This is a genomic window from Streptococcus infantis, from assembly GCF_047465525.1.
GTDB lineage: Bacteria > Bacillota > Bacilli > Lactobacillales > Streptococcaceae > Streptococcus > Streptococcus infantis_R.
Genome location: NZ_JASGZS010000002.1, coordinates 1 through 57,671 on the forward strand (window position 1 = coordinate 1; position 57,671 = coordinate 57,671).

42 protein-coding genes and 2 pseudogenes (1 of these 44 running past the window's edge) are annotated in these 57,671 nt (G+C 38.7%); 39 read left to right on the plus strand and 5 right to left on the minus strand.

The features are described from left to right. The first annotated feature begins 193 nt into the window (after nucleotides 1–193). From murD to pyrE, 30 genes are all read left to right on the plus strand, one after another. Nucleotides 194–1,546 (plus strand): UDP-N-acetylmuramoyl-L-alanine--D-glutamate ligase, encoded by a 1,353-nt coding sequence (gene murD, locus QM374_RS00810; protein ID WP_414310608.1) that lies wholly within the window; start codon nucleotides 194–196, stop codon nucleotides 1,544–1,546. 1 nt (nucleotide 1,547) lies between these two features. After that, nucleotides 1,548–2,606: a UDP-N-acetylglucosamine--N-acetylmuramyl-(pentapeptide) pyrophosphoryl-undecaprenol N-acetylglucosamine transferase gene (locus QM374_RS00815; protein WP_414310609.1), complete on the plus strand. Its 1,059-nt coding sequence runs from the start codon at nucleotides 1,548–1,550 to the stop codon at nucleotides 2,604–2,606. A 9-nt stretch (nucleotides 2,607–2,615) separates the two neighbouring features. Then, entirely contained in the window at nucleotides 2,616–3,890 is a 1,275-nt protein-coding gene (locus tag QM374_RS00820) for an FtsQ-type POTRA domain-containing protein (protein WP_414310610.1), read from the plus strand. Nucleotides 3,891–4,299: 409 nt separating this feature from the next. Then, nucleotides 4,300–4,422, plus strand: coding sequence for a hypothetical protein (locus tag QM374_RS00825; protein ID WP_414310611.1), 123 nt, complete (start codon nucleotides 4,300–4,302; stop codon nucleotides 4,420–4,422). Next, nucleotides 4,422–5,546 (plus strand): replication initiator protein A, encoded by a 1,125-nt coding sequence (locus QM374_RS00830; protein WP_371559545.1) that lies wholly within the window; start codon nucleotides 4,422–4,424, stop codon nucleotides 5,544–5,546. The genes QM374_RS00825 and QM374_RS00830 overlap by 1 nt, the downstream gene beginning before the upstream one ends. A gap of 338 nt (nucleotides 5,547–5,884) precedes the next feature. Continuing rightward, nucleotides 5,885–6,202, plus strand: coding sequence for a hypothetical protein (locus tag QM374_RS00835; protein WP_049509453.1), 318 nt, complete (start codon nucleotides 5,885–5,887; stop codon nucleotides 6,200–6,202). A 253-nt stretch (nucleotides 6,203–6,455) separates the two neighbouring features. Further along, nucleotides 6,456–9,041: an SEC10/PgrA surface exclusion domain-containing protein gene (locus QM374_RS00840; RefSeq protein WP_414310612.1), complete on the plus strand. Its 2,586-nt coding sequence runs from the start codon at nucleotides 6,456–6,458 to the stop codon at nucleotides 9,039–9,041. 135 nt (nucleotides 9,042–9,176) lie between these two features. Beyond that, nucleotides 9,177–11,372 carry a MucBP domain-containing protein gene (locus QM374_RS00845; RefSeq protein ID WP_414310613.1) on the plus strand — a complete coding sequence of 732 codons (2,196 nt, stop codon included), beginning with the start codon at nucleotides 9,177–9,179 and terminating at the stop codon, nucleotides 11,370–11,372. Nucleotides 11,373–11,388: 16 nt separating this feature from the next. Then, nucleotides 11,389–16,473 (plus strand): SspB-related isopeptide-forming adhesin, encoded by a 5,085-nt coding sequence (locus QM374_RS00850; RefSeq protein ID WP_414310614.1) that lies wholly within the window; start codon nucleotides 11,389–11,391, stop codon nucleotides 16,471–16,473. A gap of 71 nt (nucleotides 16,474–16,544) precedes the next feature. Next, on the plus strand, nucleotides 16,545–16,964 hold the full coding sequence (locus tag QM374_RS00855; RefSeq protein WP_049503650.1) for a hypothetical protein: 420 nt from the start codon (nucleotides 16,545–16,547) through the stop codon (nucleotides 16,962–16,964). An 80-nt stretch (nucleotides 16,965–17,044) separates the two neighbouring features. Next, entirely contained in the window at nucleotides 17,045–17,272 is a 228-nt protein-coding gene (locus QM374_RS00860) for a hypothetical protein (RefSeq protein ID WP_371560894.1), read from the plus strand. Between the two features lie 9 nt (nucleotides 17,273–17,281). Further along, a complete protein-coding gene (locus QM374_RS00865) occupies nucleotides 17,282–18,031 on the plus strand; it encodes a conjugal transfer protein TrbL (RefSeq protein ID WP_371560896.1) in 750 nt (249 codons plus the stop codon). Nucleotides 18,032–18,087: 56 nt separating this feature from the next. Beyond that, nucleotides 18,088–18,462, plus strand: a complete 375-nt coding sequence (locus QM374_RS00870) for a hypothetical protein (RefSeq protein WP_371560898.1) — start codon at nucleotides 18,088–18,090, stop codon at nucleotides 18,460–18,462. After that, nucleotides 18,404–20,767: a VirB4-like conjugal transfer ATPase, CD1110 family gene (locus QM374_RS00875; protein ID WP_371560900.1), complete on the plus strand. Its 2,364-nt coding sequence runs from the start codon at nucleotides 18,404–18,406 to the stop codon at nucleotides 20,765–20,767. Before QM374_RS00870 ends, QM374_RS00875 begins: the two co-directional genes overlap by 59 nt. Before the next feature lie 10 nt (nucleotides 20,768–20,777). After that, nucleotides 20,778–23,504: a phage tail tip lysozyme gene (locus QM374_RS00880; RefSeq protein WP_371560902.1), complete on the plus strand. Its 2,727-nt coding sequence runs from the start codon at nucleotides 20,778–20,780 to the stop codon at nucleotides 23,502–23,504. A 36-nt stretch (nucleotides 23,505–23,540) separates the two neighbouring features. Continuing rightward, entirely contained in the window at nucleotides 23,541–24,197 is a 657-nt protein-coding gene (locus tag QM374_RS00885; protein WP_371560904.1) for a hypothetical protein, read from the plus strand. A gap of 10 nt (nucleotides 24,198–24,207) precedes the next feature. Next, nucleotides 24,208–24,447 (plus strand): hypothetical protein, encoded by a 240-nt coding sequence (locus tag QM374_RS00890; protein ID WP_371560906.1) that lies wholly within the window; start codon nucleotides 24,208–24,210, stop codon nucleotides 24,445–24,447. Further along, the gene (locus QM374_RS00895; protein WP_371560908.1) at nucleotides 24,440–25,342 is read left to right on the plus strand and encodes a hypothetical protein; all 903 of its coding nucleotides are present in this window, start codon (nucleotides 24,440–24,442) and stop codon (nucleotides 25,340–25,342) included. Before QM374_RS00890 ends, QM374_RS00895 begins: the two co-directional genes overlap by 8 nt. A 1-nt stretch (nucleotide 25,343) precedes the next feature. Beyond that, nucleotides 25,344–25,892 carry a DUF3801 domain-containing protein gene (locus tag QM374_RS00900; protein ID WP_371560910.1) on the plus strand — a complete coding sequence of 183 codons (549 nt, stop codon included), beginning with the start codon at nucleotides 25,344–25,346 and terminating at the stop codon, nucleotides 25,890–25,892. Beyond that, complete coding sequence (locus tag QM374_RS00905) at nucleotides 25,889–27,724, plus strand: VirD4-like conjugal transfer protein, CD1115 family (RefSeq protein WP_371560912.1); 1,836 nt, start codon at nucleotides 25,889–25,891, stop codon at nucleotides 27,722–27,724. The genes QM374_RS00900 and QM374_RS00905 overlap by 4 nt, the downstream gene beginning before the upstream one ends. Before the next feature lie 12 nt (nucleotides 27,725–27,736). After that, a complete protein-coding gene (locus tag QM374_RS00910) occupies nucleotides 27,737–29,086 on the plus strand; it encodes a hypothetical protein (protein ID WP_414310615.1) in 1,350 nt (449 codons plus the stop codon). Nucleotides 29,087–29,097: 11 nt separating this feature from the next. Beyond that, nucleotides 29,098–33,891: a PBECR4 domain-containing protein gene (locus QM374_RS00915; RefSeq protein ID WP_371560916.1), complete on the plus strand. Its 4,794-nt coding sequence runs from the start codon at nucleotides 29,098–29,100 to the stop codon at nucleotides 33,889–33,891. A 48-nt stretch (nucleotides 33,892–33,939) separates the two neighbouring features. Further along, nucleotides 33,940–34,248, plus strand: a complete 309-nt coding sequence (locus QM374_RS00920; protein ID WP_000569541.1) for a hypothetical protein — start codon at nucleotides 33,940–33,942, stop codon at nucleotides 34,246–34,248. 248 nt (nucleotides 34,249–34,496) lie between these two features. Continuing rightward, nucleotides 34,497–34,838 (plus strand): plasmid mobilization protein, encoded by a 342-nt coding sequence (locus tag QM374_RS00925; protein WP_226968357.1) that lies wholly within the window; start codon nucleotides 34,497–34,499, stop codon nucleotides 34,836–34,838. Then, nucleotides 34,829–36,505 carry a helical hairpin domain-containing protein gene (locus QM374_RS00930; RefSeq protein WP_414310616.1) on the plus strand — a complete coding sequence of 559 codons (1,677 nt, stop codon included), beginning with the start codon at nucleotides 34,829–34,831 and terminating at the stop codon, nucleotides 36,503–36,505. The genes QM374_RS00925 and QM374_RS00930 overlap by 10 nt, the downstream gene beginning before the upstream one ends. Nucleotides 36,506–36,595: 90 nt before the next feature. Beyond that, complete coding sequence (locus QM374_RS00935) at nucleotides 36,596–37,402, plus strand: ParA family protein (RefSeq protein WP_371560921.1); 807 nt, start codon at nucleotides 36,596–36,598, stop codon at nucleotides 37,400–37,402. Between the two features lie 52 nt (nucleotides 37,403–37,454). Then, on the plus strand, nucleotides 37,455–37,679 hold the full coding sequence (locus QM374_RS00940; protein WP_049504152.1) for a hypothetical protein: 225 nt from the start codon (nucleotides 37,455–37,457) through the stop codon (nucleotides 37,677–37,679). Between the two features lie 345 nt (nucleotides 37,680–38,024). After that, a complete protein-coding gene (locus QM374_RS00945; protein ID WP_371560923.1) occupies nucleotides 38,025–39,347 on the plus strand; it encodes an ISLre2 family transposase in 1,323 nt (440 codons plus the stop codon). Nucleotides 39,348–39,863: 516 nt separating this feature from the next. After that, nucleotides 39,864–40,565, plus strand: coding sequence for an orotidine-5'-phosphate decarboxylase (gene pyrF / locus QM374_RS00950; protein WP_315639691.1), 702 nt, complete (start codon nucleotides 39,864–39,866; stop codon nucleotides 40,563–40,565). Nucleotides 40,566–40,603: 38 nt separating this feature from the next. Beyond that, nucleotides 40,604–41,236, plus strand: a complete 633-nt coding sequence (gene pyrE, locus QM374_RS00955; RefSeq protein WP_414310617.1) for an orotate phosphoribosyltransferase — start codon at nucleotides 40,604–40,606, stop codon at nucleotides 41,234–41,236. A 66-nt stretch (nucleotides 41,237–41,302) separates the two neighbouring features. Here pyrE and QM374_RS00960 read toward each other — a convergent pair. Continuing rightward, nucleotides 41,303–41,518 (minus strand): annotated as a pseudogene (locus tag QM374_RS00960) (IS3 family transposase); the annotation flags it as partial. Nucleotides 41,519–42,142: 624 nt separating this feature from the next. Here QM374_RS00960 and QM374_RS00965 point away from each other — a divergent pair. The 6 genes and pseudogenes from QM374_RS00965 to QM374_RS00990 all read left to right on the plus strand — a co-directional run bounded on the left by QM374_RS00965 (nucleotide 42,143) and on the right by QM374_RS00990 (nucleotide 52,144). Beyond that, on the plus strand, nucleotides 42,143–42,949 hold the full coding sequence (locus QM374_RS00965; protein ID WP_414310618.1) for a hypothetical protein: 807 nt from the start codon (nucleotides 42,143–42,145) through the stop codon (nucleotides 42,947–42,949). A 21-nt stretch (nucleotides 42,950–42,970) separates the two neighbouring features. After that, nucleotides 42,971–44,218: a toxic anion resistance protein gene (locus tag QM374_RS00970; protein WP_414310619.1), complete on the plus strand. Its 1,248-nt coding sequence runs from the start codon at nucleotides 42,971–42,973 to the stop codon at nucleotides 44,216–44,218. Between the two features lie 324 nt (nucleotides 44,219–44,542). Next, nucleotides 44,543–47,911, plus strand: a pseudogene (locus QM374_RS00975) (type I restriction endonuclease subunit R). Between the two features lie 264 nt (nucleotides 47,912–48,175). Beyond that, on the plus strand, nucleotides 48,176–49,234 hold the full coding sequence (locus QM374_RS00980; RefSeq protein WP_414310620.1) for an AbiH family protein: 1,059 nt from the start codon (nucleotides 48,176–48,178) through the stop codon (nucleotides 49,232–49,234). Then, entirely contained in the window at nucleotides 49,231–50,481 is a 1,251-nt protein-coding gene (locus QM374_RS00985) for a restriction endonuclease subunit S (protein WP_414310621.1), read from the plus strand. The genes QM374_RS00980 and QM374_RS00985 overlap by 4 nt, the downstream gene beginning before the upstream one ends. A 61-nt stretch (nucleotides 50,482–50,542) precedes the next feature. Beyond that, on the plus strand, nucleotides 50,543–52,144 hold the full coding sequence (locus tag QM374_RS00990) for a type I restriction-modification system subunit M (RefSeq protein ID WP_414310622.1): 1,602 nt from the start codon (nucleotides 50,543–50,545) through the stop codon (nucleotides 52,142–52,144). A gap of 347 nt (nucleotides 52,145–52,491) precedes the next feature. Here QM374_RS00990 and QM374_RS00995 read toward each other — a convergent pair whose 3' ends face one another. From QM374_RS00995 to QM374_RS01010, 4 genes are read right to left on the minus strand one after another with little or no spacing between them, the layout of a single operon-like run. After that, nucleotides 52,492–53,358 (minus strand): cysteine ABC transporter substrate-binding protein, encoded by an 867-nt coding sequence (locus tag QM374_RS00995; protein ID WP_074324648.1) that lies wholly within the window; start codon nucleotides 53,356–53,358, stop codon nucleotides 52,492–52,494. 18 nt (nucleotides 53,359–53,376) lie between these two features. Continuing rightward, nucleotides 53,377–54,135, minus strand: a complete 759-nt coding sequence (locus QM374_RS01000) for an amino acid ABC transporter ATP-binding protein (RefSeq protein ID WP_004252334.1) — start codon at nucleotides 54,133–54,135, stop codon at nucleotides 53,377–53,379. Next, nucleotides 54,136–54,813 carry an amino acid ABC transporter permease gene (locus QM374_RS01005; protein ID WP_414310623.1) on the minus strand — a complete coding sequence of 226 codons (678 nt, stop codon included), beginning with the start codon at nucleotides 54,811–54,813 and terminating at the stop codon, nucleotides 54,136–54,138. Continuing rightward, nucleotides 54,773–55,453 (minus strand): amino acid ABC transporter permease, encoded by a 681-nt coding sequence (locus QM374_RS01010; protein WP_414310624.1) that lies wholly within the window; start codon nucleotides 55,451–55,453, stop codon nucleotides 54,773–54,775. Before QM374_RS01010 ends, QM374_RS01005 begins: the two co-directional genes overlap by 41 nt. Before the next feature lie 204 nt (nucleotides 55,454–55,657). On the opposite strand from QM374_RS01010, the gene QM374_RS01015 reads away from it, so the two are divergent. The 3 genes in view from QM374_RS01015 to QM374_RS01025 are tightly spaced (at most 10 nt apart) and all read left to right on the plus strand, a layout consistent with a single transcriptional unit that may run on beyond the window. Beyond that, nucleotides 55,658–56,053 carry a CopY/TcrY family copper transport repressor gene (locus tag QM374_RS01015; protein WP_414310625.1) on the plus strand — a complete coding sequence of 132 codons (396 nt, stop codon included), beginning with the start codon at nucleotides 55,658–55,660 and terminating at the stop codon, nucleotides 56,051–56,053. A gap of 10 nt (nucleotides 56,054–56,063) precedes the next feature. Then, nucleotides 56,064–56,435 (plus strand): cupredoxin domain-containing protein, encoded by a 372-nt coding sequence (locus tag QM374_RS01020; RefSeq protein WP_414310626.1) that lies wholly within the window; start codon nucleotides 56,064–56,066, stop codon nucleotides 56,433–56,435. 9 nt (nucleotides 56,436–56,444) lie between these two features. Further along, nucleotides 56,445–57,671: the 5' portion of a heavy metal translocating P-type ATPase gene (locus QM374_RS01025; RefSeq protein WP_414310627.1), read on the plus strand. The gene runs 996 nt beyond the window's last position; 1,227 of the gene's 2,223 nt are visible here — the first part of the coding sequence; its start codon is at nucleotides 56,445–56,447; the stop codon falls past the right edge of the window.

The window sequence follows — 57,671 nt, forward strand, 5'->3', positions numbered from 1 at the left end:
AACCACGATATTATACAAACTAGAATAAGGACTGACATCCATAGTTAACTGATTATCAAGCATCATTTCACCTCATCTCTAGTATAACAAAAAAGCCATCTATTGGATGACTTTTTCAGTGGGCTCGCCCTTTGTGGCTTTTTTATTTTCATAAAAATGGTAAAATAGTAAGAGTAGAAATGGAGTTCTAGATATGAAACGAATTGATCAATTTGAAAATAAGAAAGTATTAGTCCTAGGTTTGGCTAAATCAGGTGAGTCAGCAGCTCGTCTCTTGGACAAGTTGGGTGCCATTGTAACGGTGAATGATGGCAAGCCTTTTGAGGAAAATCCAGCTGCGCAAAGTCTCTTGGAAGAGGGCATCAAGGTTGTAACTGGTGGCCATCCTTTGGAATTATTAGATGAAGATTTTGCCCTCATGGTGAAAAACCCTGGTATTCCTTATAGCAATCCTATGATTGAAAAAGCACTAGAAAAAGGCATTCCAGTCTTGACAGAGGTTGAGTTGGCCTACTTGATTTCAGAAGCACCAATCGTCGGTATTACTGGTTCAAATGGTAAGACAACGACGACAACTATGATTGGAGAAGTTCTGACTGCAGCTGGGCAAAATGGCCTCTTATCAGGTAACATCGGTTATCCCGCAAGCCAGGTAGCTCAGACTGCAACAGATAAGGATACCCTTGTCATGGAACTTTCTTCTTTCCAATTAATGGGAATCCAGGAATTCCATCCTGAAATTGCCGTTATTACGAACCTGATGCCAACACATATCGACTATCACGGTTCTTTTGAATCTTATGTTGAAGCTAAGTGGAATATCCAAAGCAATATGACAGCAACTGATTACCTAGTATTGAACTTCAACCAGGAATTAGCTAAAGAGCTTGCGACAAAGACAAATGCGACTGTAGTACCATTCTCAACCCTTGAAAAGGTTGACGGTGCTTATCTTGAAGATGGTCTTCTTTACTTCCGTGGTGAAAAAGTCATGGCAGCTGATGAAATCGGTGTTCCTGGTAGCCACAATGTGGAAAATGCTCTTGCAACCATTGCTGTTGCTAAACTTCGTGGCGTTGACAATGAAACTATCAAGGAGACCTTGTCAGCCTTTGGTGGAGTCAAACACCGTCTCCAGTTTGTAGACCAAATCAATGGCGTTAAATTTTATAATGATAGTAAGTCAACCAATATCTTAGCGACTCAAAAAGCCTTGTCTGGATTTGACAACAGCAAGGTTATCTTGATTGCTGGTGGGTTGGACCGTGGCAATGAGTTTGACGAGTTGGTTCCTGATATTACTGGACTGAAAAAAATGGTCATCCTCGGCCAGTCTGCAGAGCGTGTCAAACGTGCAGCGGATAAGGCTGGTGTGCCTTATGTTGACGCGACTGATATTGCAGATGCAACTCGTAAGGCTTCTGAACTTGCGGAAGAGGGAGATGTTGTTCTCCTCAGTCCTGCCAATGCGAGCTGGGATATGTATGCTAACTTTGAAGTGCGTGGAGATCTTTTCATCGACACTGTAGCGGAGTTAAAGGGATAATATGAAAAAGATAGTATTTACAGGTGGGGGAACGGTTGGACACGTTACCCTCAACCTTTTGTTAATGCCTAAGTTCATCGAAGATGGCTGGGAAGTCCACTATATTGGTGACAAAAACGGAATTGAGTATCAAGAAATCCTCAAATCGGGTCTAGATGTGACCTTCCATTCTATTGCAACTGGGAAATTACGTCGTTATTTCTCATGGCAAAACATGGTTGATGTCTTTAAGGTTGCTTTTGGAATTCTTCAATCGCTCTTTATCATGCTTCGAGTTCGTCCACAAGCCCTCTTTTCTAAGGGTGGATTTGTATCTGTTCCGCCTGTTATTGCAGCGCGAGTATGCAGAGTACCAGTCTTCATCCACGAGTCTGACCTCTCCATGGGTTTGGCCAATAAGATTGCCTATAAATTTGCGACTAAAATGTACTCTACTTTTGAGCAAGCGTCTAGTCTCACTAAGGTAGAGCATGTGGGAGCCGTGACCAAGGTTTCTGGACCAATTATGGAAGAGCCTGAAGAAATGGTGGATATCCGAACTTCTTTCAATGATAAGCTACCAACTCTTCTTTTCGTCGGAGGTTCTGCTGGTGCGCGTGTCTTTAACCAATTAGTTACAGACCATAAGGAAGAGCTGACTAGTCGTTATAATATCATCAACCTAACAGGGGATGCTAGCTTAAATGAACTAAGTTCAAACCTCTACCGTGTTGACTATGCGACGGAACTCTATCAACCGCTCATGAATATGGCTGATGTAGTCATCACTCGTGGTGGCGCCAATACTATTTTTGAACTTCTTGCCATGGCTAAATTGCATGTCATTGTCCCTCTAGGGCGTGAAGCTAGCCGTGGAGATCAGATTGAAAATGCGGCTTACTTTGTGAAAAAAGGCTATGCTGAGGAGTTGCAAGAGGGCGATTTGACCTTGTCTACTTTAGAAGAAAAAGTAAGCAAGCTTTTGACCCACAAGGAAGACTACCAGAACACGATGAAGAATTCTCATGAATTAAAATCTGTGGCGGATTTTTATGCGCTACTAAAAAAAGATCTATCATAAGGAAAATCGATGTCAAAGGATAAGAAACAAGAGCCAACGCAAGGCAAGGAATTGTCAGAGTGGCAAAAAAGAAATCAAGAATATCTTCGAAAAAAGGCTGAAGAAGAGGCCAACTTAGCTAAAGAAGAAGCCAAGAGAGATTCAGGCAAAAAGGAAGTTTCAACAACTTCTGATGCAGAAACTAGCTTATCAGAGTGGCAGAAGAAAAACCTAGAGTATCTGCGCAAAAAGGCTGAAGAAGAGACAAAGGAAGAACAAGAGTCAGACTTATCTGAAGATACTGAGGCAGAAGAGACCTCAGATTCTAATCCTGAAGAGCAGAAGGAGAGTGCAGAAGACCAGTCCTCTCCTGAGAATGAGGAGGAAACTACTGAGACAGAACAAGTAGAAGAAGAGGACGAAACATCTGAAGAAACAAAAGTAGAAGAAAAGAAGCTTAAGCCCAAGAAAAAGGCTGCCAAACCTTCTATTCCAGCAGTTCATATTTGGCGTGCTGTTACGATTCTAATCCCAAGTTTGCTTGTCTTGTTCTTTTCCATCTATCTTTTGACGCCATACTCAACTCTGAAAAACATACAGGTTACTGGTACGGTAGAGACCAATGCAGACCAAATCAAAGAGGCTTCAGGGATTCGTGATAGTGACTATACCTTTGATCTGCTTCTCAATAAAGACAAACATGCTGAGATGATTAAGTCCAATCACTGGATTGAATCTGCTAGCATTCACTATCAATTTCCGACCAATTTCACCATCCAGGTCAAGGAATACGGGATTGTAGCCTATTATGTTTCTGGAGAGGACCATTATCCAATTCTTTCCAGTGGTACGGTGGAAACCAGTCCAGTTAGTCTAGTCAGTCTTCCAGAAACCTATATGTCCGTACTCTTTAACGATGAGCAGCAAGTCAAAACCTTGATTGAACAACTGGCTGAAGTCAGCCCAGAGATGAAGCAGGCGATCAAAACGATTGAATTGGCTCCAAGTAGTGTAACAAGTGATCTTATCAAGATTACCATGTATGATACCGATGAAGTTTTGGTTCCTCTATCAGAACTAGGTAAAAAATTGCCTTATTATAGTAAGATAAAACCACAATTGACAGTACCAAGTGGTATTGATATGGAAGTTGGGATCTATAGTTATAGTTTGGCGGATAAGGCACTTGAGGAAGAAAGAATCAAGGCCAAAGAAGAGGAGAAGAAAAAGCTGGAAGAAGAAAAGAAAAAACAAGAGGAACAGGGTAATCAAAACCAAACAACTCAACAATCACAGAGTCGATAAACTTGAGAGTATTCTATCGGCTTGATTGTGAGTCTTGGCTTTAAAGTTCTTCGGATACTAGGTAAGTGTCTAGAGTTTTGAGAAATGCAAGAAATATATAAATATATGTAGAGAACGAGGAAATTCGTTCTCTTTTTCGTTACTAAAATTAAGAAAGGAAAAACTCGATGAGTATTCTGATTATATTTAATCTAATTTCTGCTATTGCTTCATACGGCATGTTTATCAGCTCTTATCACAGAAATAAACCCTATGTGCTTTTTCTAGTTATTTTCACCATCAATGCTTTTGCAGTTTTATTATCACTATTCAACTATTTTGGACTAATCAAGTAAAGAAAGGATTACCTATGAAACAACACCAAACAAAGGTCTCAAGGTTGACTAGAGACGTAATGATTTTAGATTTGATGAATACAATGGGATGGACTAAAAGCCGTGCTATTGCAGCTATTGAAGAGTTAGAACAAACTCATCTTGTCTATTTTCCTGAAGCTGGTGGCTTGAGATTACAAGTTGTAGGAGGCTACTAATGGCAGATATCACGATTGATCAACTAGCCACTCTAACTTTTTATCAAATTCCAGAAATCTTTTTCACCCGTATTCAACACAATGAGAACGGCTATGTCAAATTGACTAGTTCTTACACGGGTCTCTCATCTGATGCTAAGTTAGCTTATGGCGCTCTTTATAATCGTTGTAAATTAAGTATCAGTTCATTCCAGAAGGGAAATAGAGATTACGTTGATGAAAATGGAGCGGTCTTTCTAATTTTTACAGTTTCTGACCTAATGCTGCTATTGGACAAGGGAAAGATGAAAGTTACTAAGATCAAGAAAGAACTGCAAGAACATGGTCTCTTACGAGAAGTTAGGCAAGGGCTCAATAAGCCAAATAGGCTTTATCTTCAGCTAGTGGATGCTAATTTAGAAATAGTGGAGCACTATTCAGCTGATGGTGAGTTACTGAAGAGGGTTAATGCTTTTGGTAAAGTTCTCTATGAAAAAGTACCCCAAAGCCTTGATAATAGCGAAAGTATCAAAAACGGACGTCCGCAAAATGGACTTCAAAACGTCCACGAACCGGACGGAATAAATACAGAGAGGAGTCAGACAGAATCTTCATACGATACTAATCGATACGAGGGCGAGTCATCTTTATCTGACTTATCAATCTCTGAAGCATTTAAAATGGGGCAACATGGTTTTCTTTCTTCTCAACTAGTTCAGAAACTCAGTTTGTTTGGCAAAGATGCAAAAACACTTGAAAATAAAATCTATCAAGCAAAACGCCAAGTTGAGAAGAATTACAACAATCTCTTAGCTGCTCAGGAAATTTATGGAGAGGTTTGGCTGCAGGATCTTGAACGTGAGCTTGATAAATTGATTTTCAAAATTAAAACAGGAGAGGCTGAAGGAAAATCAATACAGAATGTTCCAGCGTACTTCTACAAAATGATGATTCGTTTTTGGAAGATGGCTTTACTCATTGAGAAAGAACATGGTTTTCTGGAGGTATCAGCACAAAGTGAGTACGCTAGAAAATTCCCTGATGAGTGTCCTAGTCTAATTGCACACTATTATCCAGATAAACTATCGGAGACGAAACTGAATCACTATTTAGCTGAGTTGTCTAAAGACACCGCAACATGTTAAGAGAAAGATGGTTGACTTTCTGGAATTAAGATAGTTCCATATTTGTAAAATACTTGACCTGAGCAAGTCATAAAACTACTCTTGTTCTTTGAAAATTGAATATCCCCACTGTCCCGATTAGCGCAGTCTAGGCATAAAAAGAAGAACAGGGGCGGTGTGTATCTAGAAAGTATATCTAGAGCTGGCTGCATTATGTAAAGTCACGGTTGACTTGTCCCGTAAGACGAAAGAGTTTGCGATTTCTAAACTATAAATCGTGCGTAAAAAACACAGTAGAGATGTACGGCATCAACTCGGCATGGCTGTAAATCAGCCTTTGATTCAAAAAGGAGGACAATATGAATCAAATAAAATCAACTAGTGAGGTAACACTCACTGACTTAAGACGACTAGGTTTGCAAGGTGATGCAACCGCACGGCTTGCAAGTGGTGAAGAAATGAAATTAACTAGTAAGTACGGTCTTATTCCCAAAAAAGGATATGTGGCAGGAAAACTTCAAACCGTTGAAATGATTGCAGAATACTCTAAAATCTATAGAGATATACGCACCATTAAACGTGGAGATATTTTAGTTGCCAGACGAATTAAGCAAGGTAATAAAACTATCTTACAGCTAACCGGTAAAGGTTATCACCGACCTAGCGGTAAAATTTAACAGATAGAGTCCTCATCTATCTGTTTTGGGGAGCAAGGAATTGTTTCTTTGTTGCTGAAAGCAGATAGGTGATGTTATGAAAAGGTGAAGAAATGAGTATTATACAGATAATATTTACAGTTATTCTTTTAGCCTCTGGGATTCTAGTATATATGACTTTTATCCCAAATAAATTGTCTGATAAAATCTCACGAGAACTAAAAGACTATTCAAATAAGCATTGTTTTAAGTAATATCAAAAAGGAGAAATCAAATGGAAATGATGAATGAAGTTAAGAAAGTTTTATTGGCTGGCGCAATCGCAACGGCGGCTGTTGGAGCAACGACTCAAGCTTCCGCAGAAGAATTAAAACCTACAGAGCCAATTTTAGGGAGCCAACAGAAGACAGCAACTAAAAAAACAGTTACAGAAACTGATGTTGCTATCTCCCAAGCAAATGTGGATCAGACAAACACAGTTGTAAAAAAACAGGAGGAGATTGTAAACACAGCTCAAAATGAGGTGAACGATGCTGAGAAAGGAGTTGAAGAAGCTACAGAAGCTGTTACTCAAGCGAAGAAACTTGTCCAGGAAGCTACTCCTAAAAATATCCAGGATGCAAAAGAAGATGTTTCTGAAAAAGAGGTTGCTGAGAAGAAAGCTCAAAAAGAACTGTCCTCTGCTGAAGAGCAACAAAAGCTAGCTGAAAAGAATGTTACTGATCAGGAAGCAAATGTCAAAAAAGCTACGAGAAAGCTTGATGACAAAACAAAAGAGGTTACAGATGCAGAACAAATTGTAGCTGAAAAACAAGCGATTCTAGACGGAACTGGAGTTGCGGGTATTGTTGCTAATGCTGAAGCTGCTGAGCGAAACTTGGAAATGAGCGAAAAAACTGAATCACAAGCTCGACAAGATTTAGAACTTGCTAAAAAAGCAGATGAACAACGTGCTTCTAAGTTGAAACAGGCAGAAGAAGAGGTAACGAGTACAGAAGCAACTAGGTTGGTGAAAGCGCAGGAACTAGATCAAGCAACCACTCAAGCTACTAACGCTGAAAATCAGTATCAAGTAGCTAAAGAGAATCTATCTACGGCTCAAAGTGTCCTGGACAGTTTGACAACGACTTCGATCACTTATCCTGCTGGCTATGTAGAAGCATTAAAGGCTTACTTCAATAATCCCACTGAAGAAAATTCAAATAAGTTACAAGAAATTGCCAAGAGAGGTATGACTGCTGCTGGATTTAGCTCACCAGATGGTGGTGAGACTTATTACAGTAATCCAACTTCTCCATTTAAGCAGAGTGAAGCAGATAAAAAGACTGTGATTGCTGATGTCAATCATTTATCTGCTGAAGTTCAAGATGAACTTGCCATTTTCAATGCACATTTGATTAATGATTTCCGTCAATTGATGGGAACAGATGATATTCCAGTTTTAGTGAATCGAGATATGCAGAAAGTGGCACAGAAGGTAACTCAGCTATCAACTAATCAGTACGGGCATGACCTAGATGCTTTGAACACTGTTGCGAAAGAAGTTGGTTTGAATCAGGGGAATCAAGGTCTGCTTGCTGAAAATATTGGCTTTCAAAATGCAGATGATGTAGTCACATTAGCTGATCTGAAACAACAGGCATACAACAACATGGTTATGATGTTGTTTTATGATAAGCACGCTGATTGGGGCCATGCTTTAAACTTTTCAGGGCTTGATCGTAAGTCAGTCACGCTTCAATATATCGGTGTAGCAACCCGAAAGACAGATCTTGGTTTGGTTGCGATGCACTATGTTGGAACAGATTCTAAAACAATTGATTTGCTGAAAAATGGTTTCCATCAAGAAGTTAAAATTGATACTAAGAACAATCTAGCTAGTCTTCAGGAAAGAATTCAACTAGCTAGAAACTCCGTAGCACAGGCTCAGGATACTTATGATACTGCGGAAACGAATCGTAAGGATGCACAAGCTAAAAAAGAACAAGCACAGACAGAATATACTCAAGCAGAAGTTACTGCGCAAAATGCAGTGACTAATCGTAATGATATTCAGAATATTGCTTTAAAAACCCCTGAAGCAGAAGCTAAGTTAAAGCAGGCGGAAGCAAACCTTGAAAAAGCTAGTTTAGAAAACAAACAAGCGCAAGAGGCTTTGGAACAGTTGAATGCAGACGTACAAAACAAACGTGAAGCACTTGCGTTAGCTAAAGATAAACTAACTGAAAAACAAACTGAATGGAAATCACTGAATGAAGCTTTGACTGCTGAGAAAGAGGTATTGATTGCTAAACAAGGTGAACTTGCTCGAATTAAAGAACTTGTTCTCAATCGTCAAGCCTTACTTTTAGAATCAACTGAAGCCTTGAAAGCCTCAAAAGAGCGAGTGGAAGTTTTGAAGAATGCCCCACAACTCTTAGAAAAGGCAAAAGTTAATCTTGAAGCTGCTCAAGAAATTTTGAAAGAAAAGAAATCAGTTCTTGAGTTAGCAATAGCAAAACTAGAAACTGCAAAAGCAGAACAAAGAAAGGTATTAGAGGCTCATGAAGAGTTGTTGTCGGCTTATCGTGATTATCTGGAAGCACAGCAAGAAATTGGGCATCAAAAAGAGTTGACTGTTCAAAAAGCAAGTATTGAACAAGAAGGAACTCATTCTACTCCAGTAGTTCAAAATGGTAAGACTGCGAAGTATGTACATGAACAAGTGGCAAAAGTTAAAGATCCAGTCTATCAAGCACCTGCTGCAACATACGAATTACCTAAGACGGGAGAAAAATCTTCTAGTCTCTGGTTATTGGGAATGGTAACTGTTTCACTTTTAAGTCTGTTGAAAATCAAACGAGAATCTAAGGAAAATTAAATTCATTAAAGTCATCAAGGTTTCTTGGTGACTTTTTGGTTGGAGGAAAAATGATAATTGTATATTTTAGAGCAAGAGATCCATCAATTATATCCGTTAGAAAATATTCCAATGAACATTTAGAAAGGCGATACTATGAAAAAAACATTTAGCTATAGAAAATACGGAAAACGTCTATGTTCTGTAGCACTAGGACTCATTGCAGTTGGGTTTGTCGGTTCGGCAATAGCTCAAGCAGATGAATCCAAAAGTGAATCTTCAGTAAAATCAGCTACGACTGAAAAAACAGAGCAGAAGGATACAGAATCCTCTGGGGGTGACGAAAAACAGGTTAACAATAATAAATCCGACAAATTCAAGGATTTGGAAAAGACCAAAATTGAAATTGAAAAGGTCAAGAAAGATGCACCTAAGGTTAAAAATCCTAATCCAGAACCAGTTGATCCTAAACAACCTGATTTTTCTCCAGAACTAAAAACTACTGAAAATACAGTGGTAACTGGTGAAGATAAAACAGGCTCTAGTGAGCTACAGTTTAAGACAAAAGCTCCTACAAATACTAGCACAACAAATGAAATTGATCCTCTTATTACGGATCATGTTTATGACTATTCTTCTTCTAATGCGGGTAAAGTAAAGGATTCCTTACTCCTAAGTAAGAAGATTATTGAAGAAAATAAAAACCCTCAAAGTCGTCACATTCTTCAACTTTATGCGGATAATTACGGACAGAGTTCATATCATGCGAGCACAAAAAAAGAAATTAAAGACACTGTGGGCATATCTTCAACTCTCTTGACGAAGCAAGAAGCGCTTGAAATCATTGATAATCTGTTGAAGATTAAGGCTCCAACAGAAAAAGATTCTGAAATTCACGAGTATGGTGCTTATTTTGCTGCTTTAGCAAATGCTCTAGGTTCACACCGTTACCTAGATGAGTCTGTAGATGTTGTTGTTCCATTTGAAGAGATTGTTGAAAAAATTACTAAATCTTCTGATACTGTATCTGTTATCCAGTACACTGATGGTTGGATGGATAAAGGTAAACCTGAAGAAATGGACAAGTCTTTTGCTGAGTGGGCTAAGAAACGTGCTAAAACATTCATGTCAGTTGTCAACCGTAACCAAGTTACGGATAACGACACTAACTCTATGCGTTCAATCGAACAAATGAAGGAGTTAGGTCACCCTAACATTTATGACATGACAGGTAAAGACCCTAAAACAGTTGATGCTGAAGTTATCAAACAGTTCATGGAAACTGCGACTGTTAAAGTACAAACCTCTAAGGGCGCAGATCAAACAGCTCAAGTTGCCATCGGTGGAGATGGAATAAAAATCACTAAGGCTTTGTTAAAAGGTGGTAAAGTCAATAAAGAATTACCGGTCAAAGATGGGAAGGTTGATTTTTCAGAAAAACTACCTGATGGTGATTACTCAATCGTTTATAGCTTTACTGGAGAAGGTACTGCAACAGGTACAGTGTCACTAGATGGAAAAGAAGTGGCTAAGAAAACTGACTCTATCAAAAACGAAGGTGGAGCTGTTACTGCTGATTTCCGAACAGCAGACGGAAAAGAAATTCCTGGGCAAAGCGATATCACAATTGTCGAAGCTGGTAAAGAGATTGGTAGTGAATGGAAGGCAACTGAAGTTAAGAAGGAATTGACCGTTGATGGTGAAACCTATGTATTGACTGGTGAGCCTAAAGAATCTTCTGGAAAAGTTACTAAGGATACTGTTAAACTACATTATCTGTATGAAAAGAAACCAGCAGATAAAAAGGTTTATTCTCTAACTATCAAGGTTCTGAATGCTTTAACGAATGAGCAGATTGATCAGGATATTCTTGTAGCTAAGGGATTCTCTGGGGATGATTATGATATCAAAGCTCCGACTGTTGATGGATTTGAAGTTACCCTTAAAGAAGGCGAAGAGAAAGGGAAGTTTGCTGAAAATGACCTTTTGCTGACTTACTTGGCACATGAAAAAGGCGAGGAAGTTAAAGCTATCTTTGTCAACGAAAAGGGCGAGGAAATCAAGAATTCTGAAGTTATTTCCAAAGCTGGAGAGCTTGTAGGAAAAGACTGGAAATTTGATCGTGATGTTGAAACAGAAATTACAGTTAAAGATACAACTTATGTTTTGAAGGCAGTTCCAGAAGAGTTGGAAGGGAAGGTTTCTTCGGATAAACAGACACTTAAGTTTGTTTATAAAGAAAAAGAGAAACCGGCTGAGCCAAAGAAAGAAGAAAAAGCTGCTGAGCCCAAGAAGGAAGAACCTAAAAAACTTCCTAAAACTAGTGCTGTAAAGGATGTATTGAATGGATAATAGAAAAGGAGAATGAATGAAATTTAATAACGAGACACAAGCAATCGGTTCAATCCGAAAAACAAGACGATGGGGAACGTGTGGAGTAATTCTTGGTCTAGCTGCCTTGGGCTTGATGACTAGTCCGGTCAGAGCAGATGAACGAACTGAAAATCCAGCCACAAATGCTCCCTATGCACAGACGAATCCAAGTAGTATTTCTACAGATAACCAAGGGAAGAGTGAAGAAAAAACAGGTTCATTAGAAGTTTCTATTTCACATTCAGGTTTAGATGAAACTGTTAAAAAGGCACAGGAAGCTGGGGTGAATGTAGAATTTGATTCTGTAGTAGATAAAGGTACAGCGAGTTCGGCTTCTGAGTTGGATCAAAAGCAAAAGGAAGTCGAAAGCGATTATCGAACACAAGCGGATAGTATTGCGAAAACTACTGAAAAATATCTCGAAGATAAAAAACAGAATCAAGCGGAACGTAAGAAAATCCAAGAAGAGAATGCTGCAAAGAAAGAACAATATCAAAAGGATTTAGCTTCTTATCAATCTGAAGTTGAGCGTATCAATCAGAATAATTCGAAAATCCGTGAAGAGAATGAAAAAAATCAGCAGGCTAATCAGGCAGAAATTGATCGTATCAATCAAGAAAATGCAGAAATCCGAAAACGAAACGCAGCTAAGAAAGAAGCTTATGAAACTTCTTTGACAGATTATAAAAATAAGCTAGCCACTGTTAAAGCTGAGAAAGAGGCAATTCAAACAAGTAAGCCTTTATTCGGATCAGATACAGGTTTCAAAGTATATGGAGGCTTTAACTCATCTGGTCGAGGGATGGAGTATTATGGTGACTTTACAGTAGTACCAGATGATGATCTCCCAGTAGAGAGCATGGACGGATTTTTAGGCTATCATGCAGATACTTATGTAACAGGGACTGAAGGAACTCAGGTTGGCAAAGATGTTACAGGAGCTTACGATGTAATTAAAGCTCCAAAAGTCGGAGATACATTTTATATTCACAATATTGGAACTCTTACGGATGGTAGAAAGGTAACGGCCAAAGTCAGAGTTTCTGATTTAGGTGACTACCTAGGCGAAGTTCGAAATGGTGTTCCTGTAACAGATCCAGATATTTATCTAAAGAGTGGTGATGGAGGAAGTTTCTATTTTGTCTATAATAATCATACCCGTTTGGAAATGGTTTTTGATTTTTATATTGAAGGAACGACAACACCAGCTTCTCTATTAATCGGAACTGTGATTTCAGATGTCGATTGGGGTCAAGGCTCAAATTTGAGTTATGGTTCATCTGGTCGTGGAATGGTGATTAATCCGAGTGGGTCTGGTTTGAATTTTGATGGCCGAGTTATGAGAGGAGTTGAAGAAGGTGTAAATGATGCTTCAGATATTCCTAGAGGTTCATTTGCTTCAGTAGGGTATGGATCTAGCCTAACTTATCTCCACACTTCCTCTCCAGGATCTAGAGAGGGAAGAACAGCAGCTGAGTGGGATGCGGAGAATGCGAGAGGAAATGGTCAAAATGTTGTATTTACAATTCTGGGTTCTGGTGCGGAATTGAAGAAGGTTTCTTTCGTGCCAAAACCTGCTGCCGTAACATACGAAAAGGAAACTCCTCTACCAAGTTCTCCAAAAGGGAAAGTTGAGGAAGCACTACCACCAAAACCTGAGGAGCCAAAGGAAAAAGAGATCCCGTCTTCGTTGCTAGCTCCAACTGTTAGAGTTAGATATGCCCGTCTCCAAGCAGTGCCTGACCTAGAGAAGTTTGTAAAGAATTCTGCAGGTGAATCTATTGATAAAAGCTATGTACCTAAGCTTTCAACAGTACAGTGGGAATTAACAACTAAGCCTCTTCCAGCTAATCGTGAAGCTATTACAGACTTTGAAATTGTAGATGCATTACCTTCAGGTTTTGTACTAGATGTAGAATCTTCAAAGAAGGCTAGTTCAGATTTTGAATTAACTTATGACGAATCGAGCCATGTTGTTCGCATGAAAGGCTTAGAAAGTTTGAAATCTAAGCTTAATCAAGATTTAAGTAAAGAAGTGCTAGTTCCAGCTCCAATTTTAGTAGGTAAGGTTACGAATGATGGGGCAACTTATAAGAATAACTTCGAATTAAAGATCAACAATAAGTACGAAAGTTATTCAAATATTGTTCAGGTTTCAACACCTGGTAAACCGAATGATCCTGACAATCCAAATAACAACTTAATCAAGCCTCTCAAACACAATCATAATAAGGATGGTGTTATCATTGATGGTAAAACAGTTCTAGCTGGTTCAACAAATTACTATCATATAACCTTGGATTATGATCAGTATAAGGGAATAAAGGCAGATCCAAATGCTATTCTAAAAGGCTTTGGTGCAATTGATGATTATCCAGAAGAGGCAGTGACTATCAATCAATCAGATATTCGTTATATTGATAGCGAAGGAAAAGAAGTTTCTGGTATTTCAGTGTATCAGTACGATTCTATTGAAGCTGTTGATAATGATAAAGTTAAAGCCTTTCTAGATAGTTCTGCAATTAAGCCTAAGGGAGCTTTCCAAGTATTTTTAGTGGATGATCCAGAAGCCTACTTTAACCAGTATATTAAATCAGGAAAATCAGTTACAATTATTGATCCAATGGTAACTAAGGAAGAACTACGAAATACAGGAAAATCTTTTGAGAATACGGCTTACCAAGTTGATTTCGGTAACGGATATCAAACTGATACAGTTGTAAATAATGTTCCTACTGTTAAACCAACCAAGAAAAATCTGAACAAGGCGGGTGTTGACATCGATGGGAAACAAGTCTTGGCAGGATCTGTAAACTACTACAAGGTAACTGCAGATTATAGCCAATACAAGGGCATTGAAGTAGATAAAGATCGTATTGGTAAAGGCTTCTACATTGTTGATGATTATCCAGAAGAAGCTGTTACGATCAATCAAGATGGTGTTCAAGTGACTGATTCTAAAGGTCAAGTGGTTAAAGGTTTGAAAATGGCTCTTTATGAAAGTCTAGAAAAAGCCCCATCAGGTGTACAAGAAGCCTTGAAGTCTAGCAATTTCACTCCGAAAGGAGCGATTCAAGTATTTGAGGCAGAGAATCCAGAGGAGTTCTACAAGACCTACGTGCAAGCTGGAGAAGTTCTGACGATTACCAATCCAATGACTGTTAAGAAAGAATTAGGCCAAACAGGTGGTAAGTATGAGAATACAGCTTATCAATTAGACTTCGGTAGTGGCTACCAGACCGATAAGGTAGAGAACAATGTTCCTACTGCGAAACCAGGTAAGAAGAATCTGAACAAGGCAGGTGTGAACATCGGTGGTAAACAGGTCTTGGCAGGCTCAGTCAACTACTACAAGGTAACGGCAGATTATAGCCAATACAAGGGCATTGAAGCAGATAAAGACCGTATTGCCAAAGGGTTCTATATCGTTGATGATTACCCAGAAGAAGCTGTTACGATCAATCAAGACGGTGTTCAAGTAACCGATTCTAAAGGGCAAGTGGTTAAAGGGTTGAAAATGGCTCTTTATGAGAGTCTGGCTAAGGCACCATCAGGTGTCCAAGAAGCCTTGAAGTCTAGCCATTTCACACCGAAAGGGTCGATTCAAGTATTCGAGGCAGAGAATCCAGAGGAGTTCTACAAGACCTACGTGCAAGCTGGAGAAGTTCTGACCATTACCAATCCAATGACTGTTAAGAAGGAATTGGGTCAAACAGGTGGTAAGTATGAGAATACAGCTTATCAATTAGACTTCGGTAGTGGCTACCAGACCGATAAGGTAGAGAACAATGTTCCTACTGCGAAACCAGGTAAGAAGAATCTGAACAAGGCAGGTGTGAACATCGGTGGTAAACAGGTCTTGGCAGGCTCAGTCAACTACTACAAGGTAACTGCAGATTATAGCCAATACAAGGGCATTGAAGTAGATAAAGAACGTATTGGTAAAGGCTTCTATATCGTTGATGATTATCCAGAAGAAGCTGTTACAATCAATCAAGATGGTGTTCAAGTGACTGATTCTAAAGGTCAAGTGGTTAAAGGTTTGAAAATGGCTCTTTATGAAAGTCTAGAAAAAGCCCCATCAGGTGTACAAGAAGCCTTGAAGTCTAGCAATTTCACTCCGAAAGGAGCGATTCAAGTATTTGAGGCAGAGAATCCAGAGGAATTCTACAAGACCTACGTTCAAACTGGAGAAGTTCTGACGATTACTAATCCAATGACTGTTAAGAAGGAATTGGGTCAAACAGGTGGTAAGTATGAGAATACAGCCTACCAAATTGATTTTGGAATGGCCTATGTAACTGAAACAGTAGTCAATAATGTTCCAAAGATTGAACCGAAGAAAGATGTAGTGATCGACCATTTAAGCAAGGAAAGTTTAGATGGAAAAGAGGTCAAGATGAATCAAACATTTAATTATAAATTAGTTGGTTCCTTGATTCCAAAAGATCGCTCAGAACAGTTGTTTGAGTATAAATTTAGCGATGATTACGATGAAACACATGATGATTATCAGAGTGTTTATCAAGTGTTTGCGGCTGTAGATTTTGAAACAAGTGATGGTCAAAAATTCAAAGCTGGTGATGAATTAACTAAGTTTACAAGTCAAGTAGTAGACAAGGCTAAAGGTAAAGTAGATATTAGCTTTGATGATACTTTCTTGAAGTCAATTTTAGAGACATCAGAGTTTCAAGCAGAAGTATATCTACAAATGACACGTATTCAGTCAGGAACAGTAGAAAATACTTACTATCATACGGTTAATGGTGTGGAAGTTGTTTCCAATACGGTTGTGACTCATACTCCAGAAGAACCAAAACCGGAAGAACCGAAAAATGAAGAGCCAAAACCGGAACCAAAGCCAGAGCCAAAACCGGAACCAAAGCCAGAGCCAAAACCGGAACCAAAACCAGAGCCAAAAACTCCTGAAGAACATCCGCAACAACCAGTAACTCAGCCAGAACGAAGCTTGCCTTCAACAGGGGAGAAGGATTCTGCAGATTTACTATTAGCTGCTCTAGCAATGGGAAGTGTTGCTACAGGCTTGCTTTACAGCAAGCGCAAGAAAAAAGAGGCTTAGAATACTCTAGGAACCTTTGAAATAAGCTATTTTTATGGTATAATAACGGTAAGTCGTGGAGGAGTAGGATAATGAAATTTGGGAATGATTTTTCCTGGCTGTGGGTAGCTATCATTAGGATTTTTACAGCTCCCTTTTATATCGTTCTTTGGTGTATTAATGTTGTAAAATCCACTATTGGTATGTTTATTCTTTGGGTTATAGCTAAAATATGTATAACAATCGTATTGATTGGGGGAATGGCAATCATTCATCATCTATTCAATTTCCCAAGCGAAAACATAATTGATAATATTTTTGGATGGTATACACCGCATATTTTAGGAATGTCCCATGATTCACTTATTACTGCTGGTCAAGTGGTTGATGCTCCAAAAGGAGGAGGGTTATTTTTCCCATATCCGAATTTTGAAGTTCCAATTATTATTGGCCTCAGTATTCTAGTAGCTACTGTTCGGACGATTTATCGTGAAGAATTTGAAGAATTATAAAAATAGTATTGTGTTTGGCACTGTAGAAATCTCTGCAGTGCCTTTTGTTATAAAAATAAAATTAAAAGAGGTAAAACAAAATGGAACTCATTACAAAAATTATTACTGGTCTAGGTGCACTCGGAACAGTTACAGGTCTTATTTGGATCTGGAATGGTTCATATGACTTTCTCCAAGGAAGAAAGAATCATGATAAGCAAAGGAAAGATGAAGGTTCTGATTCTATGACTCATGGTGCATTTCTGGCCATATCTTCTGCGGGAATTTCAGCCGCTATCGTTGCAGCACTATCTCTAATAAAATTTTAGGAGTAGCCTATGAATTTAGATATTAGAGAGCTAACAAGCTCTCTTTCTAGTTATAGCTCTGCTACAAATCAAGCTGTAAATATGATGGCTGATGCAGTCAGACCTATTGGTTATATCCTTTTAGCTCTTTTTTTCTGGTTTGAAATGGTATCATGGACGCAAATGGTAAAGTCGAGGGGAGGTGCATTAACACAGAAGATTTGGTTAGAGGCTTTAATGAAATATTTATTTGCTTTAATCATGATCTCTGCCTCATCTCAAATTTGTGATGCCATTCTGGAATTACTTAATATTGTTGTGAAAGTGATTGCTCATGTAACACCTACCGTTAAAACAACCATTGATTCTAATATTTCTGGTGGGAAAGGAATGATTGAAAAAGCTATCATTACCTTAGTCGGAAAAGCTGTAAGTGGAGTGGCTAACATAATTTTAGGGATTATTGTTTTCCTACGTTACTTGGATTTGTATATGCTTAAAGCTATAGCTCCATTGTTAGTAGCGTTCTTTATGATGGACTCGTTACGATCTGTTACGATTAATTTCTTGAAATACTTTGCGGCCTCTGCCCTTATTGGTGTCATCCTAATTATTGTTTCTGTTGTATATGATTCGATTGTTGCAGCAGATATCCTAAAGGTTACGACTGGTTCCAGTGATTCATGGGGAACAGCCTTTGCTTCAATTGCCAAGGGGGTTATCTATATTTTTGTTATGGTTGGGTCTAGTCGAAAAGCCAAGCAACTTTTAGGAGTGTAATCCATGTCTAGAAAAATTAGAATGGATCGATGTTATTTTGTGTGAAAGGAAACTAATTGAAAAAAATTGGATCAGAATTTTTAAGAGAATTTGAAACAGAGGACAGACCTATTTTATTTGGATTAACAGGTAGAATGATTGTTCTCTATGTATGTTTGGTAATAGCTGTTTCAGGTTCAATTACGATATACTTCTTTGGTTTACCTGATTGGTACATTTATCTTTGGGATGCTATTTTTGTTCTTCCTGGGGCAATGTACGGTACAGGTATGACCAAGAGAATACGGATTAAAGAAAAAATCAATTTCTTTTTCCGAATTCAACAAAGAAGCTATGAGACAGAATTTGGAAAGGTAGGAATTTATACAAAAGATGAGTTTATTCAAAAGCAAAAGAGAAAAACTAGAAAACGCAGAAAAGAAAAGAATTGAGCGCTTGCGTCGTCAGATGAAACCTACGACACAAAATACAATCAATTATACACTTCTACATGAAGATGGATTGATGCACATTGCTCGTGAGAAGTATTCTCGTAGCTTCATGCTGGGGGATGCTTCTTACTCAACTGCTCAACAAGATGAAAAAGAGAGCATCATCGATACAACGATGGATGCTCTTAATTCACTGGATGAGGGCAGTAACTATCAACTCTTAGTAATTAACCGTAGAGTATCGGATAATTCCTTGCAGAATATCTTGTTTGAAGAAACAAACGATGGCTACGATGACTATCGAGAAGAGTTAAACGAGATGATTAAGGAGCGATTTACGACACACGCTAACAACTTTGAGGTACATAAGTATGTGACCATTTCAACGAACGCTGATGATCGAAAACAGGCTCAGTTGTTACTACAAGATATTGGAGTTTCACTAGGAACACAATTTCAGGAATCGGATATTACATTTAAGGAAATGAATGGTTTGGATCGTCTAAAGGTCTTTTCAGAACTATTACGAGGAAACCCGTATGTCAATTTTGATTATCGAGAAATTGCTCTATCTGGATTATCAACTAAATCATTTATCGCTCCGAACCGAATTGAGTTTCAAGAAAAACGGATGATTATTGATGATAGTTGGGCCAAGGTACTCTATGCCCACCGATATCCTAACTGGATGTCTGATCGTCTCATTCGTGATTTAACGACACTGGGATTTGAACTAGCCATTACTATCCATGCAGAGCCCTATGAGAATGTTGAAATCTTAGAAAAGATTAACGATGCAGAAATGGATGCTGAAATTGGGAAGCTACGTTCTAAACGTAAGGCTGCTCAATCTGGTATCTTTGATGATGCAGTGGTTGCTGGTCGTGACCAAGAAATCTCAGAAGCTACCAAGAAGTGGCGAGATGAGATTACTGAGTATGATCAGAAAATCTTTTCTGGCTTGATTGCAGTGTATTTTAAGGCAGATAGCCAGGAGGAACTACAACGTAATGAGCAGAAGATTAAGCGTGCTGGACGGAAGCTAGGGGTAGAATTTGAAGACCTCTATTATTACCAGGAAGAGGCTTTAAATACGATTCTACCTATCGGTGAGTGCTTCTTGAATGTGAAGAAGAATTTCATGAGAAAGATGACAACAGCTAATATTGCTACACAAGTTCCTTTTACTAACGTGGATTTGAAGTCTGACAGCTCACTTGCTCGCTACTATGGACAAAATCAGTTATCGAATAATATCATTACACTGGATCGAAAACGTGATCTGAATACGGGTTCAGGTGTTGTGCTCGGTTCCTCTGGATCTGGTAAATCTACTACGATTAAGGGTGGAGAGGTAATTCCGACTTTGCTGAAATATCCAGAAGATCGAGTAATCATTGTGGATCCCGAAGATGAATATTCTGATATTGGTCGTGCTTTCGGTGCTCAGATGGTGGATATTTCGATTGGTTCTAAAACACATATCAATCTCTTAGATCTACCAGATCTGGATCGTTTGGACGATGAGGATGACGATCCGATTGGAGATAAAGCAAACTTGTTGATGGGATTATTTGAATCGATTCTATCTGAGGTAACAGATGCACAGATTGGGATTATTGACCGGGTAACAGGTGTGACTTATGAGCGCTATTTGACAGATGATTTCACTCCAACGCTAAAAGAATGGCACCAGGTATTGAAGGAACAACCAGAGCCAGAAGCTCAAGATTTAGCTTTAGCGGTAGAAACCTATACAACTGGTTCTCAAGATATTTTTGCTCACAAAACAAACGTGGATCTTAATCATCGCTTTGTTATCTTTAATCTGAAGAAGTTGTCTCACAAGTTGAAGCCGTTCGCATTGATGGTTATTCAGGATTATATCTGGAATCAAATTGTAGAGAATCAAGGGAAATGTACTACGTGGGTTTACTTTGATGAGATGCAGATTCTATTTAAAAATAAGGCCCAAGCAGACTTCTTTACTACGTTATATTCACGTATTCGGAAATACGGTGCGATTCCAACAGGAATTACACAGAACGTAGAAACGTTAGCTGCTGTTGAAGAAGGTCGGAAATTGCTGTCAAACAGTGAGTTCATGATTTTGCTCAAACAAAAACCCCAGGATTTGGCTATCTTAAAAGAGATTGTTAACTTGACTGACAAACAGATTCGCTACTTGGCTCGGCCAAAAGCTAAAGGTACTGGCTTAATTGTAGCAGGGCCAGTTGTAGTGCCATTTGAAAATCCAATACCTAAGAATACTAAGTTATATAACTTAGTCGCAACAGACGCTTAGGAGTCTCATTATGGATCAGGAGAAAGGCAGACCAAAAACAATCGGTCATAAGATAGATCAGAAGCTGGAAACAGTCCGGAAGAATTACCGCACTGTTCAACAAGATAGTGCTTTGCGAATGAAAGAACTAAAGTCACAATCACGTTCTACGAATCGCATCGTTAAGAATGCTCATAAACAATTTAGAGCTTCAAGAGCCAAAGTCAAAAAAATTCAAAAAGAGTATAAGAATATCCAGAAACAGGGAAGAAAGCTTCGGAAAGAAGGGAAGGATCTTCGTCCAGAAGAAATCAAGAAGCAGGCTTTTCTTAATCAGGAATTGGATAAAGCAAAGCTAGAGAAAAAAGTTTCTAAAAAAACTTATAAAGTTGCTCAAGAGGCTAACGGTGGATCACGGAAGAAGAAGTTTCTTCGTGCGGCCAAACAATCTGTAGAACGAGTTGCTAATCAACAGGCTAGTTCTACAGCTCATCAGGATGATACCCTTTCAGATATAGCAAGAGCTAAATATCGGTATCAGGATATTCAGATTCAAGGGAAACGGATTAAAACGATTGGGAAATATAGCGGTAAGCTTGGTCAAGGAGTAGTTAAATCAAGCTACAGTCTAGGAAATAGATTCTACAATAAGGCTAAAGGGAGAGGCTTCACTCGAACCCCAAGAGAATTTTCTTGGGAAGGGAAGTTATCTCGACAGATACAGGCTTATAGAAAGCGCTTAGCTGCATCTAAGATAGGGAAGGCTGCTAAGAAGGCTAGAAAAGTTTATCGTTTTGGATCTAAACCGATTAAAGCTATTATCAAAAATCCATTTAGCTTAAAGGCTTATCTGATTGCTTTTGGTCTGCTTTTGTTTCTGGCAATACTTGGTATTGGTAGTTCAGGAATTACCCGTCAAGATGAGTTTGATATGAATGATACCTGGTTGTATCTTTCAAAATTGGATCGTGAAAAATCGAATGATAAGGTAGATTATTGGACAAAAATTGATGATCCGCTTTTGTACTTGAATTATAAGTATGATGATATTTCAGATAAACTTCGTATAGACGGGAACAAGTATTTTTCGCAAAATACTCGTGGGAAACTATACTTAGATACCTTATGGAAGAATTTGAATGGGGATAAAGATAATCTTAAAACAATGGAAGATCTTTATACTAAAAATGACCTTTACAAGTTGAGTGAGGATGAGTTAGAAGAGTATAAAGAACTCTTAGAAATTGCTCGAGATAGCGGAAAATATATGTTGCTACAAGAACTAGATAATCCATTTTATACAGAAGATCAACCTGAATCAGAAGCTCCCCTTCAGATTATTGATCGTTTTGGTTATAAAACTACGAAGGAAATCTTTAAGGGTTCTGTTTTGCAGGCCACAGGTGGACAAACTCTATTAGCTGTTTTAGATGGGAAAGTCGAAGTCAATGGTAATGATTTAGAAATTAGTGATGAGAATTCCAAGTTTCTATATAAGAACGTAGATACGATTCGTTATAAAACAGGAGATCATGTTAAATCTGGAGATATCATTGGAAAGGTCGCATCTGAAGGAAATCAAACGGTCTATTATCAAAAACTAGAACCTGACCGCTCAAATAAGAAAGATAAAGATGGTAATGTTGAGAAGAGTTGGACTTATGTCAATGTCGGTTTTTACTTCCAGCGTGTAGAGTACACACAAGCAACGTCTGTTGTGAGTAGTATTGAAACATCTGGAGAGAAAGGAAAACGTGCGAGAGCTTTTGCAGATGCGATTAAAAAGAATATACCGGAGGCAACCGATGAAGGAATTGCAGCTGTTTTGGGAGGATTTGATATTGAGAGTTCCATCACTTTTAAACGTTATGAAACGGACTATCTAACCAATAATCAATTTGATAAGGTTGCTAAAGAGCCAACTGCAGAAAATCTAGTTGGTAACTGGGGAGCCTTTCAAGCTATGTATCCAAATTTACATTTAAATAAAGGAGAGTACATGGTCAATGGTTTACACTATATCGGGATTGGGATTGGTCAGTTTACTGGCCCCCGTGCTCTTGCATTGTGGAATTTTGCAAAAGAGATGAATGGAGATATTTGGTCTGCGGAAGTTCAAACTAAATTTCTATTAGAAGCAGATGATCCAATTAGACGAGAAGCTTTTAAAAGAATTGTAACCTCAACAGGTTCCGTAGAAGCTCTTGCAGAGGACTTTTTGAATGCTTGGCTGGGAGTACCAGGTAATAAGCTTTTAGAACGACAAACTGCAGCTCGTCAATGGTTAAATTTCTTAAAAAATAAAGGAGGAGGTTCAACAGGAGTTTCGAGTCAACAAGTTCCAGCAGAGTATAAGGACAAACTTCCGTATGGACTCCCTACCGATCAAGCAATTCTAGAGGGTCAAGGTTATCCAGGTAATGCCTATGCACTAGGAAATTGTACTTGGTATGTCTATAACCGTTTTGCTCAGATTGGAACTGGAATTTATCCATATTTAGGAAATGCCAATCAATGGGTTGATAGTGGTCAAGCTCAAGGATATGAAATTTCAACGACTCCTAAACCAGGTTCTGCAGTTGTATTCATGAATGGTGTAGCTGGAGCATCACCAATCTATGGCCACGTTGGATTCTGTGAGTATGTCAATAGTGATGGTAGCTTCTTAATGTCAGAAATGAACTTTGCTGGTTTATACCTTACTACTTGGCGAACCTTGACACCACAATCAGGCATCTATTTTGTTACCCCTAAATAAGAAAGGAAAAGAATGTATAATCAAAAGTTAATCAAAATGGTAAAGAGACTCCTTATCGGAGTCGCTGCCGTTTTATGTATTATCCTGGGCTATTCTATTGCTCAAGTACAACAGAATTTGAGACAGAATAGTCAAGTTCAGGAAGAGGCAAAACAGAAACCAGAAGAGAAACAACAGGAACAACTATCTCTTACTGAACAGCAAGTCGAGGACTTTCTAATTGCTTACTATACCAAAAAGGATTTAGAAGAGAATCGTCCACGCTATAAGCCTTTTATGACTGATTCTATGTATCAGGAAACCATTCAAGAAGAACAAAAGCCAGTTAACCAGACCTATAAGGGGTATGTGGTTGACCAATCTTATGAATCAGGCTCTATCTACATTGATAAAACACATAAAGTTGCGTTGGCTCAGATTCAATATTCTAGCACAACCTTAGCAGAAAAAGATAATCGAGATTCTAAGGGGCTTACTGGTATCACTAAGGCTACCATTCGATTGACCTATGTAGAACAATCAGGTAAACTATTGGTCAATAAAATTGAGCCTATTGTCTTGACTGAAGCAAAAGGGCAAAGTATAGGCACTTATTCAGACACTAGCAGTTCAAGTTCGACTTCAGTTTCCTCTTCATCAACCACAACACCTACATCCTCTGAACAAACAACCGCAACCAGTAGTAACCAATAAGGAGAATTGAATGAATAAAAAAATAGAACAACTTGAAGGTAAGCTTGAGAAAATCAGGAGAGAGAAGGAAAAAGCACAACGACAAAAAGAAGAAGCAGATAAAAAAATCAAGAAGTGCATAGGTCAAGAAAAGGATTTGGAAGCACAGCTTTTTGTTGCCCTTTCAGAAGAAAGTGGCTTATCCTATCAGGAAATGAAGGAACTCATTTTTCCAGCACAATCAAGTAACCAAGGAGTGAACCATGTATAAAATTATCAATCAACTGACTAATCAAGAGGAAACTTTTGAGTACCGAGATGATTTGTTATCAAGGCTAGAAATCATCAATGAGCGAATGAAAAGTAATAAAATAAATGGAATCTATCGACTTTATTCTCTTAATCCTGAAGGTGAAATCCTACAAGAGCTTAGTCTTGAAATACCTTTTGTTGGAATCATTGATCAGTTGTTGGAAAATTTTGGTACGAGTGGTGGGAAGAAAAAGAGAGGTTTTCTTCATTTTTTAGCAAAACATAAAGAAAAGAAGTCCTCGCAAGATATACCAGAACCTCAACCCCAACCCGAGTTCCAACCAGAACCAGATCCTGAACTAGAAGATCTAACGGTAAAGAAAGAGGCGAATATGGCTCGTCAAAGAATTGCTGAGCTAGTTTCTCAGAAGCCTAAAGATGAGGTTAGAGAGGAAGTGCCTTTGGAAGATAAAATTACCTATTCTTCTAGTGAATGGACTACAGATCATTTCAGTAGATTAGATGAAAATGAGGAAGAACGAGTAGAACCTTCACAAGATGAAAATACACAGGATGCAGCTACAGAAGAAGTAGCACCAGTTGTTGCTACATTTAGTCAGGAAGAGAATAAAACGCTTCCTGATCAAAAGGCTGAACCTTCCTTCTCTCTTTCTCATGCGACTACAGTAAATGTGCCTTCAGAGGTTATTGATAGCTTTGAGGCTCAGACGGTTACTTATAAGCAATCTATTAAAAATAAAATCAAATCCAACGAAGATTTTATCAAGGAAGCCAATGAGGAAATTGCTCAGTGTCAAAAAAGGATCGATGAGTTGCAACAACAGATTCTTGCGAAAGACTCTCAAGCTTCTCAATTGAAGGATCTTTATTTCAAAATTGAAGAGGTGAGCTAAAATGGAACAAGAACAAGTGGTAGCCCAATTAGGACGGGCAACTCTTGTGACAGGAGAGGTAATCTTAAAAGGACTCTTCTTGGTGAGCTCTAAAGCAGTTGAAATTTATCAAGCCAGAGGGGAGAATGTAGTCTTTACTGGTGATACAGACTGGAATAAATTCATGGCAACAGCAGATGCTAAAGAAGTCCAGCAATTACTACATAATGAAGTCAATCTCGAGGCAGTTCGAAAAGAACTGGGCCAATACGGGATTGGCTTTTCTTTTTATACTCATCCAGATGGGAAGACAACTCTTGCTTTTAATGCAAAAGATAAAGGTGTTGTCGAACAAGCCTTTAAGGATGTCCTAGAAGGAATCACAAGAGATCCGAAAGGATTCAATGAGCGAAACCTTAAAAATGGAAAAACGACTTCTTTTGAGGAAAAATTGAAACATTTTAAAGCAGTTGAACAAGAGAAAATTAACTCTCTTCAGGTAAACATTCATACTAAGGAGTTTGTTCTTCCAGAAAATATCGAACCACAGATTGGAGGGAAAATAAAGTGATTACAGTAAAGAAGAAACGGAGATTTAGACCGTATTTGTTGTTAGGAATTGGTCTATTCTACCTCTTTCATTGGCTCTTTAAACTATGGCTGATGGCACCTGATACAGACTCAGTAACGGATGTATTCGGTCTTGAAAAGTTTAACTGGATGAGCGATCATCTGAGCGATAAATCTTGGTTTGATTTTCAATTCACACAAACTTCTTTATTGATAGGAATAAGTGGGTTTCTGATTGCTTTTCTATTGTATATGAGAGTGACAGATACAGGTACATACAGGTATGGGGAGGAACATGGATCAGCTCGCTTTGCAACTAAAGAAGAGTTGATGAGATTCCGAGATGAAGATCCTGAAAAGAATATGATCTTTACTCAAAATAGCCAGATGGGACTATTTAATAACCGATTGAGCTTTGAAAATCAGATTAATAAAAATATTTTGGTGTATGGTGGTACAGGGGATTCAAAGACACGTAGTGCTGTAAAACCAAATATTTTACAAGGAAATTCTAGTTTTGTAACCACAGATACCAAAGGGATTTTGATTCATGAAACAGGGAAGTCTCTTATAGAAAAAGGCTATAAGATGAAGATTTTTGATTTGATTACTTTCTTGAATTCAGATGGTTTCAATGTTTTTAGATATATTCATAATGAAATGGATATAGACCGAGTGGCAGAGGCTATTACAGAGTCTCTCAACAGAAATGGTCATGAGGGAGATCCTTTTTGGCCAGCAGCCAATAAACTCCTGATGCGTTCTCTAATTGGCTATCTTTATTTTGATGGTAAGCTCGATCACTATCTGCCTAATTTAGGGCAGGTTACAGATATGATTCGAGAATTGAGAAGAAATCATCCAGAAGCGGAGAGTCCTGTTGAATTGATGTTTGAAGACCTGGAGAGAAGGAGCCCAGGGAATTATGCTAGTAGGCAGTGGGATCTATTCAATAAAAACTTTGATGGCCAAACACGGGCTTCTGTTTATGCTATCTTTGCAACAACCTTCTCAGTATTTGATCATGAGCAACTAAGAAAGATTATTGAAAAGGATACACTCGAGATTGAAAAATGGAATATTGAGAAAACAGCAGTTTTTATTCATATTCCAGAAGTGGATCCAGCTTACCAGTTCTTATCTGCCCTTCTTTTTAGTACCATTTTTGATGTGCTAATAAAAACTGCAGATGCAGTTATATTAGGTGAGCATCCAACAAAGACCAAGGAAGACTTATTGCATCTACAGGTGTGGGCGGATGAGTTTGGTCAGATTGGGAAGATTCCTAATTTACCACCAATTATCTCAGTTATTCGTTCTCGAGAGATTTCTATCAAGATGATGGTACAATCTCAAAGTCAGATTGAAGTATTATATGGTAAAGAAAATACGAAGACGATTATCAATAACTGTGGTGCTATTCTTTATTTAGGATCCAATGACTTAGACACGCTTAAGTACCTATCTGAGCGATCAGGTAAGCAAACTTTGAATGATCAGAATTATAGTGAGAGCAGAGGAAGAAATGCCAGCAGCTCTAAGCAGAACTCTAAAATTGGTCGAGAACTGTTGACACCGCATGAGGTGGCTACTATTGGAACAACAGAAGCCCTACTCTTCCTATCCAAACAAAATGTCTTTCGAGATCAAAAATTTAACCTGGATACGCATCCAAGAGCCAATCTCCTAAGCAATGGCCCAAACGATGACAATTGGTATCGATACAAGCGCTATTTGAGTGATATTGATGAGTGGAAAGACCAGGTTGGGGAAGAAAATGTTATTCATATTGGGATTAAGGAAGTTGAGGAAGTTCCTCTCAGAGTGAGTTAGAAAGGATAAAGAATGAATACATTACCACAAAAACAATTTAAACGAATGAAGCGTGAAGTTGAGGAGGAGACTGCACGAGGGATTGGTTATTTTGAGGGGATTTTAGAACATATTCCTTCTTATCCCCTATCTGAAGCAGTAAAAGAATTGGCTTTAGCTGGTTGGATTACACCTCATACAGATGTCGTTGATGTCCAAAATATGATTGTTACAGAATCCATAAAATGGATGAATTATCAAGATTTTAAAAAAGTTGCTCCCTATTTATTTTCATATCCTCGAGAGCAAAGAAAGAAAGATTTATTGGTTCGACCAGTGAAGATTTCCAGAGAGTATTTTGAGGAATTGAAGGCCAATGCAGAAGAATTATTTCACTTGGAGCAAGACTTGCTTCAGGTTAATGATCAATTAGATGCTAAGATCCAGGAATTGGAGATGGATCAGCTACCAAATGGCGATCAGGTCATTGGAGTTGATCTAGAAGCTGAGGAGGTATTGTTACTGCGAACTCCAGAAAATGCTCAGGTTGAGGAGTGGGAGGTTCGTAAAGATGGCTTGATTACTGATTATCGTTCCAATCTTTCAGAAGCAGCTCAAATTGTGGATGCTTTGCTTGAAATGAAGAATTCGGAGATTGATACCATTCTCTACGAAGAAGTAATCAACTATTCTAAGAGAACTTGGCCAGATTCGGAACCAATACAACTTCCAGAAAGTATCAAGGAAATGTTGAATCAAGAAGCTAGGCTAGACCCTTCATATTACCAAATAGCACGATTTGAAACATTAAGACAAGCCTATATTTATGGGATGGTTTCACCTAGCTTCCAGGAACATTTCCCTCATTATTCAGATTTCGTTAGGAACTATGTTGAAGATAGGGAAGAATACGAATTTTTCGATTATCGTACAGAAGCAGTCTCTCTAGCTCAAGAAATTTTAGTCTCCCGTTTAGACGATATTAATCAGATTTTAAGTACGAACAATCAGGAGTTAATCGTTCAAGAAGTCACTGGATATTCTCAGGGTGAAAGCTGGGAACTAGCTTATTTACGGGATACAAAGACGGAAGATAGAGAATCTGTTCAGTTCTATCTTGAAAGTGAGATTGGAGCTTGGTATAAGGGGAGTTTAACAGAGTTGGATATTATCCGATTTGATGATATTGATTTAGAGAAAGGATTTAATGGCCATCAGGAAGCAGTCTATCATATCGATGAGAACCTATTAGTTCATGATAAGCTAAAACAAGCTCAACTCCATTTTCCTGATTTAAACCGTTTTGTAGAAGCAGAAGAACTTGAGAGAGAACAGACACAAGATATAGTCGCAGAAAAAGAAGGGCCAGAATTTTCATTGTAGGGAGGTAACAGATGGCATTAAGTAAAGAAGAAGCCAAAAGATTATCTATTATTTCTGTTGCAGAGCAACTAGGCATAGAGTTAAAGCGTACAGGAAGCCATAGTTATACCTGGATAGAGCACGATTCATTTGTGATCGATGCAAGAAAAAATGAATTTCACTGGAATTCAAGAACTGAATTTGGAGATGTCATTCAGTTAGTACAATCCATAAAAGGAGTTTCTTACAAAGAAGCGATGCATTTTTTGGAAACTGGAGAATTTAAGCAAGTTAATGCAGAAGTTCAGATGGCTCCAAAAGAGCCGTTTCACTATAATTTGGAAAGATATGAGCGTCAGGATTTCAGCGCCTCTAGAAGCTATTTGAAGGCACAGAGAGGCCTTTCAGATGATACGATTAACTTCTTTATTAGCCAAGGAAGTATAGCGGAAGCAATCCGAAAAAAGGGAGACTATTTTGAGCCTGTGATTGTCTTTAAGTATAAGGACAACACAGGCTTTTTAGCTGGTGCTAGTCTCCAGGGAATAGTAGAGAATCGAGTGCATTATCCAGAACGTGGGCGCTTAAAACAAATTATGAGAAATTCAGACGGACAACTAGGATTTTCAATCGATATTGGTACTCCTAAACGTTTGGTATTTGCGGAAGCTCCAATCGATTTAATGAGCTACTATGAGCTTCATAAGGATACTCTTCAGGATGTTCGCTTAGTAGCTATGGATGGAATCAAAGATGGTATCATTAGTCGAAGATTTATGGAATTATATGCCGAGATGAACGGTAAATCCTATCAAGTGGATCAGAATGTTGGAAAAACGCTAGAAACTGTAGTTAGAACAACGAATTATTTTAAAGATGGTCAGCATCAGGATATGATTACCTTAGCTGTAGATAATGATGCAGCTGGTTATAGTTTTATCACTCGATTGCAGGAAAAGGGGATTCCAGTACAGATTGCGATTCCCCCTATTATTCAGGCAGACCAGGAGAAGGAAGATTGGAATGATTTCCTGAGGAGAGATAACGAAGCTCCTAAGAATCTGGCGCATGTTTATATAGCAGATGAAAAGTCCTGGCATTACCAGGGTTTTTTTGAGAAGGAAATAGCTCTTGCAAAAGCGCAAGAGCTAACTGCAGAGGATGTAAAAACTTTTGTGTCAGATAGGCAATTGACAAGGGAAGAAGTTCGTCAAGAATATCAAACAATTATTAATCAAGAAAGAGGGAGAAAAAATAGTATGTCGGAATTGCATGAGAATAGTAGTGAGCATGAAGAAGATTTAGTAAACAATCCTCAACAAGCTGATAGAGTACTTATTCAACCGGAAACACAAGCTATAATTGATTCTGGAGAGGTCAAACAATGGGCTAAACATCCAAATATATACTTTGTAAAAGGGCTACGTTTTGTAGCTCTAGAAATGACAGAAGAAGGAAAATTTGAACAATCATCTCAATATCTCCCTAAAACGGAGGAGGAAAAAGAGGTGGTAAACAAGTTACTGTACAAACAAAAAAAGCAAGATGAAGTAGTTCTAGAAGATGATCAGAGTTCTGAATTGAACATAGATACTAGTAATTTATCTCCAGAAGATGCGGAATGGCTAAAGAAAAACTGGAATAATATAGGCTTTTCTGTTCAGTCAACTAGACTCGTTGAAACAACTACAGCTTCAGAAGAAAAAGAAAAGCCTCTTGATAATAATCAAGAGACCAACACTGGGGGCGAACTATTGAATCGCAATTCCAGTTCTTTAGGAGTAGAAACTCCAGGGACAGCACCGCAGCCCGTTGAGAAAAATTCTCAACCTGATTTTCCTGCCAATGTTCATTTTCATTTTACCATCGATGAGGATCGAATGTCAAATAAAACCTTCAGAAAAAACATGCGAGCGTTAAATTTATACGCAAACGCAATGAGGGACTCGGCTCAATGGTATCTAAAAGAAATGTCAGGGACAAGTATCCATTATGTTTATAAGAATCCAGAAGAAAAGCAATTCCAAATTCTAAATGTTAAATTTGACAAGAAAAATTGGATGCACTTAACTGGAGTAACACCCGTATATAATGAGTGGGTAGAACATTTATCTGAGTCATTCGTTGAAGATGTTGCAGCTGGGAAAGGGCATTTCAAAGATTTAAAATTTGCAAATGGAATGTCGGATAAACTAAAAGTTTTGAACTTATTACCTGAGGTGATAGAGTCAGATTCCTTTGTGTTTAACGATCTTTCATCTGTAAAGAAATTTAATAATCTGGATCTTTCAAAAGCAATTAGACCAGAAGATACTGATTTGTTATTGTTATTCAAAGAAAAGGAATTTACTCATGTCCCTGCATCTTTAATGAGAGTGAAGGGGGATTTAAGTAAACAACTGGAAGACATAGATACCGGCACAATTCTCGGTGTCTATAGAGAAAGAGATGGTCAGATTGAACAGCTATCGATTAATGATGAATATGTTAAAGATGGTGGCGAGGAAATGCTATCCGTCTTGAGAAATAAGCAGTATGAAGAGGTTCCTAAAGAATCTGAACAAACAGCTTCAGTAAATACTATAGATAAAACTTCACTTGATTCAGTAACTTTTACTCAAGTTTTGGATACTGTCTATAATTTAGGTGTGCCAGGTGACATCTCAAAAACTCCAGAAGAATTTCATCAAGCATGGAATCAATATCTTGACTATGCGAAGAAGCACAATGATAAATTTGATCAGATTGTTGCAGCTGCTGGGGAAGATAATCTCTTGGATGTAAATTCAAACTTCTATAAAGAATGGCAACAAGATCATGTTTATAAAGATGACTACCATGTTCGTCTTCAATGGTCTGAGGAGCGTCTAGATGGCCCGCAATTGCCCTTTAAAGAAACAGAGCTGATATCTTATCAAGATTTCGCTAAAGAGCTTTACAAGGCTAATCAGAACTTCTATCCGTTACATCAGGAAGGGGTAAAACAAGTGACTGGTGGTCACCCAGAAGCCTACATTTCCCCAACTAAGATCCAGTTTAGTATCTACGCTCCTGACGGTGAACTGATTCAGGATGGCATTCGTTACGATATTGGAGATGAGATTAACCCAATCGTTCATAAAGAAAGACTTGGTACACGAGAAATGCGAGAGCATCCAGAGTTGATGAAGATAGATGGGGCATTATTTAATCAGTATCATCTGGAGAGATTAGCGAGTGAACTAGATATTTCTCAGTTCAGTTACGCTTTGGAAGATACTCCTTATGCAGATCAACTGTTATCTCAAGTACCTTACGGAGTGTTAGAAAATAGTCCGATTGGTTTTTCGGATAGTAGTCATGATAGTCGTCTAGGATTTATTTCTTTTGATGGAATGGATAGTGTTGAGGTCGAAAATCTATCTGCTTGGTTTGAGAAGTTGGGAGTTAAGGATTCTCCAATGGAACAAGTAGCTCTTGTAGAAAAATGGCAAAAAGAAATTAAAGATTTATCAGAAAGAGTTGAACAAACCATCGAAAATATCCGAGATGAATTTGAAAAAACACAAGTCAAGAATTCACAAAATACACCAGATAATCCATACGAAAAAATTTATCAGTATAACCGAAAAGATGAGAGGGATCGTGATTTGGATGGTGATGGTATTTCCAATTCTGATGAGATGTTGCAAGGAACAGATCCATACAACGGTGCTTCTAACCTTCATAAAAAACAGGAAGATAGAGAAAGAAGGACAGATGTTGAAGCGGAAACTGGAGCTATTATAACCGATGCAATTGCTGCTAAAAGTTCAGAACAAACCATTTCCCAGTTAGTCGCAAATAAAGATACAAAAGCTTTAGCTGAACACTTGAAAGAGGGAATGAAGAACTATTTAGATTCAGAACAGTTTAAATCGTTCTTGGATACGATGAGTAAGTTTCACAACTACTCACTCAACAATATTCATTTGCTGAAGATGCAAAATCCTAATGTTTCTCAAGTTGCTAGTTTCAATAAATGGAAAACAGATTTTGACAGAACAGTTAAAAAGGGTTCAAAAGCTCTGAAAATCTGGGTTCCGTATCAAGTGAAAACTAAGATTTCTGCTAATCAAAATGAGTTGAGTTTTTCTCCATCTGAGAATGAAATGGAAGAGAAGGAAGTCACAGTTACTCGATTCAAGTTAGGGAATGTCTTTGATGTATCTCAAACAGAAGGAAAAGAATTGCCAAAAGCAATTAATGAATTGACTGGAGATGTTAAAGATTATGAAGATTTGTACCGAGCAGCCAAAGCTGTTTCAATGGATAATCAGGTTCCTATCAGTTTTGAAGAAATTAAAAGAGAGAGCACAAATGGTTATTATTCTCCAAATGAAAATCGAATTGTTATTTCAAAAGGCTTAAAGGGTCAAGAACAGATTTTAAAAACCATTTTTCATGAAATGGCTCATGCAGATTTACATAGAGGAAGCAATGCCCAATATGGGGACGACCAATATCGTAAGCAAGAATTACAAGCTGAAAGTGTCGCTTATGTCGTAGCTAATCATTTTGGTTTTGATACGAGTAGCTACAGTTTTGGATATTTGGCTATTTGGGCAAAAGATAAAAATGGTTTTGAAGATATGGTAGAACAACTGCAGGTTGTTCAGAAGGAAGCAAAAAGTTTGATTGATCGGATGGATGCTAAGTTAGAATTAGTGAAAAATAAAACTGTGACGAAAGATAAGTTTGCTGATAAACTCCAACAGGCAAAAGAAAAATCTGAGCAGTTGGGGAATCAAAAGGCGGAAGCTGTAAAGCAGGTGGAAGAAAAAAAGTCCCTGAGCAGTCCTCAATAATGGAGGCATTAGTTCGTAGGAAGAAAAATAAAAAAGGAGAAACAGAAGATGATTGAACATCTAAAACAAGAAACTTTTGATCTTTTAATGGAGATATTTTTTGAGGATGAGGCTACAGATTCGCCAAAAGTGAATGAAGTTAACCAGCACATTTCACGTAAGGAATGTCTCTACATTCTTCGTAGAGATATGCGAATTAAAACAAACTATGAGCTAGAAGAAGTAGAAATGTATCCCATTGCACTTAAAGAAATTGAGGGAATGAGTGATGAACGATTTGAGAAACTAAAAGACGAAATCCTTAAAACGGAGATGGTTGATACAATGGAGCTTCTACTGGAAGACTTAAAAGTTTAGTCAAACTTTTCCCTCGTGATAGAACAAGATTCCTGCTTGCAGGGATTAGGGGATTGGGGATTTCCCCAAAGATTTAAAAAGTCAAGAATAGTCAGGGATGACACCCTGACTAACTTTGACCTTTTTAAAAACAGCATTTGGGTACCCAAGTGCTAATCTTGCCAGAAGAAAAGGGCTCTAAGCCCCTTAAGCAAAATTGCCAGAATAGAGGTGAAGATTTTTTGAAAAATAGAGAAAAGCGAAAACGAATGATTCAGAAAAAAATTCGTTTAACGGAAGAAGAGGCACGGTTTATTTCAACAAAGGTTGCAGAATCTGGAATGACAAATTTTAATGCCTTTGCCCGAATTATGTTGATTATGGGTGAGGTCAAAATCTTAAACTTTGAAGAATTGAGAGAATTGCGTAAGGAAATAAATCGGATAGGGGTCAATATTAATCAGGTCGCAAAAAAGGTAAATGAAGATGACCAGGCTAGCCTAACTGAACTGAGTCAGATTCTTGAATTGCAGAAACATTTGAAAGATACAGTCAGCCAATTTATCCAAAAACAGGAAAATCAAACAAAGGAACAAGAGCGATGGTTGTAACAAAGGTTCTTCAGATAAAGGGTGTAGCTTCTTTAGGACGGTCTACAAAATATATTGAGGATGAAGCAAAGACGGTCGAGCTGACTGATACAAAAAGTTTAAATAATGCTTTACGCTATATCGAGAATCCATCTAAAACGAGTTTTTTAGAACAAGATGAACAGTTTGAATTTCCAGCAGTGGTTAAAGATGGCCGAGTAGTCAAGCAACTGGTATCTACTTATGGAATTACAGACTCTAGCACAGCAACAGAAGAATTTCTTTTGACCAAAAAGAATGCGGCTCAACGAGCAGGGACAAAAGAGCTATCGGATATTCAAAATCCGAATCGAGTGTTGGCTCATCACATCATCCAATCATTTTCTCCTGAAGATGATTTGACTCCACAAGAAATTCATGAGATTGGTCGAAAAACGATTTTAGAATTAACTGGTGGACAACATGAATTTGTCATAGCGACTCACATGGATAAGGGACACATTCATAATCACATTATTTTCAATTCAACTAACTCTGTTACCTTAAACAAATTTCGTTGGCAGAAAAATACTGCTAGAAGTCTATTTAATATTTCCAATAAGTACGCTGACCTAGCTGGAGCTAAAATTCTCAAAGAGAGATTATGGACTAATCGAAAAACGTATCATGCTTACCGAAAGAAAAATTCATTTCGTTATGAAATTAAATCTCGTTTAGATTTCCTTTTAAAACATTCAAGCTCCTTAGAAGATTTCAAGTCTAAGGCACGAGCTTTAAATCTAATAGTTGATACTTCAGGGAAGGAAATAAAATATCGTTTAACTGACCAGGATCAAACAAGAAATGTTCGGGATCGCACATTATCCAAAAAAGGAAATTATTCTTTGGGGAAAATTTCTGAGAGAGTAGTTGGTAACGAGGTGACCTTCTCTGTCGATGAAATTAAATCTGAATATGAAAAAATGGTTGCGGAACGAGAAGATGATTTTGAAATGAGAATCACAGTTGAAGAATGGCAGGTGATGGAAGAAACAAAAAATGGGATCTATCTTGAAATGGAATTTGGGATTAGAAATAAGGGAACAATTCTTATTCCAGCTCATCAGATTGAAAAAGCAGAAGATGGCTCTTATGAAATTTTTATCAGAAAAAATGACTTATACTATTTTGTTAATCCTGAACACGCTGATAAGAATCGTTACATGAAGGGAGAAACAGTCGCTTCCCAGTTGTCGTATGATAATGGAGAAATGATTATCCGAAAAAATCCTAAAATCTCAACTTTGGATCAGCTTGTTCGTGAATATAATTATCTATCTGCTCATGGAGTGACAGAAGGACAGCAATTTGATGAATTGTTAAATCGTTTTGAAGAGGAACTGGAAGAAGTAGATAACTTGCTTGATAAACTAGATCAACGCTTGGGTGAGCTTAATAAAATTCAGTCTGCATTTCTTGCATTGGAATCAAGCGATCCTCAGGAAGTGAAACTAGCTATTGTTATTATGAAAGACTTGAGAGTAGATCCTAGCACTCGCAAATCTGAGATTGATAAACTTGTTAAAGAGGCAACCTTTGAGCGCCAGGCTTTGTATCAAAGGGTAGAAGCAATTACAAAAGATTATAAGCTACATCAAGACATAGAGAAAAATGTGGAGCAGCGTAAGGAAAGAGAAACTTCATTGTAAAAAAATAATTATAAATATAATTATAAACATATTGACAAATATAATTATAATGGTATAATAGAAATATAGAAAAAGGGATGGAGAAATAGAATGAAGATTATCACATTTGCCGCTATTAAAGGCGGTGTTGGGAAAACGACTTTAACTTTTAATTATGGGGAATGGTTGGCTAAGAAAGGTCATAAAGTTCTCTTTATAGATTTAGACCATCAGTGTAATTTGACTCAGTGCTACAATATTTACGAAAGCAAGAATACGATTGCGAATGCCTTCAAAGGAGGTGACGTGGATATTAAGCAAGTCAAGGAAAATATCAGTCTAATTCCAGGATCGGTTCAACTTGATACTGTAGAACGAGATCTGGAGAACAGCGATAAGAAAAATATGCTACTTTATCTTTGGCTAGAGGATAACTACGAAAAGAAGAAGCTGGATCAATTTGACTATATCTTGATTGATTGTAGACCGGACTTTGCGACAGCTACTAAAAATGCTGTTGCGGTCAGTCACGCTATTATTAGTCCCTTGACTCCTTCAGAGTTTGGTTATAATGCTAAGTTCAATCTATCAACTCGATTAGAAGCTTTCAGGAAGGATGTAATCGATTATCGCACTAGAGAGTCATACATTACCGCTGAGTTATATTTTCTAGCAAATATGATTCGACCAAACTATGGATCATCAAGAGAATTACTGGAAGCCCTGGGACTTGAAGCCAAAGAAAAGGGAACAGATAACCTTCTAGGAATTGTACCAGCAAAAGAGTTATTCAATCATTCGACGATTGATAAGGTCTCTATTGCAGATATGAAGGAGAATCCTGAGCTTTATCAAAAACACAAAAAGTTTTTTACTGAGATGGAGCAGACTTTTTCAAAAATTTATGATACAATATAATTATATTTATAAACACAAATACAATTATAAATATAATTAAAAGGAGATTGTTATGGCATTCACACCAAAAGAAAAAGAGATTTCGCAGATTATCGAAGCAACCCACCAACCTGAGCAGATTTCAGAGGTAGCCAACTTTGAAAGTTTTGAACGCAAAAAGCAATTCCAGTTTACATTGAAACCAAGTAATCGGAAAAAATTAGATAAGATTGCTAAAGCAGCCGGAGCAAAGTCTGCATCAGATTATCTTGATAGGTGGCTAGAAAGTTTACAATAAAAGTTGTAGTTATATTTATATTTATGAATATAACTATAAATATAATTACAAATATATTCTAAAATTATTTTAACTCATTGCTTTTGTTGCTAAATGAGTCATATTAGCTATGAGATGATACTACTGTTAACTACCTAAAGTCTGGTTTAATACCAGGCTTTTATTATGCACTGAAATATTTGAACTATTGATACTCAATTAAATCGCTTTTGTATTTTGTAATAATAAATAGGGCATTTATTTTAAGAGATGTCCTATTTTATTCTTGGAACAAAAATAAATTTGATGACTTGTTTTAAAAATCATACAATTTTCATAAGAATTGAAAGGGAAATGAAAAATTGTATGAAACAATTTGATGAATTGAGATTTAGTAGTCAGGAACAAGAAAAGACAAAGCAAAATTTTTTACAGCATATTGCACAGTATGATGAGTCGATAAGCTCCAGTATGAGATCAAAAGGATATCGTTGTAAAAATCAAGCTGAACGTACCGTAGCTTTTACATTTGGAGAAGTGACCTTTTCTAGAAAACGTTGGTATAAGAATGGTGAATGTAGAGTACCAGTTGATGAAATGTTAGGCTTAGAAAAAAATGTACGTCATTCACAGGAACTATTGTATCAAGCTGCGGTTCTAGCTACAAAACTACCCTATCGTCAGGTAGGAGAGACAATTGAGATGGTTTATAATGTAACTGTCACTAAAGATACCGTCAATAAGGTCGTCAAATTAGCCAATCAATTACTAGAAGAAAAGGATGATTATCGATTTTTTAAAGAAGAGAAGAAGATTGAAAAAATTAAAGCAGATATCATCTACATAGAGGGAGATGGTGTATATGTGAAAACATCTGAAGATGGTTCTGAAAAAAAGAATATGGATTTATCACATTTTGTAGTTCATACAGGCTCAAAACAGATTGGCCCAAATCGTTTTGAGCTAGAAAATAAAAAAGAGCTTATCCGATTGGATAATCGCTCAGCTCGTAGAGAATTGTTAGATTTATTGGAAAATGAATATGAAATTACAAACGAGACAATATTAGTTACTAATTCTGACTGTGGCAAGGGATATACTCCACATGTATTTACTGAAATTGCTAAATCATTTAATGTTAAGAGACATGAGCATTTTTGGGACGAATATCACTTGAACAAAGAAATCAAAGAATTTACAAAGTCTTATCCAAGAGAACTGAGAGAAGACTTGTTTCAAGCTATTCGAGAGCACAATAAGAAATTATTAAGGCGTTCACTAGATACTATAGAGTCATTGGTTAATAGTGAAGAAGGACAAGAAAAATTTGAATATTATTCGAGTAGATTCATGAGGAATTTTCAGTATACAAAACCAGCGGAGATGAGAGGACTTCCAAAGTCAGGTATTGGGATTATGGAGAGTCAACATCGAAAAATAACGTATAGAATGAAGCATAGAGGGATGTATTGGACAAGTGAAGGAGGGGTAGCCGTAGCGAATATGATATTGTTAGAGCGTGAAGGGAAATTAAGAGATTTATTTTTTGGGGAATGGAAGAAGGACTATGATAAGTATATTTCATTGGATCATATTAGTGCGGATAGTGTTCGTCCTAAAGATGACTCGAAAGACTACAAACTCCCCCGTTTACATAAAAGTATAGAAAAAATATTTAAGATGAAATAATTTTAGTAAAATTACAGATATAAAAAAGCAAAAATTTCTAGAGAGATTTGGGCTTTTTTGGCATGGAATAATTGACATTTATCCTGATTTTGGTATAATAGAGATATAGAAATAACGAAAAAAAGGAGTTGGAAATGAGCCTCCAACTCCGCAGAGTAACACAAACCTCACTTGTATTACTCAGTCAATTAAAATGATAGCATAAGAAAAAATCATTGTCAAGGGCTGAGCATACAAAACTGTTTAGCCCTTTTGTGTATCTGCATATATTTATATGGGGTTTTGAGATTTCTCAAAAATCACGACACATACGGATACTAGTTTTTACTTGACAAGTTCCGCTTTAAATAATAGAATAGTAAAAAACCTTTAAAGCAGTCCAGAGAGGCAGCTAAGGTTAGACGGTGAAAGGGTGGATTCTACCCATTTTTCGTGGAACCTTGCTGTTGGCAGGTTCCTTTTTTGTAGTCTCTTTGACGGAAGCTGGGCTGATAAGAAAGATAAGAGGAGAAACGCATGCGTGAAAGTCGCCCAGTCATAGCTCTGGATTTTCCAAGTTTTGAAGAAGCCAAGGAGTTCTTAGCCCTATTTCCAGCAGAGGAAAAGCTCTATGTCAAAGTAGGAATGGAAATCTACTATGCTGTAGGGCCTGAAGTTGTCCGCTATTTGAAGTCATTAGGACATAGTGTCTTTTTGGATCTCAAACTGCATGATATTCCCAATACAGTCAAATCAACCATGAAAATTTTATCGAACTTGGGAGTTGACATGACCAATGTGCAGGCAGCAGGTGGGGTTGAGATGATGCAGGCAGCGCGTGAAGGATTGGGAGACAAGGGGATTCTCATAGCTGTGACCCAATTAACCTCAACCTCGGAGGAACAAATGCAAGAGTGTCAAAATATCCAAACAAGCCTCCAAGAGTCTGTTATCCACTATGCTCAGAAAACAGCTGAAGCAGGTCTGGATGGAGTCGTTTGCTCGGCTCAAGAAGCCAAGCTTATCAAACAAGCAACTCATGAAGACTTTATCTGTCTGACACCAGGGATTCGCCCAAGAGGGACAGAAGCAGGGGATCAGAAACGGGTAGTAACCCCAGGAGAAGCTTACCAGATTGGCAGTGACTACATCGTAGTTGGCCGTCCGATTACGCAAGCAGCTGATCCAGTCGCAGCCTACCATGCCATCAAAGAAGAATGGACACAAGATTGGGTTTAAAAAGAAGATTCATTTAACGCTATAAAAAGGAGCACACCATGACACTTGCTAAAGATATTGCTAGCCATCTATTGAAAATTCAAGCCGTTTACCTCAAACCAGAAGAGCCTTTTACTTGGGCATCAGGTATTAAGTCACCGATTTATACGGACAATCGTGTAACACTTGCCTACCCAGAGACACGTACCTTGATTGAGAATGGTTTTGTGGAAGCCATCAATGAAGAATTCCCAGAGGTAGAAGTAATTGCAGGAACAGCGACTGCAGGCATTCCGCATGGTGCCATCATCGCTGACAAGATGAACTTGCCATTTGCCTATATCCGTAGCAAACCAAAAGACCACGGAGCAGGCAACCAAATTGAAGGCCGTGTAGCCCAAGGGCAAAAAATGGTCGTTGTTGAAGATTTGATTTCAACTGGTGGCTCAGTTCTTGAGGCCGTGGCTGCTGCCAAGCGTGAAGGAGCAGATGTTCTGGGTGTTGTAGCTATCTTCAGCTATCAACTAGCAAAAGCAGATAAGAACTTTGCGGATGCTGGTGTCAAACTGGTGACCCTTTCAAACTATAGTGAGCTCATCCACCTAGCCCAAGAAGAAGGCTACATCACACCAGAAGGACTTGACCTCCTAAAACGTTTTAAAGAAGACCAAGAAAATTGGCAAAATGTTTAAAAAATAGAAAATCAGGTAGGTACTATGAACTGCTCCCTGTCAAGTGGACAATGAAATAATAAAAAATTAAGCAAGGGCCTTGTTCCTCATTTCAAGAGGAGCAAGGCCCTTGTTGCGCTCTTGAAAACGCTCGTTATTATAAAAGTAGATGTAATCATCAATATCAGCAACAAGTTCCTCAAAAGTCTTATACTTCTTCAAATCATAACACTCCGTTTTAAAGTGTCCCAAGAAGCTCTCAATAGGGGCATTATCAATACATTTACCAACTCTAGATATAGAGCAGTGGTGACCATCCAGTATTTTCGTGGTGTATACTATGAATCAGCGAAGTTGCGCCTAGATTAGGCTCTATAGCTTTTCCATAACTAAAGGATTATTGTATATAGCCTCTTCCTTGAATTAAGTAATGTTGATGATATAAATCCGGTATGATATAATGTTTTAGCCCCCTCAATTTAAGGAAGGGAGGTGTTACATATGTTAGAAACTTTACTCACAGTGTTTCTAGCTCCGTTACTGATTAATGTGTTATCTGAGCTTTTTAAGTTATGGCTGAAGAAACGTAAGAAGTAATGGTTAACCCTTTTAGAGGGTAGCAAAAAACCCCATCGGTGGCACGGTGGGGCTTTTTTAGTTACATATGCTGTAACCTTACTCACATTGTAGGTTAATTTTAACACATAACCCCTGATATTTCAAGCCTTTATTTCACTTTTTTGTAGAACTCACTAGGTAAGCCTGGATTACTAACACTTGTAGTTTAAGTCTATACAACTTAAATAAAACATGAGCTACTGAGTTCCATTATACAATAAAGAAATCAACTCTTTCCTAAGGAATTTCCACCCGCATTTTGGGCTTTTGTGCTAAAATAGACTTATAAATTTAAAATAAGGAATGTTTATGAAATCGGGTAATGGTTTTTGGAAAGGATGTCTCTATTTTTGGGGAGTTTTGTTTTTGCTGGGTCTTCTGATTCAGTATGCGCTACCTCTAGCGATTTGTGTTCTGCTGGGTTATGGTGGTTACCTGTTTTACAGACGTTGGCGCTATCCTCTTTTGAAGGATCGTACTCTCGATGATCAGATTGAACTTTTAAAAGCTCGGATTCGTCAGGCTGATAAAAATATTCAGCAACTAGAGGGAGCCTTGGCTGAAAAGGGTTCAGAATCTTATAAAAATATGGCTAATCAAGTATTAATTGAATTGCGAGAAATTCATCAGGAAGCAGATCGTCTCAAGTTCTATATCGGTGATGATGTGTATAACCGCATTGATAAAAAGGTTCGTACAGTTCGAGCAAACATCAATGTTCAGTTAGAACATTTGGAAAGAGAAAGTCAAGTGGATCTTGAAAAAGCAGAGCCAGAGGAATTAGCCCCTGAATTATCTCAGACCTTGGCCAATATTGCTATTGACCATCAGGCCATTTTAGACAAGATTGCTACCTCTGCTGAGGGTGATAAGGAAGAATTGACTGCCATTCATAGTTTGAAGATGGAGAAATTCCAAACGATTTTAGAAGGCTATTTAAAGATTAAGGCCAATCCTAAAAACTATAATCGGGCAGAAGAACGTTTGCAACAAGCTAAAGCAGCCATCGAACAATTTGACCTTGAGCTGGACCAAGTGTTACGAGAGCTTAATGAAACAGATATGCGTGATTTTGATATCAGTCTGCGTATCCTAGAAAAAGATCGTAAAGAATAGGTTAGAAATAAAGGAGTAACCATGACAGAATTTAATTTTGATATTGACCAGATTGCCAATAATGCGGTAGCTAAGGTGGACAAGACAACCCAAATCATCGAGACCAATACTGGCTCAGACAAGACCTTGACCTTCCTTGAGAAGTTGAGCCCTGAACAGCAAGAAGGAATCAAGGCGCGCGTGCCCCAGTTAGTAGATCAGTTTGTCACCAATCAAAATGCCCTTTTGGATTTTGGACAGTCTGCTGTAGAAGGTGTGAATAATACGGTCAATCGCATCTTGTCAGAACAAAAGAAACTGCAGATTCCCCAAGTGGATGATCTACTTAAAAATACCAACCGTGAGTTGCAAGGCTTTGTCGTCCAATACAAGAACGCTGAAATAGCTGAGTTAGAAGAAAAGCCAAACTTTTTGCAACGATTGTTTAACAAGAGCAAGAACACGCTACAAGAATTTTACTTTGACTCAAAAACGGTGGAGCAAAAACTCGATGGCATGGCTGCCGCAGTGGTTAAGCAAGAAGATGTCTTAGCTCGAAATATCGTCTCAGCTGAGATGTTGATTGAGGACAATACCAAATCCATTGAAAATCTAGTGGGAGTGATTTCCTTTATCGAAGCCAGCCAGACAGAAGCTGGCAAGCGCGCTGCAGAATTGAAAGCTCAAGTTGACCAACTCGATACAAGTACAGTAGAATACCAGACCAAGTCTCAAGAATTGGCCCGCATGGCAGAAGTGGTCAATACCCTTGAACAACAGCACACCGAGTATGTCAGCCGTCTCTATGTTGCCTGGGCAACAACACCTCAGATGCGCAATCTTGTGAAGGTGTCATCTGATATGCGCCAAAAATTGGGCATGCTTCGTCGCAATACGATTCCAACAATGAAGCTTTCCATTGCCCAACTTGGTATTTTGCAACAATCAATGAAATCAGGTGTTGTGGCAGATGCTATCGTCAATGCTAATAATGCTGCCCTTCAGATGCTAGCTGAAACTAGCAAGGAAGTGATTCCACAGATGGAACGAATTGCCCAAAGCCCGACTGTCGCTGTTGAGTCTGTTACAAAGCTAGCTGAAAGTCTGGTCGCTCAAAACCAAGGTATCGTCGCTGCTATTGAATTGGGACGCCAGAAACGTGCCCAACTAGAAACAACCATCGTCAAGTCCGCAGAAATGATCAACGATTCTGTCAAACTACGCGATGAGAAAATCGTCCAAGCCCTTCTAGACCAAGGAAAGGCCGCCCAGAAAGAAGTACAAGAATAACACAAGTCCCCTGTAATGTAGATTTGCAGGGGATTTTGCTTGTTTTAGTAGAAGTTTGAAGGTCAGGGAATTATTATTAGATTCAGAGAGAATGCCCTAGAAAACCTTTTCACTACTAGTCTTTTATGATACAATAGAAGGAAGTAAAGGCGCTGTTTTTTCGATGTCGCAACGCCTTGGATGAATGAAAAGGAAGAGTCCCTATGGTTTTCAGATTTAAGCAAATAACTAGCTTGCATATATATATATAAACTCGCGTTTTCATACCTGTTTTCAAAACCTGCCAATCTTTTTGGTAGGCTTTTTGCGTTGTAGAAATGGGGTATGAACATGGCTTACACTTTATCAAAAGAATTAGAGCAAGAGCTTATCGTTTCAGCACCTGAGTTACAGGCTAGTTATGCTGCTATCGTAGAATACCTAGAAGCTATCAACCAGAAAGAAGCATCTGGAAGCAATTCTCAGGAAATCCAGAACCAGCTTGCTATTCAGCTGGGCCGTTTAGAAGATTTGGTGCAGGGCTATATCCAAATAAAGAAGAACCCGCATCACTACCTAGATGCAGATAAAGACCTGACGACAGCTTATCAAGCCATAAAAGGTACGGAGCAAGATCTTCTCAAAAAATTGCAACATCTCAACCAAGCAGCATTGCAGGATTTCCATATCAGCCAGAGACTCTCTCCTAAAGACGAGACTGCTATCCCTGTAGCAGGAAAAGCCAAAACCAAACAGGAATTGGCTATCGAGCGAGATTTGATCAACCAGTTGACAAAGGGAGAAAGTCAATGGGTGTATCGACCTGAGTTAAATACAGAAGACCTCCTATGGGGAAACTTTTTTGCCAAGCTGGAAGCCAATAATGTCCGCATTTTGCAAGACCATCCCCTTACAAATTCAGAGAAAAATCAAATCAAAAATCAGCTTAATTTCGTCAACTTCTATGAAGCAGCCAAGTGGATAGCAGGGGAAAATGGCATTGCCAAGGTACAGGTTCAACGCGAAGATGCTAGTTTAGGAACCATTCGCTTGGAAGTCTTGTGGAGAAACAATGTCGCTGGTGGCAAATCCAGCTATGAGGTTGTCAACCAAGTCATCACAGGCGGAGAAGGGATTCGCCAGCGTCGTGGGGATGTGACTTTGCTGATCAATGGTCTGCCTATGATTCAGATTGAACGGAAAAGCCGTTCTCATCCTTACATGGATGCCTTCCGTCAGATTAAGAAATACGACCAAGAAGGACAGTTCAGAGGCATTTTTTCAAGTCTTCAGATGTTTGTTGTCTCTAATGTTACTGACACTCGCTATATCGCAGCTGCCAAAGCCAACAAGCTAAATGAACGCTTCTTGACCAAGTGGGTGGATAGTGAAAATAGACCTCAACCTCAACTATTTGACTTTGCAGAGTCTGTCTTGTCGATACCGAGATCTCATGAGATGGTCATGCAGTATTCTGTCATCGATGATGACAAGAAGGCCTTGATTTTATTGCGCCCCTATCAGGTTCATGCCATTGAGGCTATCCGTGAAGCCAGTCGCAAGCGCCAGTCAGGCTATATTTGGCATACTACTGGTTCAGGAAAAACCCTGACCTCTTATAAGGTTTCGCGCAATCTGCTCCAGATACCATCCATTGAGAAGACAATCTTTGTGATTGATAGGACAGACCTCGACCAGCAAACGACTAGTTCTTTTCAATCTTACGCAGAGAACGATATGATTGACATCGACGAGACCGATGATACACAGGAATTAGTTAAAAATCTGGCTTCTGATGACCGCCGTGTCGTTGTGACGACCATCCAGAAAATCAATGCTATGATTCGTCAGTTTGATGAAGGCCGTCACCAAAAGGTCTACAATCGTATCAAACAACTCAAACTATCCTTTGTCGTCGATGAATGCCATCGCGCAGTGACTCCTGAACGCCAGCGCCAGCTAGAGCACTTCTTTACAAATTCTCTCTGGTATGGGTTTACAGGGACTCCTATCTTTACAGAAAATAAACGTGAACAAAAAGGAGACCTTGCTCAGACGACCGAAGAGCAGTACGGTGACTGTCTCCACCAATATACCGTCAAAGAAGCCATCCATGACAAGGCGGTTCTTGGCTTTAATGTGTAGTATCAGACAACCATGCCTGGTTGGGCAGAAGATGAGATTGACGAGGAGCGTTATGATGATGAAGGCCACATGCTTGCTGTTTTAGATGCCATTCTCAATCGCTCAAGACGCAAACTCGGTTTCCAAAATGGGGTGGGAAAAACCTATGAAGCCATTTTGACCGTCAAAAGCATTGCCCGTGCGCAGGCCTATTATAACCTGATTAAGCAAGTCAAAAATGGAGAAAAGTCTCTAAGCATATCGGAAAATGTTAAAAAGGTCTTGCCAGACTTTCCTAAGGTTGCTATTACTTACTCTGTGACAGAAAATGAAGCAGACTCCTATGTCAACCAAGCATACATGGAGGAGAGTTTAGAAGACTACAATGCCATGTTTGGTACTCATTTTAGCCTTGCAACCATTGCTTCTTACAATAGTGACCTCAACGACCGTTTGGCCCGTAAGAAAGAACGCTTTGCCTTCCGTGAGGAACAGTTGGACCTGGTTATCGTGGTGGACCGCTTGTTGACGGGCTTTGATGCCCCTTGCCTATCGACTCTGTTCATGGATCGTCAGCCCATGAAACCCCAGCATATCATTCAGGCATTTTCACGAACCAATCGCCTCTTTGATGAAGGTAAGAAATTCGGCCAAATCGTTACCTTCCAAACGCCTGACCGTTTTAAAGAAAAAGTGGATGAAGCTCTGAGTCTCTACTCAAATGGTGGCGAAACCAGTGTCTTAGCCCCTGAATGGCAGGAGGAGAAGGCCAAATTTCTGGAGAAGGTTCATCAACTACTAGCCATCGCTCCAAGTCCAGAGCAGGTGCCAGATTTGGATACGGCCACAGATGCAGAATTAAAACGCTTTGCCAAGGCCTTCCAAGAATTTGACAAGCTCCTATCCTCTATACAAGTCTATTCGGACTATGATGAGAAAGTCATTCTTAGAGAGATTGGTCTCAGCCTAGAAGACATCGAGAACTTTGCCGGCCAATATCAAAATGTCATCGAAGAGCTCCGCAGACGCAGAAAAGAAGATCAAGAAGAGGAAGGGGTTCTCCTAGATATAGAGTACGAGCTCGAATCCATCCGCACAGATGAGATAAACTATCACTATATCCTCTCTCTCATCCAAGCCTTGATTGAAAATCGGGAAAACCTCATTGGAAAAAAGGAAAAGAGTCTGGTAGATAACTATATCGAAGATTTGAACAAATCCAATCCCAAGTTATCCAGCCTCATCTCCAAACTCTGGCAGAATGTCCAAGCAGATGCCAAGAGCTATCAGGGTCAATCTATCATCCATAAGTTGGATGAGATGATTGAGCTAACTACCCAGCAAAAGATTCGTGAAACGGCAGACTATTGGCAGATAGGAGAAGATGAACTCCAGTTCGTAGTGGACAACTATCGTATCGGACGTGACAAGCAAAATGGCGAAAAAGCCATCACAGAATCTCAGGACTACCTAGCCTATAAGGAAGCCCACGGAGACGAGGCGCTACCAAAACTCAAATACAAAAAAGCCCTCAAAGAGGACTATATGCGCATGATTTCAGAGGATATCTTACCGCTAAGGGGGAGATAAACTACCGATTGGACTTTTCTTATTTGCTAGGTGTTTAACTTTATCTTGTCAAATCAGCCTATCTATTGTTTCAAAATAGGTAAAATTGAAGAATAGGATAGCGTAGTTGTCGTTCTAAAGTGCAAAAATGGCTGAAATTGAACAATAGAAATGACAGATGGTAATTCTAAAGTGTAAAAATAGGTAAAATTGAAGAATAGAAATCAAAAAAAGAAAATCTAAATTGTAGAAATAAGAAAATTGAGTAATAGAAAGGGGGATATAGTGGAGAAATTATTTATTATTGGAAATGGGTTTGACATAGCGCATGATTTAAAGACTAATTATCTATATTTCAAGAAGTTCGTTTATCAGCAAGCTTATGGGAAAGATGATTTGTTAGAGTCGTTGCAGACAGTAAAGGGGATTTGCGACTTTTTTAGGGAAAAGGATATTGAAATTCAAGAACAATATCGATATGCTAAGGAAGATGGGTTGAGAGACATATATGGATATTCTCTATCCAAAATTAGAAATGGTCAGTTAGATAAATATGAACGGTATCGATTTATTTATCGACATATGATGCAGTTAATGGGATTAGAAAATTTTTGGTCTCAGTTTGAGCATGATTTAGGTTGGATAAATGAGGTGAAAATTATACTGTCGTCTTGTGGCCTAGAAGAAGAAGCTGAGGAGCTGGCAACGATTCTTGAAAAATTTCTAATAGCAGACATTGAAAATTTATTTAGGGAATGGGTTCAAAGTTTTATTCTGGACTGGGATAATATGCCTTCTAATCTAAAAAAACTAAAACGAAAGAAATCTGTTGAACACAATAAAAATGCCTACTTTTTAACTTTTAATTATAGTATGTTGTTAGAGGATTTCTACGGTATAAATTCTGAACAAATATGTCATATACATGGAAGCGTTTCCAAAAATAAGCTAATATTTGGACATAATCGTGAAATGGATTCTTATGATGAATCTATACAAAATGATCCAACTGCGGTACGTGACTTTCTTTATAATTTAGTTGATTTGACTAGAAAGCCTGTCCATCAGCAACTTAGAAAACATGAATACTTTTTCAAAAGTTTAAGTTCTATCGAAGAAATCTATTTCATTGGTTTTGGTATTCGGGATGAGAATGGAGTGGATGCTCCGTACTTTAGAGAAATCTTTAAGCAGGTCCCAGGAGTGAGCATTTATGTAGACCAGTTCGATAAGCAGAATGAATATACTATTAAGAAAATACTTAAGGCATGGGGAGCTCGTAAAGCTTATCAATTGCAATTTATAGATACAAATAAAGATGAAATAGTTGGAGGAATAATATGACAAGGAAACCAAGTTATCGCTTTGTGGGACATACTGAACCTTGGGAAGAGAAGAAATTGGGGGAGGTCACTTCTGATTTAAAAAGTGGGCTATCTAGAATGTTAGCTAATGAAGATATAGGGCTTCCAGTCATTCGAGCAAATAACATAAATGATGGGTATTTAGATCTATCTAATGATATAAAATACTGGTATGAGGTAGACCCGCAAGGAAGTAATACAAATAATTATGTTGTAGAGGAAAATGACATTTTAATTAATTTTATAAATAGTGAAGCTAAAATGGGAACATCAGCTATTGTACGCTTTCCGTTAGATAGAAAAACTATTTATACTACGAATATACTAAGATTGCGAGTCTCTGAAGGTATAAGTTCAAACTTTATATTCTATATTTTTTCAATAAGTCGTTATATAAATTTTATAAAGTCTATTACTAAACCAGCGGTCAATCAGTCTAGTTTTACAACAGTTGATTTTAAAAAATTTATTATATTCCTCCCCTCCCTCCCCGAGCAAACTGCCATTGGTTCTTTCTTCCAAGATATTGACCAGCTCATTAGCCTCCAACAGCGTAAGTTAGAGGTGCTCAAAGAGCAGAAGAAAACCTACCTCAAGCTCCTCTTCCCAGCCAAAGGACAAACCAAACCAGCCCTTCGCTTCGCAGGATTTGAAGATGAGTGGAGGGAAGTGAAGTTGGGGGAATATGCAAAATATAGAAGAGGTTCTTTTCCGCAACCTTATGGGAAAAAAGAATGGTATGGTGGTGAAGATTCTATGCCATTTGTACAGGTTATTGATGTTACGGATAATCTTACTTTAGTTAATGATACAAAACAAAAAATTAGTAAGAAAGCCCAACCAAAGAGTGTTCTAGTCCCAGAAGGTACTGTGATTGTAACATTACAGGGGAGTATAGGGCGAGTTGCAATTACACATTATGATACTTATGTAGATCGCACTTTATTAATTTTTGAAAGTTATAATTTTCCTACTCATATAGGTTTTTGGGCGTATACTATTCAAAATAAATTTGAGATTGAGAGACAAAAAGCTCCAGGTGGGACAATCAAAACAATCACAAAAGAAGCATTATCTAGCTTTGAGATTTCTATCCCTACTCTCCCTGAACAAGAAGCCATCGGTGCTTTCTTCCAAGACCTAGACAAGGCCATTGCCAAGCAAGAGGAAAAAGTCAACCAGCTCAAAGAAAGCAAACAAACTCTACTCAGAAAAATGTTTATATAAGATACAAAGACCATAAAAAGCTACACTAAACGAATGAAAGTAGAAATTGATAGGAGACCCTATGTCACAAACAGATTTATCAAGAGAACTCTACCAATCCCTCTGGAATGCGGCAGATATCCTGCGTGGCCAGATGGAAGCCAATGAATATAAGTCCTACCTCTTGGGCTTGATTTTCTACAAATACCTATCCGACAACATCCTCCAAGCCGTCTGTGATAACTTGGACGAGACCTTTGAGTCCTTCCAGCAAGCGCAGCTTCTCTATGAGGAAAACTTTACGGATGTAGATGTCCGTGAAGACCTCATCGAGGTCTTAAATGACGATCTGGGCTATGTGATTGAGCCTTCTCTGACCTTTACCAAGCTGGTTCAGTCTATCCACGAAGGAACCTTCCAGCTAGAGTCCCTAGCCCAAAGTTTCCGTGATATCGAGCAGGCCAATGAAAAATTTGAAAATCTCTTCGAAGATATCGACCTCTATGCTAAAAAGCTAGGCAACACCCCACAAAAGCAAAACAAGACCATCTCTGAAGTCATGAAACAGCTCAACGACCTCAATGTCTCTGGTCATGCTGGTGATATCTTGGGTGATGCTTATGAGTACTTGATTGGCCAGTTTGCCAGTGATTCTGGTAAAAAGGCTGGAGAGTTCTATACACCTCAAGCAGTCTCTCATCTCATGACTCAGATTGTCTTTGCAGGGCGGGAGCATCAAAAGGGCATGTCGGTTTACGACCCGACCATGGGTTCTGGTTCTCTCTTGCTCAATGCCAAGCGCTATAGTAAGGAAGCTTCGACGATTTCTTACTACGGTCAGGAGTTGATTACTTCGACCTTCAACCTTGCTCGTATGAATATGATGCTTCATGGGGTCGCGATTGAGAACTATCACCTCAGCAACCATGATACTCTAGACGAAGATTGGCCGACTACCGAGCCGACAGACTTTGATGGGGTTTTGATGAACCCACCCTATTCACTGAAGTGGTCAGCAGATAGTGGATTCTTGCAAGATCCTCGCTTTTCAAGTTATGGAGTTCTGGCACCTAAGTCCAAAGCGGATTTTGCCTTCCTCCTTCACGGATTTTACCACCTCAAGCATAATGGAGTTATGGCCATCGTTCTTCCTCACGGAGTTCTCTTTCGAGGAGCAGCCGAGCAAAAGATTCGCCAGCACCTGCTAGAAGAAGGCGCTATTGACACAGTTATCGGCTTGCCAGCAAATATCTTCTACAACACCTCTATTCCGACAACTATTATTATCCTTAAAAAGAATCGCACCAATAAGGATGTCTTCTTTATCGATGCCTCAAAAGAGTTTGAAAAAGGGAAAAATCAAAACAATATGACCGAAGACCATATTGCCAAGATTTTGGAGACCTATCAAAAACGCGAGAATGTCGAGAAGTTTGCCCATCTAGCTAGCTTTGAAGAGATTGTCGAAAATGACTATAACCTCAACATTCCACGCTATGTCGATACCTTTGAAGAAGAACCCGTGGTTCCCCTCGTCGACCTTGCAGACCAACTCGCAGAGATTGATAAAGAGATTGGAGAGGTAGAAGCCAGACTCGCACACATGCGCAGCCAACTAGTAGGCACAACACCAGAAGCCCAGGCAGAATTAACCGCCTATCTCGAAAAGTTGAATGAAATTTAGGGAGTAGGGTTAGAATGAAAACATCTCGTATAGATTGTACGAGGTGTTTTTGCATTTTGATGATAAAAAGATTGTAGGACAAGGAGAGTTTGAATGAAATCCACTGCAATAAAGGACATTTAACAAAAATGAACTACTCTTTGGCAAGTGGGCAAGAACAAATAACAGATTGAGTAGTGACTGTCCGTCGTTCTCGTGATATATACTGTGATCGACTGATTTCGGACTTCTTTTTGACATACGAAAACTCCCCCTATAGTTCTGAGTGAATTTATGTTTTTCACTGTCCACTATAAGGGGAGTATATTAATCAATTACCTGATTTCATTTTGTGGTTTCATTGAGTTTTAGTCGACTTTTCCACCTTCAACAACAAGGTCATCTGCTTTAGCAGCGTCACCGTAGGTTGGATGAAGTGTTTTTTCATAAGCTTTGTGGAAGAAGTTTTCCTTACCTAATTTTTCGATTTCTTGGTTGATGTAGTCAAGTAGTTCTTGGTTTCCTTTTTGGACTGCTGGCGCAATAGTATCTGGATCGCCTAGAGAAGAAATTCCTACCTCATATCCTTTATTTTCAAGCGCCCAAGCTAGAACTTCAGTGTTATCAGTAGAGAAGGCATCTCCACGTCCGTCAAGAAGAGCTTGATAGGCATCGCTGTATTGGTCGTATTTTTGAAGTTTTACTTCTGGGTGATTTTTCTCAAAGTAAGTTTCGGCAGTAGTTCCTTTTGTAACGATCAAAGTTTTACCTTCAAGTTCTTTTACATCCTTGATGACTTTATCTTTTGGTGACACAACACCGAGAGAAACTTTCATGTAAGGAAGGGCAAAGTCAACTTGTTTCTTACGTTCGTCAGTAACTGTGAAGTTGGCAAGGGTGATATCAACTTTGTTTGAAATCAAGTATTCAGCACGGTTGGCAGCATCAACAGAAACGTATTTAACTTTCACACCAAGATCTTGTGCTAATTGGTTACCAAGTTCGATATCGTAACCTTGGTAAGAACCGTCGTTGTCAACATAACCAAATGGTTTTTTATCTCCAAATACCGCGATTCGAAGTTCGCCACTTTTCTTAATTTCATCAATGGTGCGAGCTTTGGCAGTTGCCTTAGTAGATGAAGCATCAGAGCTTCCGCCTGAACTACAAGCTGTGACAAAGATAAGCGCAAATGCTAGAGCAAAAACAGTTAGAATTGGTTTAAGTAGTTTCATAATAATCTCCTTTATTGATTATAGATATGAGCCAAACTGGCTAAAGTCAAAGACGTTTAAAAATTCTTGTGCTCGTTTTGTTTGTGGATTTGTGAAGAATTCTTGAGCAGTTCCTTCTTCAGCAATTTTTCCTTGGTCTAGAAAGATGATGCGATCCGCAATGGCTTGGGCAAACTGCATTTCATGGGTTACCAGTATCATGGTACGCCCTTCCTGTGCCAAATCATTGATAAGTTCTAGGACCTCACGCACCATTTCTGGATCCAGTGAAGCAGTTACTTCATCAAAGAGGATAATTTCTGGATGCATGAGAAGTGCACGAACGATGGCTACCCGTTGCTTTTGTCCACCAGATAATTGACGAGCGAAGCTATGTTTTTTGTCTAGAAGTCCGACACGTTCCAGTAGTTGCAGAGCTTCTTCCGTTACTTCTTTCTTGTCTCTCCCTTGAGCCTTGATAGGTCCTAGGATGAGGTTCTGAAGGACATCTAGGTGAGGAAAGAGTTCATAACTTTGAAAGACCATACCGATCTTTTGGCGAACCAGGTGAAAATCTTTTTTATTTTCAACGATGGACTGACCATCCAGCAGGATATCTCCTCCTTGAATACTTTCTAAACCATTGAGGCAGCGAAGTAGCGTACTTTTACCACAACCAGATGGTCCTAGGATGACGACCACTTCCCCCTTTTTAATATCTAAAGAAAGTCCTTGGAGGATAGGATTGTCTCCGAAGGATTTTTTTAGTTCCTTGATTTCTAAAATAGTTTCAGACATTTAGTTCCTCCAATGTTTTTCTAGATGAGTAGATAGTTTGGAAATAGGGAAGCAAACTGCGAAATACAAGACTAGGATGGTTCCGTAAATCCAAAAGGAAGCTGTTGGGATAGTCAAACGATTGCTATCGATGATTTGTTGCCCAACCTTGGTAACCTCAACAACTCCAATCAAAACAACCAAGGAAGTCGTTTTAATCATCCGAGTGACAAGGTTGATGGCTTGCGGTAGAAGCCTTCTCAAAACTTGAGGGATAATGATATGGTAGTAGAGTTGCACTTTAGTTAAACCAAGCGCTTGTCCGCTCTCAAACTGATGTTTTGGGAGAGAAGTAATAGCTCCACGAACCAAGTCCCCCATCTCAGCTGTTCCCCAGAGGGTGAAAACAATAATAGCTGAAGTCTCACCAGAGATATTGATATTAAAGTTTCGAGCTAAGCCAAAGTAAACGATAAAAAGGAGCACCAGTTGGGGCATGATACGGATAAATTCTAGATAAAAACGTGTCAAGAAACGAATCACTCTAGAATGAGAGGTCATGATAATTCCCATAACTGTTCCGAACATCATGGATAAGAGGACAGACAGGATAGAAATCCCAATTGTGACTCCCAATCCCTGTAAAATTCTCAGGAGATTATTTCCCTGAAAGAGTACTTGCATTCCCGAATCCTGCATGACGGAGCCTCCTTTCTATCCAACTAAAGACTAGTGAAATAGGTAGCAGCATGATAAGGTAAGCAACCACCAACATGGCTAGTGCGATATCTGTTTCATAGTAGAGTCCTATCAAATCCTTAGCAACATACATAAGGTCAGCAAGGGCGACTGCCGAAAAGACAGAAGTTTCCTTGATGAGGAAAATAACATTGGCACTAAAGGATGGTAGAGCAACCGCTGTCGCTTGTGGCAGAACCACGTAGCGAAAGACCTGGAATGGAGTAAGCCCAATGGCTAAACCAATTTCATGCTGGGTTTGACTGACTGCTTCTAGCCCGCTTCGGAAGGATTCCGCCATGTAGGAACCACCTAAAAAAATCAGTCCCAGTGTTGCACAGACTTCTGAAGAAAGAACAATCCCTATTCGAGGTAGGCCGAAGTAGAGAAAGAAAAGTTGTATCAAAAGGGGTGTATTTCGTGAAAGTTCGATATAGGCTGTTGCCAACTGTGAAAAAACAGGAAGGCGGTAATGCCGGATAACGCTGACAAGTAGCCCAACCAGAAAAGAACCTAAAATTCCCCAAACTGCAATATGCAAGGTCAGAAAGAATGCCTCTTGATAAAGTGGTAGATATTGTTCAACAATAGACCAATCCAAACTAAAACCTCCCATCTAGAAATGATAAAATCATTGTAGCATTAAAAGGGAGCTTTGGATAATATGTATTTTCTATCACAATGATAGACAAAATCTATTGGAAAGAGAAATTTTAAAATTTTTAGGAAATTTAGTTGACAAATGTAGATTTTAAGAGTATACTTATTTTTATAATTGACAAATGTAGATTTAGGAGGTGTGCTGATGCAGATTTCGGATGCAGAATGGCAGGTCATGAAGATTATCTGGATGCAGGGGGAGCAGACTAGTACCGATCTTATCAAAGTATTAGAGAAAAGGTTCAGTTGGTCCAAATCCACTATCCAGACACTCTTGGCACGTTTGGTGGAAAAAGAATGTTTGACTCGGGAAAAGCAGGGCAAGTCCTTTATTTATTCAGCTCTTTTGACGCAGGAAGATAGTAGGAAGTTACTTGTCCAGGATATCAAAGACAAGCTTTGTTCTCGCAGAATGAAGCAGTTACTTGCTGATTTGATTGAAGAATGTGACTTTACCCTAGCTGACTTGGAAGGCTTGGAAGAAGTGATTTCAAAGAAAAAAGCAAGTGCTGTGGCAGAAGTAAGATGTAATTGTATGTAAAGGAGACGCTATGTTAAATCTATTTGTATCTATTGTTGTTTTAGGAATGATTGCTTTTATCCTCTTTTGGTTTTTCAAAAAACCGCAAGAAGACGGAAAGAGAGCCCAACAAAAAAATGGCTATCAGGAGATTCGAGTGGAGGTCATGGGGGGATATACTCCAGGAACTATTATCCTCAAAAAATCGCAACCTGCTCGCATTATTTTTGATCGAAAAGATCCTTCACCTTGCTTGGACCAAATCGTTTTTCCAGACTTTGGAGTGCATGCAGATCTGCCTATGGGAGACCAATATGTGGTTGAAATCACTCCTCAAGAAGCAGGTGAGTATGGTTTCTCTTGTGGCATGAATATGATGCACGGTAAGATGATTGTAGAATAGGAGAATGATATGACTGAAATTGTAAAAGCAAGTCTTGAAAATGGTGTTCAAAAAATCCGTATCACGGCAGAAAAAGGCTATCATCCAGCCCATATTCAACTGCAAAAAGGGATTCCTGCTGAGATTACCTTTCATCGTGTGACACCTTCAAACTGTTATAAAGAGATTCTCTTCGAAGAAGAAGGGATCCTAGAACCAATCGCTCAAGATGAGGAAAAAGTCATTCGTTTTACTCCTCAAGACCTGGGTGAGCATGAATTTTCATGCGGCATGAAGATGCAAAAGGGAACCTATACCGTTGTTGAAAAAACTAAAAAATCTCTAAGCCTTTTACAGCGTTTTTGGATTACTAGTATCTTTACTGTGCCTCTTGTGATTCTCATGATTGGGATGTCTACAGGAGGAATTAGTCACCAAGTCATGCGTTGGGGCACCTTTTTAGCCACAACACCCATTATGCTGGTAGCTGGAGTTCCATATATCAGAAGCGCCTGGGCTAGTTTTAAAAAGCACAATTCCAACATGGATACCTTGGTTGCTCTGGGAACCCTAGTGGCCTATTTCTATAGCTTAGTTGCCCTCTTCACTGGTCTGCCCGTTTACTTTGAAAGTGCTGCATTTATCCTCTTCTTCATTCTTTTGGGAGCAGTTTTTGAGGAAAAAATGCGAAAAAATACTTCGCAGGCAGTCGAAAAATTATTAGACCTACAAGCAAAAACAGCAGAGGTTTTGCGTGATGATGTTTATGTTCAAATACCTCTAGAACAAGTCAAAGTTGGGGATCTCATTCGCGTTCGACCAGGTGAAAAAATTGCCGTTGATGGGACTGTGTTAGAAGGTGAAACGAGTATTGATGAATCAATGGTGACTGGGGAAAGTATTCCAGTCGATAAATCAGTTGGAGATGCTGTCATTGGTTCAACCATCAATAATAGTGGTACGATCATCTTTAGAGCTGAAAAAGTTGGTTCTGAGACTATGCTGGCTCAGATTGTGGACTTTGTGAAGAAAGCTCAAACGAGTCGTGCTCCTATTCAAGATTTGACCGACAAGATTTCAGGGATTTTTGTACCAGCAGTTGTCATTTTAGGACTTCTTACTTTTTGGATATGGTTTGTTTTACTTGGAGATAGCTTTGTGACTTCACTTCTCTACGGAGTTGCTGTTTTGATTATTGCCTGTCCTTGTGCACTAGGACTCGCGACACCGACAGCACTCATGGTTGGAACAGGACGA

Coding starts and splice junctions, on each gene's coding strand:
- QM374_RS00925 (WP_226968357.1), top strand. CDS start 34,497: ATGATTCAGAAAAAAATTCGTTTAACGGAAGAAGAGGCACGGTTTATT.
- QM374_RS00910 (WP_414310615.1), top strand. CDS start 27,737: ATGAATACATTACCACAAAAACAATTTAAACGAATGAAGCGTGAAGTT.
- murD (WP_414310608.1), top strand. CDS start 194: ATGAAACGAATTGATCAATTTGAAAATAAGAAAGTATTAGTCCTAGGT.
- QM374_RS00970 (WP_414310619.1), top strand. CDS start 42,971: ATGACAGAATTTAATTTTGATATTGACCAGATTGCCAATAATGCGGTA.
- QM374_RS01000 (WP_004252334.1), bottom strand. CDS start 54,135: ATGTCTGAAACTATTTTAGAAATCAAGGAACTAAAAAAATCCTTCGGA.
- QM374_RS00895 (WP_371560908.1), top strand. CDS start 24,440: ATGTATAAAATTATCAATCAACTGACTAATCAAGAGGAAACTTTTGAG.
- QM374_RS00885 (WP_371560904.1), top strand. CDS start 23,541: ATGGTAAAGAGACTCCTTATCGGAGTCGCTGCCGTTTTATGTATTATC.
- QM374_RS00985 (WP_414310621.1), top strand. CDS start 49,231: ATGACAAGGAAACCAAGTTATCGCTTTGTGGGACATACTGAACCTTGG.
- QM374_RS00840 (WP_414310612.1), top strand. CDS start 6,456: ATGGAAATGATGAATGAAGTTAAGAAAGTTTTATTGGCTGGCGCAATC.
- QM374_RS00855 (WP_049503650.1), top strand. CDS start 16,545: ATGAAATTTGGGAATGATTTTTCCTGGCTGTGGGTAGCTATCATTAGG.
- QM374_RS00830 (WP_371559545.1), top strand. CDS start 4,422: ATGGCAGATATCACGATTGATCAACTAGCCACTCTAACTTTTTATCAA.
- QM374_RS00990 (WP_414310622.1), top strand. CDS start 50,543: ATGTCACAAACAGATTTATCAAGAGAACTCTACCAATCCCTCTGGAAT.
- QM374_RS00930 (WP_414310616.1), top strand. CDS start 34,829: ATGGTTGTAACAAAGGTTCTTCAGATAAAGGGTGTAGCTTCTTTAGGA.
- QM374_RS00845 (WP_414310613.1), top strand. CDS start 9,177: ATGAAAAAAACATTTAGCTATAGAAAATACGGAAAACGTCTATGTTCT.
- QM374_RS00825 (WP_414310611.1), top strand. CDS start 4,300: ATGAATACAATGGGATGGACTAAAAGCCGTGCTATTGCAGCTATTGAA.
- QM374_RS00815 (WP_414310609.1), top strand. CDS start 1,548: ATGAAAAAGATAGTATTTACAGGTGGGGGAACGGTTGGACACGTTACC.
- QM374_RS01005 (WP_414310623.1), bottom strand. CDS start 54,813: ATGCAGGATTCGGGAATGCAAGTACTCTTTCAGGGAAATAATCTCCTG.
- QM374_RS00965 (WP_414310618.1), top strand. CDS start 42,143: ATGAAATCGGGTAATGGTTTTTGGAAAGGATGTCTCTATTTTTGGGGA.
- QM374_RS00995 (WP_074324648.1), bottom strand. CDS start 53,358: ATGAAACTACTTAAACCAATTCTAACTGTTTTTGCTCTAGCATTTGCG.
- QM374_RS00860 (WP_371560894.1), top strand. CDS start 17,045: ATGGAACTCATTACAAAAATTATTACTGGTCTAGGTGCACTCGGAACA.
- QM374_RS00915 (WP_371560916.1), top strand. CDS start 29,098: ATGGCATTAAGTAAAGAAGAAGCCAAAAGATTATCTATTATTTCTGTT.
- QM374_RS00880 (WP_371560902.1), top strand. CDS start 20,778: ATGGATCAGGAGAAAGGCAGACCAAAAACAATCGGTCATAAGATAGAT.
- QM374_RS00820 (WP_414310610.1), top strand. CDS start 2,616: ATGTCAAAGGATAAGAAACAAGAGCCAACGCAAGGCAAGGAATTGTCA.
- pyrE (WP_414310617.1), top strand. CDS start 40,604: ATGACACTTGCTAAAGATATTGCTAGCCATCTATTGAAAATTCAAGCC.
- QM374_RS00945 (WP_371560923.1), top strand. CDS start 38,025: ATGAAACAATTTGATGAATTGAGATTTAGTAGTCAGGAACAAGAAAAG.
- QM374_RS00890 (WP_371560906.1), top strand. CDS start 24,208: ATGAATAAAAAAATAGAACAACTTGAAGGTAAGCTTGAGAAAATCAGG.
- QM374_RS00920 (WP_000569541.1), top strand. CDS start 33,940: ATGATTGAACATCTAAAACAAGAAACTTTTGATCTTTTAATGGAGATA.
- QM374_RS00900 (WP_371560910.1), top strand. CDS start 25,344: ATGGAACAAGAACAAGTGGTAGCCCAATTAGGACGGGCAACTCTTGTG.
- QM374_RS00850 (WP_414310614.1), top strand. CDS start 11,389: ATGAAATTTAATAACGAGACACAAGCAATCGGTTCAATCCGAAAAACA.
- QM374_RS01015 (WP_414310625.1), top strand. CDS start 55,658: ATGCAGATTTCGGATGCAGAATGGCAGGTCATGAAGATTATCTGGATG.
- QM374_RS00835 (WP_049509453.1), top strand. CDS start 5,885: ATGAATCAAATAAAATCAACTAGTGAGGTAACACTCACTGACTTAAGA.
- QM374_RS00875 (WP_371560900.1), top strand. CDS start 18,404: ATGAGTTTATTCAAAAGCAAAAGAGAAAAACTAGAAAACGCAGAAAAG.
- QM374_RS01020 (WP_414310626.1), top strand. CDS start 56,064: ATGTTAAATCTATTTGTATCTATTGTTGTTTTAGGAATGATTGCTTTT.
- QM374_RS00865 (WP_371560896.1), top strand. CDS start 17,282: ATGAATTTAGATATTAGAGAGCTAACAAGCTCTCTTTCTAGTTATAGC.
- QM374_RS00940 (WP_049504152.1), top strand. CDS start 37,455: ATGGCATTCACACCAAAAGAAAAAGAGATTTCGCAGATTATCGAAGCA.
- pyrF (WP_315639691.1), top strand. CDS start 39,864: ATGCGTGAAAGTCGCCCAGTCATAGCTCTGGATTTTCCAAGTTTTGAA.
- QM374_RS00935 (WP_371560921.1), top strand. CDS start 36,596: ATGAAGATTATCACATTTGCCGCTATTAAAGGCGGTGTTGGGAAAACG.